The 57,671-nt window shown below is 48.0% G+C and carries 45 protein-coding genes (2 of these 45 running past the window's edge); 21 read left to right on the top strand and 24 right to left on the bottom strand.

The annotated features are described in order from the left end of the window. The 5 genes from J2W69_RS05730 to J2W69_RS05710 all read left to right on the top strand — a co-directional run. A protein-coding gene (locus J2W69_RS05730; RefSeq protein ID WP_310275488.1) for an efflux RND transporter permease subunit crosses the window boundary here: on the top strand, positions 1–1,624 show its 3' portion. Its footprint begins 1,556 nt before the window's first position; only the last 1,624 of its 3,180 coding nucleotides appear in the window; its start codon lies beyond the left edge, outside the window; it ends in the stop codon at positions 1,622–1,624. Next, on the top strand, positions 1,617–3,056 hold the full coding sequence (locus tag J2W69_RS05725) for an efflux transporter outer membrane subunit (protein WP_310275486.1): 1,440 nt from the start codon (positions 1,617–1,619) through the stop codon (positions 3,054–3,056). The genes J2W69_RS05730 and J2W69_RS05725 overlap by 8 nt, the downstream gene beginning before the upstream one ends. Before the next feature lie 527 nt (positions 3,057–3,583). Then, entirely contained in the window at positions 3,584–4,735 is a 1,152-nt protein-coding gene (locus tag J2W69_RS05720; protein WP_310275484.1) for a PepSY-associated TM helix domain-containing protein, read from the top strand. Next, positions 4,735–5,193: a hypothetical protein gene (locus J2W69_RS05715; protein ID WP_310275483.1), complete on the top strand. Its 459-nt coding sequence runs from the start codon at positions 4,735–4,737 to the stop codon at positions 5,191–5,193. Before J2W69_RS05720 ends, J2W69_RS05715 begins: the two co-directional genes overlap by 1 nt. A 75-nt stretch (positions 5,194–5,268) precedes the next feature. Continuing rightward, positions 5,269–6,282: an alpha/beta hydrolase family protein gene (locus J2W69_RS05710; RefSeq protein WP_310275480.1), complete on the top strand. Its 1,014-nt coding sequence runs from the start codon at positions 5,269–5,271 to the stop codon at positions 6,280–6,282. On the opposite strand, the gene J2W69_RS05705 is transcribed toward J2W69_RS05710, so the two are convergent. Continuing rightward, positions 6,279–7,289 (bottom strand): GGDEF domain-containing protein, encoded by a 1,011-nt coding sequence (locus tag J2W69_RS05705; protein ID WP_310275478.1) that lies wholly within the window; start codon positions 7,287–7,289, stop codon positions 6,279–6,281. The genes J2W69_RS05710 and J2W69_RS05705 overlap by 4 nt on opposite strands. Positions 7,290–7,465: 176 nt before the next feature. Here J2W69_RS05705 and J2W69_RS05700 point away from each other — a divergent pair, with 176 nt between their 5' ends. The 6 genes from J2W69_RS05700 to J2W69_RS05675 all read left to right on the top strand — a co-directional run bounded on the left by J2W69_RS05700 (position 7,466) and on the right by J2W69_RS05675 (position 13,596). After that, positions 7,466–7,894 (top strand): YybH family protein, encoded by a 429-nt coding sequence (locus J2W69_RS05700; protein WP_310275476.1) that lies wholly within the window; start codon positions 7,466–7,468, stop codon positions 7,892–7,894. Positions 7,895–7,903: 9 nt separating this feature from the next. Next, a complete protein-coding gene (locus tag J2W69_RS05695) occupies positions 7,904–8,248 on the top strand; it encodes a YciI family protein (RefSeq protein ID WP_310275474.1) in 345 nt (114 codons plus the stop codon). 229 nt (positions 8,249–8,477) lie between these two features. Continuing rightward, a complete protein-coding gene (locus J2W69_RS05690) occupies positions 8,478–8,885 on the top strand; it encodes a YciI family protein (protein WP_310275472.1) in 408 nt (135 codons plus the stop codon). Between the two features lie 4 nt (positions 8,886–8,889). Continuing rightward, positions 8,890–10,137, top strand: a complete 1,248-nt coding sequence (locus J2W69_RS05685) for an RNA polymerase sigma factor (RefSeq protein ID WP_310275470.1) — start codon at positions 8,890–8,892, stop codon at positions 10,135–10,137. A gap of 112 nt (positions 10,138–10,249) precedes the next feature. Next, positions 10,250–12,361 (top strand): RecQ family ATP-dependent DNA helicase, encoded by a 2,112-nt coding sequence (locus J2W69_RS05680; RefSeq protein WP_310275468.1) that lies wholly within the window; start codon positions 10,250–10,252, stop codon positions 12,359–12,361. Next, on the top strand, positions 12,361–13,596 hold the full coding sequence (locus J2W69_RS05675; protein ID WP_310275465.1) for a DNA-processing protein DprA: 1,236 nt from the start codon (positions 12,361–12,363) through the stop codon (positions 13,594–13,596). Before J2W69_RS05680 ends, J2W69_RS05675 begins: the two co-directional genes overlap by 1 nt. Positions 13,597–13,653: 57 nt before the next feature. Here J2W69_RS05675 and J2W69_RS05670 read toward each other — a convergent pair whose 3' ends face one another. Genes J2W69_RS05670 through dapA form a run of 3 tightly spaced genes read right to left on the bottom strand, consistent with a single transcriptional unit; the run spans position 13,654 to position 17,079 of the window. Beyond that, a complete protein-coding gene (locus tag J2W69_RS05670; protein ID WP_310275463.1) occupies positions 13,654–15,150 on the bottom strand; it encodes an aldehyde dehydrogenase (NADP(+)) in 1,497 nt (498 codons plus the stop codon). Then, the gene (locus J2W69_RS05665) at positions 15,150–16,151 is read right to left on the bottom strand and encodes a 4-hydroxyproline epimerase (RefSeq protein ID WP_310275461.1); all 1,002 of its coding nucleotides are present in this window, start codon (positions 16,149–16,151) and stop codon (positions 15,150–15,152) included. The genes J2W69_RS05670 and J2W69_RS05665 overlap by 1 nt, the downstream gene beginning before the upstream one ends. Positions 16,152–16,155: 4 nt before the next feature. Continuing rightward, positions 16,156–17,079, bottom strand: coding sequence for a 4-hydroxy-tetrahydrodipicolinate synthase (gene dapA / locus J2W69_RS05660; protein ID WP_310275459.1), 924 nt, complete (start codon positions 17,077–17,079; stop codon positions 16,156–16,158). Between the two features lie 79 nt (positions 17,080–17,158). Here dapA and J2W69_RS05655 point away from each other — a divergent pair, with 79 nt between their 5' ends. The 5 genes from J2W69_RS05655 (at position 17,159) to J2W69_RS05635 (ending at position 27,606) form a co-directional block, all read left to right on the top strand. Continuing rightward, positions 17,159–18,388, top strand: coding sequence for an NAD(P)/FAD-dependent oxidoreductase (locus J2W69_RS05655; RefSeq protein WP_310275457.1), 1,230 nt, complete (start codon positions 17,159–17,161; stop codon positions 18,386–18,388). Positions 18,389–18,478: 90 nt separating this feature from the next. Then, positions 18,479–21,442, top strand: coding sequence for a TonB-dependent receptor (locus tag J2W69_RS05650; RefSeq protein WP_310275455.1), 2,964 nt, complete (start codon positions 18,479–18,481; stop codon positions 21,440–21,442). A 52-nt stretch (positions 21,443–21,494) separates the two neighbouring features. Then, positions 21,495–23,186, top strand: coding sequence for a collagenase (locus tag J2W69_RS05645; protein ID WP_310275453.1), 1,692 nt, complete (start codon positions 21,495–21,497; stop codon positions 23,184–23,186). Beyond that, positions 23,183–24,598 (top strand): peptide MFS transporter, encoded by a 1,416-nt coding sequence (locus J2W69_RS05640; protein ID WP_310275451.1) that lies wholly within the window; start codon positions 23,183–23,185, stop codon positions 24,596–24,598. The genes J2W69_RS05645 and J2W69_RS05640 overlap by 4 nt, the downstream gene beginning before the upstream one ends. Before the next feature lie 275 nt (positions 24,599–24,873). Further along, entirely contained in the window at positions 24,874–27,606 is a 2,733-nt protein-coding gene (locus J2W69_RS05635; RefSeq protein ID WP_310275449.1) for a M9 family metallopeptidase, read from the top strand. 52 nt (positions 27,607–27,658) lie between these two features. Here the strand turns inward: J2W69_RS05635 and J2W69_RS05630 are convergent, their stop codons facing one another. Then, positions 27,659–28,330 carry a GntR family transcriptional regulator gene (locus J2W69_RS05630; RefSeq protein ID WP_310275447.1) on the bottom strand — a complete coding sequence of 224 codons (672 nt, stop codon included), beginning with the start codon at positions 28,328–28,330 and terminating at the stop codon, positions 27,659–27,661. A 122-nt stretch (positions 28,331–28,452) separates the two neighbouring features. Here J2W69_RS05630 and J2W69_RS05625 point away from each other — a divergent pair, with 122 nt between their 5' ends. Both J2W69_RS05625 and J2W69_RS05620 read left to right on the top strand, forming a co-directional pair. Continuing rightward, positions 28,453–29,523: a M24 family metallopeptidase gene (locus tag J2W69_RS05625; protein ID WP_310275445.1), complete on the top strand. Its 1,071-nt coding sequence runs from the start codon at positions 28,453–28,455 to the stop codon at positions 29,521–29,523. A 134-nt stretch (positions 29,524–29,657) separates the two neighbouring features. Next, positions 29,658–31,142, top strand: a complete 1,485-nt coding sequence (locus J2W69_RS05620; protein WP_310275443.1) for an NAD-dependent succinate-semialdehyde dehydrogenase — start codon at positions 29,658–29,660, stop codon at positions 31,140–31,142. 63 nt (positions 31,143–31,205) lie between these two features. On the opposite strand, the gene J2W69_RS05615 is transcribed toward J2W69_RS05620, so the two are convergent. The 14 genes from J2W69_RS05615 to J2W69_RS05550 form a co-directional block, all read right to left on the bottom strand. Further along, positions 31,206–31,649, bottom strand: coding sequence for an anti-virulence regulator CigR family protein (locus J2W69_RS05615; protein ID WP_310275441.1), 444 nt, complete (start codon positions 31,647–31,649; stop codon positions 31,206–31,208). Positions 31,650–31,850: 201 nt separating this feature from the next. Next, positions 31,851–32,120: a DUF2442 domain-containing protein gene (locus tag J2W69_RS05610; protein WP_310275439.1), complete on the bottom strand. Its 270-nt coding sequence runs from the start codon at positions 32,118–32,120 to the stop codon at positions 31,851–31,853. Positions 32,121–32,123: 3 nt separating this feature from the next. Then, positions 32,124–32,381 carry a DUF4160 domain-containing protein gene (locus tag J2W69_RS05605; RefSeq protein WP_310275437.1) on the bottom strand — a complete coding sequence of 86 codons (258 nt, stop codon included), beginning with the start codon at positions 32,379–32,381 and terminating at the stop codon, positions 32,124–32,126. Positions 32,382–32,729: 348 nt separating this feature from the next. After that, positions 32,730–33,749, bottom strand: coding sequence for a LacI family DNA-binding transcriptional regulator (locus tag J2W69_RS05600; RefSeq protein WP_310275435.1), 1,020 nt, complete (start codon positions 33,747–33,749; stop codon positions 32,730–32,732). 37 nt (positions 33,750–33,786) lie between these two features. After that, positions 33,787–35,232: an MFS transporter gene (locus tag J2W69_RS05595; protein WP_310275433.1), complete on the bottom strand. Its 1,446-nt coding sequence runs from the start codon at positions 35,230–35,232 to the stop codon at positions 33,787–33,789. A gap of 85 nt (positions 35,233–35,317) precedes the next feature. Further along, positions 35,318–37,885, bottom strand: coding sequence for a cellulase family glycosylhydrolase (locus J2W69_RS05590; RefSeq protein WP_310275431.1), 2,568 nt, complete (start codon positions 37,883–37,885; stop codon positions 35,318–35,320). Between the two features lie 2 nt (positions 37,886–37,887). Beyond that, a complete protein-coding gene (locus tag J2W69_RS05585) occupies positions 37,888–39,450 on the bottom strand; it encodes a sodium/sugar symporter (protein ID WP_310275429.1) in 1,563 nt (520 codons plus the stop codon). A gap of 96 nt (positions 39,451–39,546) precedes the next feature. Further along, entirely contained in the window at positions 39,547–40,530 is a 984-nt protein-coding gene (locus J2W69_RS05580) for an aldose epimerase family protein (protein ID WP_310275427.1), read from the bottom strand. Then, positions 40,527–41,693, bottom strand: coding sequence for a galactokinase (galK, locus tag J2W69_RS05575; RefSeq protein ID WP_310275425.1), 1,167 nt, complete (start codon positions 41,691–41,693; stop codon positions 40,527–40,529). The genes J2W69_RS05580 and galK overlap by 4 nt, the downstream gene beginning before the upstream one ends. A gap of 5 nt (positions 41,694–41,698) precedes the next feature. After that, positions 41,699–42,769 carry a UDP-glucose--hexose-1-phosphate uridylyltransferase gene (locus J2W69_RS05570; protein ID WP_310275423.1) on the bottom strand — a complete coding sequence of 357 codons (1,071 nt, stop codon included), beginning with the start codon at positions 42,767–42,769 and terminating at the stop codon, positions 41,699–41,701. Between the two features lie 19 nt (positions 42,770–42,788). Then, a complete protein-coding gene (gene galE, locus J2W69_RS05565) occupies positions 42,789–43,805 on the bottom strand; it encodes a UDP-glucose 4-epimerase GalE (RefSeq protein ID WP_310275421.1) in 1,017 nt (338 codons plus the stop codon). A gap of 4 nt (positions 43,806–43,809) precedes the next feature. Beyond that, positions 43,810–46,179 carry a glycoside hydrolase family 2 protein gene (locus J2W69_RS05560; protein WP_310275418.1) on the bottom strand — a complete coding sequence of 790 codons (2,370 nt, stop codon included), beginning with the start codon at positions 46,177–46,179 and terminating at the stop codon, positions 43,810–43,812. Positions 46,180–46,213: 34 nt separating this feature from the next. After that, positions 46,214–46,921, bottom strand: a complete 708-nt coding sequence (locus J2W69_RS05555) for an SDR family NAD(P)-dependent oxidoreductase (RefSeq protein WP_310275416.1) — start codon at positions 46,919–46,921, stop codon at positions 46,214–46,216. 64 nt (positions 46,922–46,985) lie between these two features. After that, positions 46,986–49,634, bottom strand: coding sequence for a TonB-dependent receptor (locus J2W69_RS05550; protein ID WP_310275414.1), 2,649 nt, complete (start codon positions 49,632–49,634; stop codon positions 46,986–46,988). Between the two features lie 325 nt (positions 49,635–49,959). Between J2W69_RS05550 and J2W69_RS05545 the strand changes: the two genes are divergently transcribed. Next, positions 49,960–52,479, top strand: coding sequence for an EAL domain-containing protein (locus tag J2W69_RS05545; RefSeq protein WP_310275412.1), 2,520 nt, complete (start codon positions 49,960–49,962; stop codon positions 52,477–52,479). A 98-nt stretch (positions 52,480–52,577) separates the two neighbouring features. Continuing rightward, positions 52,578–53,213 (top strand): hypothetical protein, encoded by a 636-nt coding sequence (locus J2W69_RS05540; protein ID WP_310275410.1) that lies wholly within the window; start codon positions 52,578–52,580, stop codon positions 53,211–53,213. A 143-nt stretch (positions 53,214–53,356) separates the two neighbouring features. Here the strand turns inward: J2W69_RS05540 and J2W69_RS05535 are convergent, their stop codons facing one another. The 4 genes from J2W69_RS05535 to J2W69_RS05520 all read right to left on the bottom strand — a co-directional run bounded on the left by J2W69_RS05535 (position 53,357) and on the right by J2W69_RS05520 (position 56,056). Continuing rightward, positions 53,357–53,566: a cold-shock protein gene (locus J2W69_RS05535; RefSeq protein ID WP_008897616.1), complete on the bottom strand. Its 210-nt coding sequence runs from the start codon at positions 53,564–53,566 to the stop codon at positions 53,357–53,359. A gap of 182 nt (positions 53,567–53,748) precedes the next feature. Further along, positions 53,749–54,144 (bottom strand): response regulator, encoded by a 396-nt coding sequence (locus J2W69_RS05530; RefSeq protein WP_310275406.1) that lies wholly within the window; start codon positions 54,142–54,144, stop codon positions 53,749–53,751. 118 nt (positions 54,145–54,262) lie between these two features. After that, entirely contained in the window at positions 54,263–55,549 is a 1,287-nt protein-coding gene (locus J2W69_RS05525) for a protein kinase domain-containing protein (RefSeq protein ID WP_310275404.1), read from the bottom strand. A gap of 60 nt (positions 55,550–55,609) precedes the next feature. Continuing rightward, entirely contained in the window at positions 55,610–56,056 is a 447-nt protein-coding gene (locus tag J2W69_RS05520; RefSeq protein WP_310275402.1) for an outer membrane lipoprotein, read from the bottom strand. 192 nt (positions 56,057–56,248) lie between these two features. On the opposite strand from J2W69_RS05520, the gene yghU reads away from it, so the two are divergent. After that, positions 56,249–57,094: a glutathione-dependent disulfide-bond oxidoreductase gene (yghU, locus tag J2W69_RS05515; protein ID WP_310275400.1), complete on the top strand. Its 846-nt coding sequence runs from the start codon at positions 56,249–56,251 to the stop codon at positions 57,092–57,094. Here the strand turns inward: yghU and J2W69_RS05510 are convergent. Continuing rightward, on the bottom strand, positions 57,091–57,671 hold the final stretch of the coding sequence (locus J2W69_RS05510; protein WP_310275398.1) for a GNAT family N-acetyltransferase. The gene runs 586 nt beyond the window's last position; the window shows 581 of its 1,167 coding nt (coding positions 587–1,167); its start codon lies beyond the right edge, outside the window — the gene reads right to left on this strand; its stop codon occupies positions 57,091–57,093. The genes yghU and J2W69_RS05510 overlap by 4 nt on opposite strands.

Below are 57,671 nucleotides of genomic sequence, written 5' to 3'. Positions count from 1 at the left end.
ATTTGACCCTTTTAACCGCCTGTTTAACAAAGCGTCCAAAGGTTATGGCCTGATGGTTCGTAAAGTGATTCGTTTTGGTGGCATTATCGGTATTCTGTACATTGGCTTAGTGGGTTTAACTGCAGTGCAGTTCCAGCAAACCCCTACAGGTTATGTGCCAGGTCAGGATAAACAATACTTAGTAGCTTTTGCTCAGTTACCGGACGCTTCTTCTTTAGATCGTACCGAAGCTGTGATTAAAGAAATGTCCCGTATTGCGGCAGAACATCCTGGTGTGGCGAACTCTATCTCCTTCCCTGGCTTGTCGATCAATGGTTTTACCAACAGCCCAAGCGCAGGCATAGTTTTTGTTGGTTTGGATGACTTTAGCGAACGTGGCTCAGCTGAATTATCAGGCAATGCGATAGCCGCCGCTTTAAACCAGAAGTTTGCTGGTATTCAGGACGCCTTTATCGCCATATTCCCGCCGCCACCAGTCCAGGGTTTAGGCACCATAGGAGGTTTCCGTCTGCAAATTCAGGACAGAGCCAATATGGGGTATGAAGAACTGGCTGCAGTGACCATGCAAGTGATGCAAAAAGCCTGGGCTACTCCTGAACTGGCCGGTGTGTTCTCCAGTTATCAGGTGAACGTACCCCAGCTGGATTTAGACATAGACCGTACCAAAGCCAAACAACAAGGCGTCAATCTGGATGAGATATTCCAGACGCTGCAGGTCTATATGGGCTCGGCTTATGTCAACGACTTCAACCAGTTTGGCCGGACCTATCAGGTCAATGTGCAGGCGGACGAGCAATTCCGTCAGGATCCTGAACAAATCCGTCAGCTAAAAGTGCGTAATAACGCGGGTGAAATGATCCCGCTGGGCTCCTTCATTAATGTGAAACACTCAGCTGGTCCTGACCGTGTGATGCATTACAACGGCTACACCACGGCCGAAATTAACGGTGGTCCTGCTGCCGGTTACAGTACAGGTGAAGCTCAGGCTGCTATTGAAAAAATTCTGGCTGAAACCTTACCTGTTGGCATGACCTACGAGTGGACAGAACTGACCTATCAGCAAATTCTGGCTGGTAATGCTGAACTGCTGGTGTTCCCGCTGGTGATTTTGCTGGTGTTTATGGTGCTGGCCGCTCAGTACGAAAGCTTAACCTTACCTCTGGCTATTATCCTGATTGTGCCTATGACCTTGTTGTCAGCCATGACGGGTGTCTGGATCTATGGCGGTGATAACAACATTTTCACTCAGATAGGTTTGATAGTTTTGGTGGGGTTAGCGACGAAAAACGCCATCTTAATAGTTGAATTTGCCAAAGAGCTGCAGGACCACGGCATGAACACTATGGATGCCATTCTGGAAGCTGCCCGATTACGTTTGCGTCCTATTTTAATGACCTCCATCGCCTTTATTATGGGTGTGGTGCCTATGGTGTTCTCAACAGGTGCAGGTGCAGAAATGCGTCAGGCCATGGGTGTGGCCGTATTCGCCGGTATGATTGGCGTCACTATCTTCGGTCTGATTTTAACCCCGTTGTTTTATTACGCTCTGGCCAAACGCCGTGATCGCCAACTGGCCCAAGGCACTTCAAAAGTTACAGCAACTGAGGAAACTCATCATGCGTAAAACTCTTCGTTTAACCGCTATCAGTATGGCATTAGCTTCCTTGCTGTTTGGCTGTGCTTCAGTAGGCCCAAGCTATGCAGCCCCTGCTGCAGCCAATCAGCTGCAACTGCCTGCTGAATATAAAGCCGCAGATAAAGCCCAAAACTGGTGGCAGCAGTTTAATGACCCTGTGCTTGATCAACTGATCGAAAAAGCCTTGCTGAATAACCAGACCTTAGCTGCAGCAGAAGCCAACGTAAAACGTGCTTATGCTGCCTTTGAAGACAGCGACAATGATGGCTGGCCTCGTATGGATATTACGGCCAGTCAGCAAAACAATCAGATCCCTGATAGCGCCGCGCAAAATGCAGGACAAATTCAGCGTCAAGCCCGTTTGGGTGGTGCTTTGAGCTGGGATTTAGACTTATTTGGTAAACTGCGCCGCGCATCCGAAGCGGCCAATGCCAGAGCACAAGGGGCTGAACTGGCCTGGCAGGAAGCCAAAGTGCAGTTGTTAGCTCAGGTCGCCGCCAGTTATGGCGACTACCGCGGTGCTCAGCTGCGTTTAACTGTAGCCGAACAAAATCTGGGGAATTTGCGCCGCACCAAGCAGATTATTCTGGCACGCCGTGACGCTGGTTTCGCTTCGGATTTGGAAATCAGCCGTATCGACGCGCAGATGTATCAGTTGCAAAGTACTCTGCCGCAGTTTCAGTTTGCCAAAGCTCAGGCTAACGCCACTATAGCTGCTTTAGTCGCGCAGCCTGCGGAGCAGTTTGTGGTCGATGGCTCTTTGCTGAAAGGTGAAAAGCAAAGTCTGCCAGAACTGACAACACCTTTGTCTTTTGTCAATCAGCACAACTACCTGAAGTTCAGAACTGATGTAGCTGTCGCCGAACGTGAACTGGCCGCCAGCACTGCAGATATTGGGGTAGCCACAGCAGAGTTGTACCCGGAAGTGTCTGTTACTGGTTTTTTAGGTTTTATTGCCAGCCCTGGCCTGAGTCTGGGTTCGCAAAACGAAGCCTGGAGCATAGCCCCCAGTTTGCGCTGGCAAGCCACAGAGCTGAGCTCAATTCAGGCCCGTATTCGTGGCACTGAAGCATCTCAGCAAATGGCCTTTGCCCGCTTCCAGCAGACAGTGTTTGATGCCTTGGCGCAAATGCAGACTTCACTGCACGGTTACAGAACCAGCCGTGAGCAGCAGTTAAGCGCGCAGCAACAAGTAACAGCCACTGAACAGGCCGTGCAGCTAACACGGGCTCAATACGAAGCTGGCACCACTGAGTTTCTGGATTTACTGGACGCCGAACGCGACTGGTTAGCAGCCCGCGATCAGCAGGCAGCATTGTCGACTCAAAGCTTCCAACGTTTAGTCTCTGTCTACCGTGCCTTTGCTGGTGGTTTAGAACTGGAGCAAGGCACTGCACAAATAGCCTTAGTGAAAGAGTAAACAATTTGAAGGCAGGCTCCCCGCCAGCTTTCATTAAAGAGTAACTTTTTGGGCGTCCGGTTAGTCCCATTCCCAACGGACGCCCTTTTTTTCTAAACAGTTAGCTTTATTTAGTGGTCTGTTTTACAAAAAATCCAACTACTTCTCCCCTCCCCTTAGCCGCAAGCCGTTCAAAAATGGGTGGCCAAGGTTTTAAGACGAGGAGTGTTTGAGCGAGGAGCGGTAGCGACGAACGAGTTGCCGAGTCGCCTTGGACGCACTTTTTTGAGCGGGCTTTCGCAGCGGCCAGGGTCGCCTTTTCTTTGGATACTTTCTTTTGGCGACGCAAAAGAAAGTATCTCGCCAACGGCGAAAGCGTTAAAAATGCCGCTTCATATGCCTCAACCTGAATCCTTATATGTGCATCGCTAAAGTAAAAACACAGGCCGTGTTGCTACCACCAATCACCGCAAGACCATTGATAACCATTCTTATCCGCATTATTATTGGTACCGTTTTCATTATTCATTGATAAGGCTGAACGTCCGGTGTTTAAACTCAAACAACGCTTCTGGTTTTTATTGCATGGCTGGGTAGGTTTACCTGTCTGGCTTATTTTTTGCGCTGTGTGTTTAACGGGCACCATTGCTGTCTTTAGTCATGAGCTGACCTGGCTGACCAACCCCAATGCCAGAGCAGAAAATCCACAAAACTTGCCTGTGAAACCAGCCACTGAACTGATTGCAGCGGTAAAAACTGAAGTGCCTGACGCAGAAATTGGTACTGTGATGGTGATGGAACCTTATCTGGTGAATGCCATTGTGTTCTCCACAGCTAAAGCGCCTTTTGGCATCGCTTATGTAAACCAGTACACAGGCAAAGTGCAGGAGCTGAATTATGGCCTGAATTTCATCAGCTTTATGCGTGCTTTGCATGGCTGGTTACTCTTTCCATGGCAAAGTGGCTACAGCCTTGGCTATTATCTGGTCAGCGGTATGGCACTGTTGATGCTGACGTCTTTAATCACAGGTTTAGTGATTTATAAAAACTTCTGGCGCTCTTTTACCCAACCTAAAGTACGGCTGAATCAGGGCCGAAAAACCCTGCTGACCGACTTACATCGTTTAGCTGGTGTCTGGTCAATCTGGTTTTTAGTAGTGATGAGTCTGACCGGGTTATGGTATCTGGTACAAGCGATTTTATGGCACAACGACATAGAGTTTTCCCACGAAACAAAAATTCTGACGGCAGCTGAAGTGCCGGCCGCAGGTCAAAAGCAGACGCCACCTTATTCTTTAGAAGACGCCCTGGTGATTGCCAAACAAACTCTGCCAGAGTTGCAACCTGCTTATATTGCCATGCCAGAACACAACCGTGATTTATACCGTATTGCAGGTTCTGGCGATTCGATATTTTTTGATCAGTATTCTTATTCTGTGGCAGTAAACCCCTGGACAGGCCAGGTGACTGATGTGCATACACCTGAGCAAATGGGCGGTCTTGAAGTGCTGAGTCATATTGCTGACCCGCTGCATTACGGCACTTTAGGGGGCATTTGGACCAAAATGATCTGGTTTCTGTTTGGTTTATTATTGTCCGGTATGTCGATCACTGGTTTTATGATTTGGGGCAGTCGCACCGTCAAAGCTGCCCGCGCAGAACCTGTTGTCAGTTACAGTACTACAGAGGTAAATTCCTGATGGCTCAACGCTCAGACACCTGGTGGCAACGTAATAAATTTAAGCTCAATGCTTTAGTGCTGATTTTGCCATTCTGGTTTTTATACGACTCTTTAAGCCCGGTGTTTCCGCCATCCTGGCCGACTCAGAAAGTGGGAGCTTTTGAAGTCACTCCAACCCCTCTCACCAACGACGCGCCATACCAGCATCATGGCGATTGGGTCAAAGATTTCAGCCTGCAATTTTGTGAAGGTTGTGTCGCCAATATCCGTCAGGCTTATATGGCGGTAGCAGCAGAGCAACCAGCCATCGAAGATTTTGCCAAAAGCGATTTGAGTATTTTGCATGGCAGCTCTTTTGCTCAGCATGTGCATGCAAAAGCAACAGCTCAGCCTAAAGCCGGTGATAAAGTCTGGTTACTGATTGAAGACTGGCAGGGCCAGCTGCATGTAGGTTCATGGGATTGGCCACAATCTTAACTTTTGTTACAAAACCAAGCACAAATTGACCTGCTAAAGCGTTACACTCAGACAGTTTTATTTACGAGGTTAGCTATGAAACTGTTTTGGTTCGTTTTGCTGCTTGGTTATTCTGCTCAGAGCACTGCACTGAGCTGGCCGGGTTTTGCCAAACAGCAGTCTTGCCTCGAGCTTTACCCCACTTATCAGCAGCTGGTTGATGAGGTCCGCACTTACACGCCCTGGTACAGCTTGGATCACTGGTTAATGCCCTGGTTGCTGCCCAAAGATCAATTCGAAGTCACCCAACACCAACTGCATTGCGCTCAACTGGAATACCAATCCGATAATCTGTTGGTTCAGGCCTGGGGTTTACAACCTAATAGCAAAAGCACAAAAAAAAGGCCTGTGATTATTTACAACAGAGGCGGCAATGCAGCTTTGGGCAGGTTGGATTTTGTCTCAGTATTACGACAACTTAGTCCTTTGGCACAGCAGGGCTTTATAGTGCTGGCCAGCCAGTACAGAGGTTCAGTCCCTAAAGATCAACAGACCTATGGCAAAGATCAGTTTGGTGGTGATGACGTGAATGACATTCATCAGTTGATTGAGCTGGCCAAACAGCTGCCAGAAGCCGACGCCGATAATATTTTTTTATACGGTATCAGCAGAGGCGGCATGATGAGTTATCTGACGGCACGACAACGCGATGATATTCGCGCTATGGCCATTACAGCCGCGCCCACAGATTTAGTCACTGAACTGCCCCGTTTGCCGGAAATGGAACTTATTTTCCGTAGCCTGATCCCCAATTACGATCAAAACAAACAACAGGAACTAGAACAACGCTCTGTGTTGTATTGGGCAGAGGAATTACCTGCCAGTTTACCTGTTTTATTAATGTATGGCGGCGAAGACCAAAGAGTTCATCCGGAAAATTCACAGCGACTGGCGGCTAAACTGACAGAACTGCAGCGCCCGGTAAAACTAATTGAATTTACCGATGCTGATCATTTATTAACTGACTATAAAGAACAGGAACGTGAGGCTATGTTGCAGTGGTTTCGCCAGCACCAGCAGAATGAGCAAAAAGCAGCCACAGCTCCTTAACCAGCAATCTCGACTCTGTTTCGTCCCAACTCTTTGGCTTTATATAAAGCTTGATCCGCGCGTTGTAACAACAGCTCCAACGCGCTTTCCACTGAACTTGCAATACCTATACTTAAACTGCTTGCTAAACCTGATTGCTGCATCTGCTGCTTAAATTCATGCTGTACCCGTTGTGCCAAATGCAATAAACCTTGTGCATCTGTATCCGCAGCAGCCAATACAAATTCATCGCCGCCTAAACGACAGGCAATATCACTTTGTCTGGCCACCGCCGCCAACACATTGGCTAAATGCTGCAAGGCCTGATCGCCGGTTTCATGGCCATGTTGATCGTTCAGTTGCTTGAACTCGTCAATATCAATCATCATCAACGCCAGGGCTGTCCCTTGAGTTTGCGACTGCAACTGATACTGTTCAAATTTGGTTTGAAAAGCCCGGCGGTTATCCAGGCCTGTTAACTCGTCGGTATGAGCCAGATTCTCCATTTGCTGTGCCTGTTGGTACAGCTTATCTATGGTTTTTTCTGCCACTTTGACCTTTTTTTGTTGCAGTTGCATTTGTTGGTCCAATGCCATCTGGTAAGCGATTGCATCTGCAATCAGCTTCAGGCTGATTAACGTATGGTCTTTAATAACCACAAGGTTGTTACTGGCACCACACAAAGTACCTATGGTTTTACCTTCAGATAACACTGGCAAAGCAAAAAAACTTTGCATCCCTAAAGCCACACCTGCTGATCCGGGAAATAGCTCTGGCACTGCATCTGACTGCTCCAGTTTTGCATCAAACAACAAACGGCACATCGAATCGGACCATGCAACCACAGCACCTTCCTGTACCGGAACACTGAGTTGTCCTTCCACGAGCACCACTTGCTGGGTCAGAGCTTTCCAGTCAATACGGGTTATAAAGGTGGTATTCAGCCCTGTTAAATGTTGCACCAATAGCAACAAAGGCCGGGCTGCTTGTTCAAGAGCTACACTGGTATAAAGTTGACGTTGCGGCATAACGACTCTGATGGGCTGCAAGATGTAAGATCCCTTGTAGCACTGTTTTCTCCCTGATGTGCAATTACTACGTCGCTTTAGCTCTGTTGGAGCAAATAAAAAATATTTTTTTCAGGCTGTCGAATTCATTCAGGTCAGACCGACTACTCAGTGAATCAACCTAAGGAGAACACAACATGACTCAATCCATTCAACAGTTATCAGCACAATGGGCAGCAGCAATCGCCAGCCAGAATATGGAACAGATCATGGCTTTTTATGCCGAGGAGCTGATTGCTTATGACGCTGTCGCTCAATTGCAGTTTATTGGTAAAACAGCTTACAGAACCCATTGGCAACAATGCATGGAATTTTGCCCTGGTGGTCATTCTAAGTTTGAACTGCGCGATTTAAACATTCTGCAAAACGACCAACTGGCATTCAGTCATGCGCTGGTGTACTGCGAAGGCAGCAATGAAAAAGGCGAAACTCAGGGCTGCTGGATGCGCCTGACACAAGGCTGGCAGATGCAACAAGGCCAGTGGCGTATTATTCATGACCATTTTTCTGTGCCTTTTGATATGGTCTCAGGCGCCGTATTATTTGAACTAACACCAGATGCTTAAGGAGCAGCGATGAAATATTTATGTTTAGTCTACAGCGATGAAAAGCTGCTGCACTCCTTGCCCGACAGCCCCAAAGACGAAGAATGTTTTGCTTATGCCGCATCAGTGCAAAACAGTGGCCGTATGCTGGCCGCCGAAGCGCTTCAGCCGATAGATACAGCCACTACAGTGCGGGTTCGCGCTGGCAAAACCTTATTAACCGATGGGCCTTTTGCTGAAACCAAAGAGCAACTGGCTGGTTTTTATCTGGTGGAAGCCAAAGACTTAAACGAAGCTATTCAACTGGCAGCTGGTATTCCGGCGGCCCGGGTGGGTTCTGTTGAAGTTCGGCCTATACGGCAACTGGAGGTATAATATGGAGTTTATGCTACTGATGCCAACAGCGATAACCAGCCGAAGTTCGGTACCACCACGCCAACTGGAGGTATAAGATGGAGTTTATGCTACTGATGCCAACAGCGATAACCAGCCGAAGTTCGGTACCACCACGGCAACTGGAGGTGTGATATGGAGTTTATGCTACTGATGCCAACAGCGATAACCAGCCGAAGTTCGGTACCACCACGGCAACTGGAGGTATAAGATGCGCTTTATGTTACTGATGATCCCTAAAGGCTATGAAAGCGCAGCACCAGGCGCTATGCCTGAAGCCGCAGCTGTAGAAGCCATGATGGACTACAACAGAAAACTGCAGGACGCTGGTATTTTGATCAGCTGTGAAGGTTTACATCCGCCTTCTATGGGAGCCCGCGTTAGCTTTACCGCAGGCAAACCGCTGGTCACAGACGGTCCTTTTACTGAAACCAAAGAAGTGCTGGGTGGTTTTTGGATGATTAAAGTCAATTCCAAAGCTGAAGCTATCCAGTGGGCCAGTTTATGTCCGGCTGGTGATAACGAAGTGATTGAAGTACGGCAAGTTCAGGACATGGAAGATTTCCCTGAAGATATACAGCAGATTGCCGCTGACTTCGCCAGCATGCAAAGCTCGTAAGCTGTTGAATAGCCAGGTTACAGCCGAAGCTATTTCGGCTTTATACCAACAAGAAAGCCGCAGGGTGCTGGCCACCCTGATCCGGCTTTTGGGTGACTTTGAGCTGGCCGAGGAAGCACTGCAGGAAGCTTTTGCCTGCGCTTTACAGCAATGGCCCAGTGATGGATTACCAGAACAGCCCAGAGCCTGGCTGGTCTCCACAGGGCGATTTAAAGCCATAGATAAAATTCGCCAGCAGCACACCCAGCGTAAATATCAACAGCAATGGCTGTTTGAACAGGATGAAGACATCGAAGCTTTTCAGGCCGATGAAGTAAATCATCAAAACTGGCAAGACGATGAGCTGCGGCTGATATTTACCTGCTGCCACCCGGCTTTATCCACCGAAGCCCAAATCGCTTTAACCCTACGCGAAATTTGTGGTTTAACCACAGAGCAAATTGCCAAGGCTTTTTTAACCAACCCTGTCACCATAGCCCAGCGTATAGTACGGGCGAAAAATAAAATCCGTGACGCTGCCATTCCTTATGAAATCCCAGTTCCAGAGCAATTACCAGAGCGGCTGGATGTTGTGCTTAAAGTCATTTATTTACTGTTTAACGAGGGCTATAGCCAAAGCTCGGGCGACCAGCTGTTGTGTGCAGAGCTTTCAGCTCAGGCGATACGGTTGGGTTATTTATTGCTGGAGTTACAACCCGATACTGAAACCATGGGTTTATTGGCCTTGTTGTTATTGCAGGAATCGAGGCGTACTGCCCGCATCAATCAACAGGGTGATTTGATAGTACTGGCCGATCAGGACAGAAGCTTGTGGGATCAAGCCTTGATCCAACAAGGGGTTCAACTGGTCGAACGATCTTTAACAGGTCGCCGTATTGGCCCTTATGGTCTGCAGGCCGCTATTGCCGCCCTTCATGCCGAAAGCCCAACTGCAGCAAGCACCGACTGGCCACAAATTGTTGCTTTGTATGATCTGTTGTATCGCTTTGAAGCATCGCCAGTGGTGCTGTTAAACAGAGCTGTAGCCATCAGTATGGCGCAAGGCCCGGCCGCTGCATTACCGCTATTGTTGGCGCTGGAACAAAGTGGCGAATTATCACAGTATCACCTGCTCGACGCTGCTTTAGCCGATATACACCACAAGCTGGGCCTGACCCAACAAGCCCGGTTTTATTACCAGCAAGCCCTGAGTAAAACCAGCCAACAGGCAGAACAGCGTTTTTTGCAACAGCGGTTGGAGAGTCTTAGTTAGCTTCGATAGTTAATCATTACTTTCGCCTTCAGCAGCTATAGTTATTAACTATTCGATAACAATAGTTCATCTGAGAACACAAGCTGGCTCACTAAAAGGCAAAGGATTGAAAATGACCAGACAACAGGCAGAACTTTTATTGAAAACTGCGTTGGCAAATCCGGCTGCTCAGTTTCGGGATGGTCAATGGCAAGCTATTGACGCTTTGGTTAACCAAGGCCAAAAACTCTTAGTAGTGCAGCGCACTGGCTGGGGTAAAAGTTCGGTTTATTTTATCAGTACAAAAATATTCCGTGACCGTCACATGGGACCGACCATTATTGTCTCCCCTTTGTTAGCATTAATGCGTAATCAGATAGAGTCAGCCCAACGATTGGGGCTGGTAGCTGAAACCATGAATTCAACTAATGTGGAAGACTGGCGTTCTGTCACTGCCCGTGTGCTGGCTGATCAGGTGGATTGTTTACTGATTTCTCCAGAACGTTTAGCCAATGACAGTTTTATTGAAACCGTGTTAACCCCTATCGCCGATCGTATTGCCTTGATGGTGATTGATGAAGCTCACTGTATCTCCGACTGGGGGCATGATTTTCGCCCTGACTATCGCCGTATCGTCAATATCTTACGCCAGCTGCCGGCTCATACCCCAGTGCTTGGCACTACAGCTACAGCCAATAACAGAGTAGTGGCTGATATTCAATCCCAGTTGGGTGATATCCAAATCCAGCGTGGGCAACTCAACAGAGAAAGTTTAGCGCTACAGACCATGTGGATGCCAGATCAGGCCTCTCGTCTGGCCTGGCTGGCACAAGTAATACCTGCGTTGCCGGGCACAGGTATTGTCTACACTCTCACCATCAGAGACGCAGAGCAGGTGGCCTTATGGCTGAAGCAAAATGGCATAAACGCCAAAGCCTATCATGGCAGCATCGAAGCCGAAGGTTTTGAAAACAGTAACTTGTATCGCCAACAGCTGGAAGAACAGCTGCTTCGCAATCAATTAAAAGTGCTGGTTGCCACCAACGCTTTGGGTATGGGGTATGACAAACCAGATTTGAGTTTTGTGATCCACTATCAAGCCCCCGGATCTATAGTGGCTTATTATCAGCAAGTGGGCCGTGCCGGCAGGGGTATAGCTAGTGCCATGGGTGTACTGATGTCAGGTGTTGAAGATCAGGATATCCACGAGTTTTTCCGCCACTCTGCTTTTCCAGGAGAAGTTCAGGTGAATGAAATTTTACAGGCCTTAGCGCTAAGCGATGGTTTAACTATTCGTGCTCTTGAAGAAAAAACCAACCTGCGACAAACGCAAATTGAAAAAGTATTAAAGTTGCTCAGCGTGGAAAACCCTGCACCTGTGATCAAACTAAAAAGCCTGTGGCGCAGAACTGCTGTTGCTTACCAGATGGATCAAACCCGAATGCAGCACTTAACAGCGCAGCGTGAACAGGAATGGCAGCAAATGCAAAGTTATCTGACCGAGCCCGACTGCAAAATGAATTACCTGCGTATGGCTCTGGATGACAGTCAGCCTGAACCCTGTGGCAAATGCAGTTCATGCCTTGGTTATCCGGTAATCAACTCTATTCCTGACGCCTTGCTTGCACATCAGGCGGGGATTTTCCTGAAACAAGCAGAAATAGTATTTAAACCGAGGAAACAAGTGGCACCTTCTAAGGCTGACACAGCACGAGCGTTTCCAACCTATCAATTTCCACGTTTATTGGGCGAACTCGCCGCAGAAGAAGGCCGGATATTATCCAGATGGAATGATGCGGGCTGGGGGAAAACAGTAGCAGCAGGAAAACATGGCGGACACTTTAGTGACGAACTGGTTCAGGCCATGGCCGATATGATCCGTTTGCGCTGGCAGCACAGCCCTGCTCCTGCCTGGATTTGTGCTGTTCCTTCATTGCGGCATCCGTATTTAGTGCCTGATTTTGCATTCAGGCTGGCACAGCAATTACAGCTGCCTTTTTTCAACCTGGTAGAAAAAGTCAAAAATAATCAACCGCAAAAGGGCCAGCAGAATAGTTTTCACCAATGCCGTAACCTGGATGGCGCTTTTTCAGTTCATCAACCCATACCAAATGGCCCTGTTCTTTTGATCGATGATATAGTGGACTCAGGCTGGACACTGACAGTGATCGCAGCATTACTCAGACAACACGGCTGTGGGCCTGTTTACCCCGCAGCTTTAGCTTCGACTTCGGTACATGATTAATGAATTTATCCAGTGCAGCCCAGGCCATTTTGTTGCTCACTTGCTACTTTGGCAAAGCCAGTAATGAGAATGTAAAACCATTAAGCAATGGTGAGTGGGGACGTTTTGCCTTATGGCTGAAGGACAAGATGCTATCCCCGGCCGACTTATTGGTAGCAAACCCACAGCCCTTGTTAGCAAGCTGGAATGATAACCGCATTACTACCGAACGTATTTTGTTGTTATTAGGCAGAGGTCATAGTCTGGCTTTGGCGATGGAGAAATGGCACAGAGCTGGCCTATGGGTGCTGACTCGTTCAGACTCTGATTATCCAAAACGCCTCAAAATCAGGCTGAAAAATGACAGCCCTCCTGTACTCTTTGGCTGTGGCAACAAAGAGTTACTTCATAGTGGCGGCTTAGCTGTGGTGGGTTCACGTAATGCGGTGCAAAGCGATCTGTTGTTTAGCCAACAGGTTGCAGCCAAAGCTGCTACAGAAGCAGTGACAGTGGTATCAGGTGGCGCACGTGGGGTAGATGAAGCAGCTATGCTTGGGGCGCTCAGTCAGGGGGGTACAGTGACAGGTGTGATGGCAGATAGCTTGCTTCAAGCCGCAACCAGTGCCAAATGGCGTCAGGCTCTGATGGATGGCAAGTTGGTACTGGTATCGCCTTTTTATCCTGAAGCTGGCTTTCATGCTGGCAATGCGATGGCAAGGAATAAGTATATTTATTGCCTGGCCGATAGTGCCTTAGTTGTCCATTCAGGCCCAAAAGGCGGCACCTTAAATGGTGCCGAAGAAAACCTGAAACACCAGTGGGTGCCACTCTGGGTAAAACCTACGACAGACTCAGAGGCAACAAACAGTCTGTTAGTGACAAAAGGTGGCCACTGGTGCCAGGCTGATAGTCAGTCTTTTAGCACTGATATGCTGCTCTCTTCACCAGTACACGCAGCTATGGAACACAGTGTTCAGGAAGAACAGCAGCAATTATTTGCCCCTATGCAGCAGAACACAGCTGAACTCAACTTTACAGGCACAACGGAACAACTTGCTGTTACTGATTTTTATAGATTTTTTGTGATTTCGTTATCAAAACTGGCTGCACATCCTGTCACGGCAGAAGAGCTATCGGCCCGCACTTTATTGCATCCATCCCAGCTGAACCAGTGGTTACAACGGGCTGTGGATGACAAACAACTGATCCAAATGCAAAACCCGGTGCGTTATCAGTATATGAAAAACAGCAGATAAAAAAACTCCCGTGCCACAAGGTACAGGAGTTTTTTTTGCTCACCCAACAGAAGCCGTTTAATCCAGATCCGGCATATTCTGATAACACACAGGCCTTAAAAATCGCTGCAGGGAATTACCGCCTACGGCACTGACTCTGCTGTCTGTGGCTGCCGGGAAAGGACCGCCGTGCTGCATTGCTGCAGACACTTCAACCCCTGTTGGCATCATATTGGCGATAAGACGGCCAGCCTTTAATTCCATTTGCCGGATCAGCGCCTTATGTTGTTTAAGCTCATCTGGCTCTGCAAAAAAGCTGCTGGTTAACTGACCTGCAAACAAGGTCGCCAACATTTGCATTTGAGTGACATCCTGACATACCACCAGGACTGTGGCCGGACCAAAAATTTCTTCCATCAGCGAAGGCTGGCTTACGACCACAGGGCTGTCCGTTAAAAACACCCTGAGCCTGCGATCACAGCCCAGTTCCTCTCCAACTCCTTCTGCCAACAGCTCAACCCCGGCCATTTGCCTGAACTGCTCTGCGGTTTTGCTGTAACCCGCTGCAATTTTGGCACTGAGTAAAGGCCCAGCCTGCTGGGCACTGACCAGCTCTCTGAGCTTTTGTAAAAACTTCTGCAATGCCGGACCCTGAGGTAACAAGACCAGACCGGGTTTGGTGCAAAGCTGGCCCTGACTCTGACTGACAGAGTGCACCAGCATCTCAGCCAGCCGTTCTGGCTGTTGATCCAGATATCCTGGCAATACAAACACAGGATTAAGCGAACCCAGTTCCGCATAAAAGGGCACAGGTTCAGCCCTTTGTTGCAACAGGCGGGCAAAATGTAATCCCACCTGCTGAGAACCGGTAAAAGCCACAGCTTTAATTTTGGGGTCCAGCAGTAACTGCTCTGCACTCTGGTAATTTCGTGCCTGGATCAGGTTAAAGACTCCGGCTGGCATAGCACAAAACTCCGCAGCTCTGGCTATAGCTCTGGCCACCAGTTCTGAAGTGGCGGGATGAGCACTATGGGCTTTTACTATCACAGAACAACCTGCCGCCAAAGCCGCAGCACTGTCTCCACCAGCTACTGAAAAAGCCAGTGGAAAATTACTGGCAGCAAACACCAACACAGGCCCAAGCGGAACCTGCCTGAGTTGTAAAGCAGCTTTAGCCACAGGCTGGCGTTCAGGCAAAGCGGCATCGTTGATGGGCGCTAACTTCACCAGTTCAGCCGCCAGAAAACTCAGTTGAAAACAGCTTCGTTGCAGCTCAGCTTCCACCCTGCTTCTGCTCAGTGCTGTTTCAGCCATGACCACCGGGATCAATTCGTCCGCACAGGCTTTGAGTTCAGCCGCAATACGTTGTAAAAAATCCGCCCTCTGCTGTGCTGGCAATTGGCGATATTGTTCAAAGGCCATCCCAGCCGCACTGGTCACCTGGTGCAACTGCTCAGCACTGGCTTCGGCAAAAGAATAAGCTAAAGCTCTGGATTTGGCCGGATCAAAAGACTGAATGCCCTCCTCCGTCTGACCACACCAGTGGCCCGCTATATACTGTTGTCCGCTAATCATCATTTCACCTCAAAGCCATACGCATAGGGATCTGTGTTATCCACCTGGATCTGATTAAAACCATAAACTTTGGCCCAGCCTTCAATGGAAGGGATAATGGCAGGATGACCTGCTACTTCGGTTTCTGCTTCAATACGGCCGGTAAACTGACTGCCAATAATACTTTCATGCACAAAGCTGTCCCCCAGCTTTAACAAACCTTTGCTGAACAGCTGAGCCATACGGGCACTGGTGCCTGTGCCACAAGGCGATCTGTCTATGGCATTTTCGCCGTAAAACACCGCATTAGCTGCATCAGAGCCCGGATTTCTGGCTTTGCCTGTCCATTGCACATGCCGTATGCCTCTGATACTGGGATCCAAAGGATGCACCACCTCAAAAGCCGCATTGACGGCCTGACGTACTAAAGGGCTATACCGTAAAACTTCAGCAGCACTCCAGTGTTCCAGGCCGGGGAAATTAGGCTGCGGCTCAATAATGACGTAAAAGTTGCCACCATAAGCCACATCAAAACGGATGTCGCCCAGCTCAGGTACATGCACACTGGCATCCTGAATGGCGAGATACGAAGGAACATTGCGGATTTTCACAGAGCTGACTTTACCGTCCTGCTGCTGGTAATGGATCTGCACCTGACCTGCAGGCACATCCAGCACCAGCTCTCCGGGCTTTTTGGGCTGCAGCAAACCCTGCTCCAAAGCAGCTGTGACTGTTCCTATGGTGCCATGGCCACACATTGGCAGGCAGCCGCTGGTTTCAATAAACAACACCGAAGCGTCGGCATTGTCTGAGCAGGCCGGGTATAAAAAGGAGCCAGACATCATGGCATGACCTCTGGGCTCAAACATCAGAGCCTGACGGATCCAGTCAAAGCGTTCGATAAAATCCAGTCGCTTTTCACTCATGGTTCGACCCCGTAACTCAGGGTGGCCGCTGGTCACCAGGCGGACAGGGTTACCGCAGGTATGAGCGTCTATGCAAAAAAATGTTCCTTGTATCATCAGCTTACTCCGCTGCGGTCGTGGATAAAGCCTGCAGATCCGGTCTGCTGGCCAGTGCTGTAGCCACCACTTGTTCTACATAACGCCGCTCTTCTCCTGCCAGTGTTAAACGGGGTAAACGCACATTTTCATGACCCCGCCCTACTATCTGCTCCGCCAGCTTGATGCATTGCACCAGAGTAGGCACTGTATCCAGACGCAACAAAGGCATAAACCAGCGGTACAACTCCCTGGCTTCGGCCAGCCGGCCTTGCTGAGCTAAGCGAAATAAGGTGACAGACTCACGGGGAAACACATTGGTTAAACCAGAGATCCAGCCTGTAGCACCAAGCAGCACAGACTCCAGCGCTATATCATCCACGCCGCAGAAAATGACAAAACGCTGGCCGAATCTCTGATACAACTCACTGATACGGCGGGTGTCAGTGGTAGATTCTTTAATAGCCACAATATTGGGCTCTTCCGCCAATATCGCCATCATATCCAGATGAATATCCACGCCATAACTGACCGGATTGTTGTACACCATAATGGGCAATTTAGTGGCTCTGGCCACCAGTTGATAATGCGTCAGCACTTCCCTGTCCGTGCCGCGGTATACCACTGCTGGCAATAACATAATGCCATCCACACCAATTTGTTCGGCGGCTTTGACATAATCAATGGCCTCGCCTGCACTATGTTCAGTGCAACCAGCAATCACCGGAATGCGGCCATTAACAGTGCGTACTGTATGCTGCAGAAATTCCCGTTTTTCTGCTGAAGTTAAAGACGCATTTTCCCCCACAGTACCCAAAACGATAATGCCGTTGATCCCATCCTCAATCAGTTGCTCCAGCATTCTTCTGTTGGCCTGATAGTTAATAGATCCATCTTCATAAAACTGAGTCGAGATTGCCGGGTAAACCCCTTGCCATTTGTGGTGCATATTTTTTTCCTCTTTGGTTGCGATCGACAAAAGAATATTGTATACAATCTACAATATCAAGTATTTTTAGGATCCATTGATGCAACAAGTCACGATCATAGGGGCAGGAGTTATAGGTTTAACCACAGCTGTGTTTTTACAGCAGGCTGGTTTTCAGACCTTATTACTGGATCAGGCCGGGCCTGGTTCTGGCTGCTCCAGGGGCAATGCGGGGCATTTTGCTACTGAACAGGTATTTCCATTGGCCCAGCCATCTTTGCTGAAGCAACTGCCCGGCATGTTAGTAGACCCTGTTGGCCCACTCAAACTCAGGGCAAATTATTTGCTGCAATCTTTACCCTGGTTTGGCCGCTTTCTCGCCAATATGAGCAAAAGCAAACGCCTTGCCCATCAACAGGCATTAAGTCAGCTCAATCACCAAAGCATACGCAGCTGGCAAACACTGCTGGAGCTGTGCCAGCTTTCCGATCAAATCCAGTACCAGGGCGCTTTACTGGTCACAGAACAACACAACAGCAAAGAGCTGCAATCTTGTTACCAGAGTTTCCGTCAGGCAGGTATAGATGTCAGCTGGCGGGACAAAGCAGCTTTGCAGCAACTTGAACCTGAACTCAGCGGCTCCTTAACAGCAGCACTGGATTTTACCGAAGTGGCGCACAGCCCGGATCCTTACCTGCTGTGTCAGCTGTTGTTTGATAAATTTTGCCAATTGGGAGGCCAATGGCAACAAAGCGCAGTGCAGCACATCAGTGTCAGACCACAAGGGATCCAGATCCAGGCCGGACAACAGCAGATTGTCAGCAAGCAACTGGTGATAGCGGCTGGCGCCCATTCAGGTCAATTCACCAAACAGCTGGGCTGGACTGTGCCACTGACTGCAGAGCGGGGTTACCATTTGATGGTACAACCCATAGCACTGAAACGTCCGGTCAGCTCACTGGAACGCAAGTTTATTATGACCCCTATGCATCAGGGGCTGCGGCTGGCCGGAACTGTCGAATTTGCCGGGCTGAACTCGGATCCAGACTACCGCAGAGCCCTGATATTAAAACAGCATGCCGAAGCTCTGCTGCACCAGCCTTTACAAGCCAGTGACACAGCCCGGCCCTGGGCTGGCAACCGGCCTTCCTTACCCGACTCTTTACCTGTGCTCGGCCCCTGCCCTGTGCATAAAGGGGTGTTTTATAACTTTGGTCATCAGCATCTGGGCTTAACCCAGGCTGCATTTTCGGCCGAGCTGCTGACCAGTCTGTTTCGTGCTTTACAACCTGCGATTTCACTGACGCCGTACCGGATCAACAGGTTCTAGTTTTTTCAGCAGTTGCCTGACAGCTGCTGAATTTTTGCATCCGTGCAAAAACATAAAATATACAATATCCATAATACAAAAAGAGGATTTATGAACAAGCTCAACAGGGGTAACTTATTTAAACTTTCATTGCTGGCCGCCTCATTGCTGCTGAGTCTGGGCACCCTATCAGTGCAGGCTCAGGACAATACAACGGGCATGCTCAAAGGGGTTGTCAATCAAACCTCAGGGCAAACCAGTATCACCCTGACGCACAAAAGTCAGGGCTTCAGCCGCACAGTGCAAAGTAACGCACAAGGCGAATACATACTGCGAGCCTTACCTGTAGGTGAATATCAGCTCAAAGTTCAGCAAAATAACCAGACAGTGCTGGATAACTACAGTATTCAGATCAAACTGGGCCAAACCGTCATTTTTAACCCTGTGCTGGGAGGCGCAGAAAACATAGAACGTATTGCAGTTCAGGGCAGCATGATCCGCCAAATAGACACCTCAGACTCTACTGCAGGTTTAACCTTTGATCAGGTCACTTTGGACAAAATGCCCGTCAATACCGGCTTTGAAAACATAGCCTTGCTGACACCAGGTGTTTCCCGCAGCTCTGAGTTTAAGGCTTCCAGCTTTGGTGGCGCTTCCTCAGCTGAAAATGGTTACTTCCTCAATGGCATGAATATCAGTGCACTGCGTACAGGTATAGGTGCAGTGGATCTGCCATGGGAAGCTATAGCTCAGACTCAGGTTAAAACAGGTGGCATTTCCGCTGAATACGATCGTTTTATCGGTGGTGTGGTCAATGCAATAGCCCGCTCTGGTGGTAACGATTTTGAGTTTGGCGCTGAATTAAGATACGACCCTGCTGCGTTGTTTTCTGCCCATGACTCGGTGTACAAAGAAAATGGCAGCTTTGCTATTAACAATGAAGAGTACGAAAACAGTTTTCACGAAGCCAACATCTGGGCCAGCGGCCCTTTGATCCAGGACAAATTGTTTTTTTATGCCCTGCTCAACCCACGTCGCTATCAGTCGGAATACGCCAACTCTGCAGCCACTGCATTCACCAATCACAGTAAAGATGAAGACCGCTGGTTCCTGAATATGGACTGGTATATTACCGATGATCATGTGCTGACGGTCACAGCACTCGACAATACTGTGGATAACAGTTATCAGAATTACAAATGGACCACTGCTGATGGTCGTGGTGAAAATACAGGCCTGACCCAAAGCGGCGCAGGTGGCAAAATGTATTCGGCCCGTTATCAGGGCTTTATCACAGATGAGCTGTCCGTCTCAGCTACGCTAGGCCGGGTTGAAGACACTACCCACACCAAACCCACCAATACTTTTCCCGGCATCTGGGATTATGTCAACCTGAATGGTCAGCGTTATGGCGACTGGACCACCAACAATCTGGTCAGCGAAGCCTATCAACGCGATCAGTTCAGACTGGATCTGACCTATACACTGGATAACCATACTTTGCAGTTTGGTGTGGATGCCGAGCAGTTAGATGTGGATTATCTGGAATTCCAGAATGGTGTCGGCGATGCGCGCGGCTGGTGGGAATACCGTACTTACACCGCCATTCCACGGATAGACCTGCCAGCCGGTACTTATGTGCGGCAGCGTCAACGTGATGTAGGAGGTAAAACCGAAGTTAATTCTTTGGCTTTTTATCTGCAGGACAGCTGGCAGATCAATGATTCGCTGGTGCTCAATGCCGGGCTTCGTTACAGCAGCTTCGAAAATACCGCCAGTACAGGTGAAGCTTATCTGGATTTAGAACAACAAATTGCGCCACGTCTGCAATTGATCTGGGATCCATCAGCAGACGGTAACAGTAAAATTTTCACCACTTTTGGTCGCTACTACCAGCCTATTTCAGCCAACATGAATATCAAACAGGCCAGCGGGCAAAAAGATGTGCATTTTTATTATTTGCCTGATCAGCTGAACCCGGATGGGACTTTGGTACTGAATGCGGATGGTTCACCAAGCCACGGTAATTTAGTGGCAACCAATGTGGTCCAGAGTGGTGCTGTGGATGTGGATCGTATAGCAGCTGATGATCTGGGCCCTATGTACTCTGACGAATTCACCTTAGGTTATGAGCGACAACTGGATGACAATCTCAAAGGAGGGGTGCGTTTTGTCTACCGCGAACTGAAACAATCTATTGAAGACTCCGATCTCGGGCCTGTCGTTGCGAAATGGCTGGAACAAAACAATATAGAAAACAACGCCAATGAATATTACTTCTATACCCTGTTAAACCCGGGTAAAGATGTCACATTCTTTTATGATTTTGATTTAGACGGAATAAAAGAAAAAGTACAGCTGTCGGCAGAGGATTTACGTTTACCTAAACCTGAACGTAAATACCTGGCCTGGGAGTTTAACCTGGAAGGTAAACCCACAGACAATCTGCAACTCTGGGCATCTTACGTCTTGTCACACAGCTGGGGCATGACAGAAGGTTTGGTGCGTACAGACAACGGTCAGGCCGATCCGGGCTGGACCACCTCCTATGACTATGCCGATTTAATGGACCATGGCAGAGGCAATTTACCTAACGATCATCGCCATGCGCTGAAACTCAGTGGTATTTACCAGTTAGCCGAACAATGGGATCTGGGTTTTGTTGCCAGAGCCACATCAGGCTCGCCGCTGAATAAATTCAGTATCCACCCTTCAGGAGTGGACACCTGTCAGGAACCCAGTTTATGGGCGCAGTGGTGTGCCAGCCAATGGTATAACGAAGCCTCATTCTACGACTGGGATGGAACACCAGCCCCACGAGGCTCGGCAGGCAGCCTGAAATGGCTGTATGAGTTTGATCTGTCGCTGACGTATCACACTCAACTGGCTGATGGCGATCTGACATTAAAAACCACTGTCTATAACCTGTTTAACTTCGACACCCCTATGAATGTCAACGAAGTGGCACAAATCACCAGAACCGATGGCAGCTTTGCCGCTAACCCGGACTGGAATAGCCCAACGGCTTTGCAAAGCAACCGTCTTGTGTCTTTTGTGGTGCGTTACCAATTCTGATCCGGCTCAGGCCTTTGCTGTGGCAAAGGCCTTTTTAATGATGAATCCAAAAATGAAACTTCACACTTTTGTTTTCTTTCTGCTGTGCTGCTGGTCAGCCTGGCCAAATTTAGTTCAGGCGCAAAACCATTCAGCGTTTTATCCTGCGCTGCAGCAATTGCAACACAGTCTGCAGCAAAACCCTCTGTCTGAAACCGGGGTAACTCCGGCTTTACAACTGCTACGGCATTTGTCTTACCAGCACCCAGTGACAGAGATGCCTGCAACTGAACTAAAATTGCTGCACCAACTGCTGCAACAACTCAGTCAACAGCCAGAGTTCAGCCAAAGCAAGCTGCCTGGCTGGCGCTTGCAGGAACACTATGCAGTGCTGCTGTACCGTTTTTACCCTGACACTGAACTCAAGCCGCTTTGGCCTGAACAACTAAAACCTCTGCTGCCGCTATTGCAGCAGGAGCTGATCTTATCCGACGAACTGCAGCAGCATTACAGCTGGTGGGAGCTGATCCGTAGCCTGGCATTTGGCCTCTATTATGGCCGTTCAGATCCGGACTTAGCCCAGGCTTTGTTGCAACTAAAGCCCGCCAGCCTCTTGCTACAATTAGCGCCGCTAAGCCAGAGCTGGCAATTACAGCACCTGCTGTGGACTATGGCCTATCTGCATCCACTAATGGGTGAGGCAGAACAAAAGCAGTTGGATCAGCAGGTTCTGGCTGTATTGCAACACCACAAACATCTGAGTCCGACAGAGCAGAAACAACTCTTTAGCCAGCTCTATCTGGTGAACTCTTTCAGAGTCAGAGACAACTGCGAACAGGAGTTTGTCGGCCACTGCCTTTATCCGGACCTGACACAAGCTTTGCCGCTGAATTATCACTGCTCTGAGCGTTTGAAAATCCGGGCTAACAACATCACAGAATCTCAGCTCAAACAGAGCTGTGAGCAACTGCAAGGGCTGGAGCATAAGTTTCATTCATTGCTCGATACCCAACAACAGCCTGTCGCCAATGATCTGAATCAGCAACTGGAAGTGGTAATTTTTGACCATTACAGCGACTACAACCTGTATGGCTCCCTGCTGTTTAATATTCATACCAACAATGGCGGTATGTATATTGAAGGTACCCCTTCGGATCCAGACAATCAGGCCCGCTTTTTTAGCTTCCAGCATTTCTGGCAACAAGACTTTGCGGTCTGGAACTTAGAGCATGAATACATCCATTATCTGGATGGCCGTTTTGTAAGTTATGGCCCTTTTGAGCATTTCCCGGCACAAATGGTCTGGTGGAGCGAAGGCCTGGCAGAACTGATAGCCAAAGGCCAGCACAATGACAAAGCCAGAGAACTGCTGGCAAAAACCAAAGCAGAAGAACGCCCTTCGTTAGAACAAATTTTTGCAACCCGCTATACGGATGGTCTGGATCTGACTTACCGCTGGTCTTACTGGGCCTGGTTGTTTCTTCAGCAACAGCAGCCACAACAGCTCAGACGGTTAAAACGGCATTTGAGTCAGGACTTTTTTGCCGGTTACCAGGGACTGTTGCAACAACTGGCTTCCAGCTCAGAGTTGCAGTTTCAGCAGTTTTTACAACAGCAGGTCTCCCAACCAAAAACAGAAGCCACAGCAGCCCTCTACCTCGGAAAATACCTGTATCGCAGTTATTTGCAGCCCGCTCATTTACCGGTCAGCGCTGAACATTTTCATCGGCTGAAGCAGGATGAACCACAAAAGGCTCCCCTATGAACTCCAGTTCACCCCCACAGTACCTGGGCCATCCCAGGGGCTTATTTTTATTGTTTGGTACAGAAATGTGGGAACGTTTCTCTTATTACGCCATGCGGGCTTTGCTGGTGCTGTATTTAACAGATCAGGTCAGCAGCCATGGCGGCGGACTGGGCTGGGACACAGCCCGTGCCTTGCAACTTTATGGCAGCTTTACCATGTGTGTGTATTTAACTCCGGTGCTCGGTGGTTATCTGGCGGATCGTTACCTCGGGCAACGGCAGGCCGTGCTGGCGGGTTCTCTGTTGATGGCTTGTGGTCAGTTTATGCTGGCCGTACCTCCGCAGTGGTTCAGCCAGCCCGACCTGTTGTTTTACCTGGGATTAACTGCACTGGTGGCAGGCAACGGTTTATTTAAGCCCAATATTTCCACTATGGTGGGCGACCTGTATCACGACAAAGATCCACGCAGAGACAGTGCCTACACCATTTTTTATCTGGGTATTAATTCAGGCATGTTTCTGGCGGGTATAGCCGTAGGTTTGACCATTGAGCAGTTTGCTTATCAGGTGGACGGACAGGCATATCGAAATTATCAGGCTGGTTTTTTGCTGGCGGGCATAGGCATGCTGCTGGCTTTTGTCCTGCATTTTTTGCTGGCGCCGGGCTGGTTAGGTGAGATTGGGCTCAAACGCAATCTGCAGATTTCAGCCTCGCCTGTTTTGCCACTGACGGCTGAAGAACAAAGCAGATTAAAATCTTTATTGCTGCTGGGTTTGTTTACCGTCATTTTTTGGGCTGGTTTTGAACAGGCCGGAGGCTTAATGACCATTTATGCCGACCGTTTTGTCGACAGAGAACTCTGGGGCATGGAACTGAACCCCACTTATTTTCAATCGCTGAACCCATTTTTTATTCTGGTTTTTGCGCCAATACTGGCAGGAATTTGGTTAAAAGCCGGTGATCGGGGCCCCAGTGCCCAGCAAAAATTCGTGCTGGGTTTACTTTTTCTCAGTGCTGGTTTTGTGTGCCTGGTGCTGGCAGGTTTGCAGTATCAGAGCGTCGGCAAAGCCAGTTTATGGTGGCTGGTACTGGCTTATTTATGTCACACCCTCGGCGAGCTCTGTATTTCTCCTGTGGGTTTATCTATGGTCAGCCGGCTGGCACCACTGCGGATGGCTTCACTGGTGATGGGGATCTGGTATCTGTTTATTGCCATGGCCAATAAAGTGGCAGGCTGGTGTGGTGCTCTGATCGGCACCCAGCAGAATTCGGCCGAACAGATGCAACAAAATGCCATGGCTATCTTTGCCGGTTTTGCCATTACAGCAGCAGTTTCAGCTCTGGTGTTATGGCTGCTGTCCGGCCGCCTGCTGCTGTGGATCCAACAAGGAGAGCTGAATAGTCAGGCAAAAGCTGAACCCGGCACCTGACGGCTTCTGCACCGGAGCTGTTTTTTTAGTGGCAGCCCCGGTGTCAGTACAACTACAGATTCACAGTTTGCTATCGGTATTTTTTCCGTCCAGTTGCCCCTTTGCATCCAGCGTCAACCGCCGCAGTTCAAGCCCACCATCTGACACTTGTGACATTACAACGCCAAATAAGTTATATATTTATTAATTAAATATTGTATACAGAATATCATATGCTATTTTAAGTTGGCCTCTGGGCAAATTTTAATCAAAATAAAATCACAGGATCTAACAACATGAAAAAATCCAGTCTATTGCTGAGCCTGCTCGTGGGTTCAACCGCTGTGTGGGCGCTAAGCCCATTCAGTGCCGCAGCACATCAGCACCACCAATCCAGTCCGGAGCGACAGAGCTCTGAGCTGGAGCATGGCATTCCTGAACTTCAGGCGCCTTTGCCTCCCCGCAAAGTGTCGCCTTATCAGTTTGAACAACAGCAACAAAACCTGAAAAAAACACCAAGCGTCAGTGCCAAAGTGCAGGTACAAAAAACCGCACTGCAAAGCAGCAGCTGTACCAGCCCGGCTCAATTGCTGCCACTGCAGGACCAGGCTCTGATCCAGGCCATAGAGAGTGCCAATCTGACCAGTTGCTTATATGGCTTATACAACGCTAACTTTCTCAATAGCGACTATTTCACCGACAGCAAACTGCTGACTATTGTGCAAGCCATCCACAACAGGATGGCGCAGTTTGATGGCTCTGATGCTACTGGTGCGGCCGAACTGGAAAAGCTGGTGACTTACCTGCGTGCCGCTCATTGGGTGGGATCAGCTTCAGGCCGCGAATATCAAAGCAACTATCTGCAACAACTACAGCAGGTCTTTGATCAGTATTTTGCCGGTGAGCATTTCGTTCGATTTGACGGCGCTTCGTCACGCAACTTTATGTTGCGTTACGAGATGCTGGTACTGGTCAACAGTTCAGGCACCAACAACCTGCGATACCTGCGCCGTTTCAGCCAGGCGATTAAGGGTTATGCCAGTACGGTCAATCGGCAGAATAACTGGGGGGTTGGCTATGAAGAAAATGGCATGACCCAGTTGCTGACCCATTATTTTAATGCCAGCAATAGCAATGCAACTGCATTACAACAACTGGTCACTACACAACCGGATATTATCACCAATCTGCGTGATTTTGTCTTAAGTGACGGGCTTTGGCTGGTTGGCCATACCCGTGAATACCAATGGGCCGATGCGGTGACAGAACTGGGCCGTTTTTTAAAGTTCGGTGGCGCTGTTGCCGACTCAGTTCGTCCGGCCATGCAAAGCATTTTATCCAGCTATAGCTTTGGGGGCACAGGTTCAAAAGGCTGGGTAAACGCCCAGCGTATGGTCAGTATTTATGATCAGGCGAACTGTGCTTCCTATGGCGAGGCTTGTGCCTTTGATTTGGAAGCCACAGTATTATCCGGACAACATATTTGCAGTGACTCCTTAGAAGTACGTTTTCAGCCCCCTGTCAGCACTGGCAATTTGCAACAAATCTGTCAGCAATTGCATGGTCAGGAGCAGCAGTTTCACCTCGAGTTTGGCACTAATGCCAACAGCCCGGTCAGCAATGATCAAAATTCTGCGCTGGAGATTGTGATTTTTAACTCCTCTGCTGAATATCAGAATTATGCCGGCAGTTTTTTTGGTATAGATACCAACAACGGCGGCATGTACCTTGAAGGCACACCTTCAGATCCGGCAAATCAGGCGCGTTTTATTGCTTATCAGGCCACCTGGTTGCAACCTGAGTTTGTCGTCTGGAATTTAAACCACGAATATATCCATTATCTGGATGGCCGCTTTAACCAGTGGGGCAGTTTTAGCGATCAACCAGCTAATTTAGTCTGGTGGGGTGAAGGACTGGCGGAATATCTGTCGATAGGCGATGACAATCCAAAAGTCGTCGATATCATTGCCAATAAAACCTACAGCTTAAGTCAATTATTCCAGACCACCTATGCCAATAGTAATACCGAACGTACTTATTATTGGGGTTATCTGGCGACTCGTTTTATGTTTGAACGCCACAGAGATTTAATAGATAACCAGTTGCTGCCAAGCATGCGCGCTGCCAAATATTATATTTCAGACCTGCCATGCAGCTTTGACTGGGGCTGGCGCAGCAAATCTGAAGCCATAACCAACCAGTGGAGCTGGTTATATGACGACAGTGCTAACTCCGAAGGCAATTGGGTATGGACCTGCGGTCAAATGCAAGATCCTAATGTACCAGAGCTGCCACCTTATACCCCGTACAGCGCTATTCTGGCCGCATGGGGCAGCAACTTTGATCAGGAATTTGATCAATGGCTGGACTGCCTGCTGACGTCTGAAGACTGCAGCCAGACAGAACCTGCCATACCGCTTTTGCTGAATGGTCAGCCTGTGGCTATTTCAGGCCTTAAGGACAGCGAACAACACCTCAAGATTGAATTGCCTGCCAATGCTTATGATTTGAGTATCGTCAGCTCAGGTGGAACTGGTGATTTGGACTTGTATGTGCGCAGCCAGCAACAAGCCAGCCTCAGCGAATGGGATTATCGTCCTTACGCCATTGGCAACAGAGAAAAAGTGGACGTATTGCAGCCAACAGGCGACTATTTTGTCATGGTGCATGGGTATCGTGACTTTAACGCAGCCAGTCTGACCGCCAGTTGGAAAGAAGGAACCTTGTCACAGTTACAGCAATGGTCAGGCCTGAGCAGTACTTCTGCTGTTTATCAGTGGGTCTGGGTTCCGGCTCATGCCAAAGCTTTATATTTTACCCTGAGCGGCGGTACTGGTGATGCACAGTTGTATGTGAAACGTGTTGGCTGGCCAGCACCAAATAACTATGATGCGGCTTCCAGTATCAGCAGAGGCACCAGCCAGAAAATAACAATGAGTTCTGTTGTACCAGGCAGCTATTACCACATTATGGTGAATACAGTGCAAGGTTTTAACAATGTAGAACTGAAAGTACTGATGGTGGAATAAGGTCGAACATATAAAACTGCAGGGCCGTGCTTAGGGCCCTGCATTCACTGAGTTATTGACCCGCGTCGGCATCCAGCTTTTGCACCAGTTGGTTAATTTCATGGGCAGCGCCAAGAATATGCTGCTTTAGCACCACACAAGCTTGCTCCACCTTGCGCTGACGGCACAAGTCCAGCAACTGTACATGCTCAGGCCCGGCTTTGGTTACTCCACCAGCCAGCATCAGGTGTACCCTGATATATCGGTCTGAGTTACTGTTCAGGTTTTGCACCATTTCAAAGGTCAAAGGCCGGTTGGCCGCTCTGTATAAACTCAGATGAAAACGGCTGTTCAGTTCACTCCAGGTTCCTGAGGTGGCAGATTGCTGATAAGCGTCATTCATCTGCTGCAAAATAAGTTCGGTTTGATCCAGTTCAGCATCTGTCAGTTTAGGGATCGCCAGCCGTAATAACTCAGTCTCCAGTAAAGCTCTTAACTCAAACAGCTCTGTCACCTGTTCTGCGGATAATTTTGTGGCTGTGGCGCCTTTATGAGCTTCAAACTCAACTAATCCTTCAGCTTCAAGTTGCAACAAGGCTTCACGTATAGGGATCCGGCTTACTTTCAGCTCGTCCGCCAACGCAGCCTGACGTAAAGGTTCACCTGCTTTAATTTCCCCTTTCAGGATTTTTTCCCTGATAGCTTCCACCACAACCTGAGTTCGGGTTTTGTATTCAATGACCATGACGTTGTTCTTGTTTACTGTACATAGTATGCAGTATATCAAATGCCGATCCTCTGTCGACCATAGACTTTAGTTGCAGCCCCACAAGCATTGGGATATTGTATACAAAAAAGAGGTATTCCATGCGTTTAGAACTATTTCGCCAGCAAATGAAAAATCAACAGGCCGATGCTGTGTTGGTGACTGAACCACTGAATGTGCGCTATTTATCTGGTTTTACCGGCTCTGCCGGACAGTTATTAATCACCGCAGAGCAGGCGATCCTGATCACCGACTATCGTTATATTGAACAAGCTCAAACTCAGGCCACTGCTTTTCAGTGTTACTGCCGTGACCGTGCCCGCCAGAGTTTGGGTCAGGCCATCAGCGCACTGCTGACCAGCCAACCTGCTCAGCTCCAACTGGATTACGATCAGGTACCAGTTGCCTTGTATCAGCAGTTGCAACAGGAGTTGTCTTGTACTCTGGCCGATTCCAGGCAAATCACAGAACAACTCAGGGCCATCAAAGATCCCCAAGAGCTGGCGGCTATCCGTCAGGCCGCAGCCATTGCCGATCAGGCTCTGAGCTGGTTATTGCCTCAACTCAAACCCGGTGTGTCTGAACAACAGGCCGCACACTGGCTTGAACAACACCTACTGGCTTTAGGTGCAGAAGCTCTGGCCTTCCCCACTATATTGTTGTCAGGACCACGCACTGCCCTGCCTCATGGCAAACCTTCAGAGCGGCGGTTTCAGCAGGGGGACTGGATCCTGATCGACTTTGGTGCTCAGGTTCAGGGTTATAAATCAGATATGACCCGCAGCTATGTGCTGGGCAAAGCCAGCCCACAACAACAAGACTTTTATCAGACGGTAGAGCGGGCGCAACAAGCGGCTTTAGCTGCTGCCAAAGCCGGGATCCGGGCCGATCAACTGACAGAGGTAGCGCAGAAAATCTTAGCTGACTCCGCCTTTTTTGCTTATGCAGGCGAAGGCTTAGGCCACAGTATTGGGCTGGCGCTGCATGAACAGCCTCTGATGCGTTATGGTTGCCAGCAGATACTGATGCCCGGAATGGTGGTGACTATTGAACCTGGTTTGTATTGGCCAGGCTTTGGGGGGGTGCGGCTGGAAGACGATATACTCATTACTGCTGAAGGGGCAGAACTGCTTAGTCATAGCCCCAAACCTATGGAGTTGCCATTAGAGTAAAGCCATAAAAATGAGCTTACTTTTATCGCTTTAATCCAACAGAGCGCTGTACCCTCAGCGCCCTCTGCTTTGCTTCGCATTTGCAGTACTTTGAGGCTACACTGGCTGTGCCTGAAAACTCCAGAGCTAAGCCCATGACAAATCAAACAAATAGCGTTTTTTCGCAACTCAAAGACAGCAGTCTGGTGCATCACAGCAGTTATATAGCCGGACAATTCCACAGCGGCCGCAGTGGTCATTTTGCGGTGCATAATCCAGCGGATGGCGCTTTGCTGGCGTTAGTGGCTGAAGCAGGAGCTACAGAAGCAGAACAAGCAGTCACAGCGGCCGCTGCGGCTTTTCCTGCCTGGTCTGGTCTTACGGCAGCAGAACGTTCTGCCAAGCTTATGCGCTGGTATCAATTGATGTTGGATCACCAGCAAGACTTAGCCTGTATTTTAACTTTGGAGCAAGGCAAACCCTTAGAGGAAGCCGCGGGCGAAATTGGCTATGGCGCCTCTTTTGTCAGCTGGTTTGCTGAAGAAGCCAAACGCATGAATGGCGATATTATTCCGGCGGCTAAAACCAGCCAGCACATTCTGGTGCTAAAACAAGCCATAGGCGTAGTAGCTGCTATTACGCCATGGAATTTCCCGAACGCGATGATTTTACGCAAAGCCGCAGCGGCTTTAGCTGCAGGTTGTACTTTTGTGGTAAAACCCGCTGAGCTCACACCTTTATCGGCTTTGGCTTTAGCTGAACTTGCCAGCCGTGCCGGTATTCCGGCTGGAGTTTTTAATGTAGTCACAGGCACAGATGCCAAAGCTATAGGTCAGGTGCTGACCAAAGACAGCCGTGTGGCTAAATTCAGTTTTACCGGCTCAACCCCTGTCGGCAAAACCTTACTGGCGCAGTGCGCTTCTACCGTAAAAAAAGTCTCGATGGAGCTGGGGGGCAATGCGCCTTTTATTGTATTTGACGACGCAGATTTACCAGCAGCAGTGCAGGGTTTACTGGCCGCTAAATTTAGGAATGCCGGTCAAACCTGTGTTTGTGTCAATCGTGTTTTTGTACAGCGCCCTGTCTACGATGCCTTTTTAGCTTTGCTGATTAAAGCCACAGCGCCGCTAAAACTGGCCTCTGGTTTGGAAGCAGGTTGCCAGATAGGGCCACTGATTAATCAGGCCGCTGTGGATAAAATAACCCGCTTGTTGGATCAGGCGCTGGATCAGGGCGCAGAACTGCTGTTAGGCGGCGCTATTGATGCCGACTTAGGGCCGTTGTTTTTCCAGCCCACTATAGTCACAGACGTCACTCCCGGTATGCAAATCAGCCAAACCGAAATTTTTGGCCCTGTGCTTTGTATCAGCGTTTTTGATACTGAGCAAGAAGCAATAGAGCTCTCCAACAATACGCCCACAGGCCTTGCCAGCTACTTTTACTGCCGTGATATAGGCCGGATTTTCCGTGTCGCCAAAGCCCTTGAATACGGCATGATAGGTGTGAACGAAGGTTTAATTTCCAATGCAGCCGCGCCTTTTGGTGGCGTCAAAGAGTCAGGTTTAGGCCGCGAAGGTTCCAGTTATGGTTTGGATGATTTTACTGAATTGAAATATATCTGTTTGGGCGGCTTGAGTTGAGTAGATAGTGGGCTGAGTGCATCAAGCTAAAAGCCCGGTAGTTATGCCGGGCCTTAATTAAAATCAGTTTAATACATCAATCAATATGTCCGTGATCACCGCTGTGGCAATAGAGACTAATACTATATCTGTGCCAACCACTTGCCATTCATAACCTGGATGTTGTGGCAGTTCAGCGACCATAGCCTTAGGTACAGACTTCTTAGCAATACCTGGTGGCAGTGGTTTGCCTTTCGCCAGGTTTTTACGAATACCTGGTGGCAAAGCACTTTGGCCTGTCAGTTGATATCGTGTTGCCAAAACTCGCGCATCACTCACACTGATCCCAGCGCTGACGCTGAAGTCTGCCGGATCAAGTTCAGTGACCTTATCTTTACCTTGATGTTTTGCCTGTTTTTCAACCGTTTTGGCTTTATGTTTATGGTCTTGTTTATCGTCAGACGCCATCACCTGCTGTGTTAACAAGGGTGCTATCAAAGCAACCCACAATGTAGTTCGAGCATTCATGTTGTTTGGCCTTAAAATTCAGTTGTTCTTTAGCATAGCCCTGCAAACTGGATGCTGGCTGAATGAAGTGAGTATGGGGCCGCATCTGAATGGGGATTTTAAGGCTGTAGTGGGAAATAATTTTTTAGCATTGCCAGCAAAAAGTTAGCTGTTTACGCTAACCACAAGACCTTAACCTGTGGGCAGTCCTCTATCTAAGGATCAAAGCTGCGGTACTGTCCGCGTTGGCTGACTTTGTTTGTTATGCAAGCCTTTAAGAAACTCTGGAGCCAGATCTGCACCGTTCGGCCAAACAACAGTCTCAAGCTCCGGATCAACCGATAGCTTTCGGAAAACAGCGATTTCCTTCAGCGGCTCAAATACAGGCCCGTTTAGTTCGCCATCCAAATCGACTTCACCAGAAGTGCCATCATCAAAGGCTACCCAAATTTTGTAATCTGCCACGTATTTTGCAGACTTTATATGCAACATAATTTACTCCAGCGGCGCAATGTAATTAAGAGGCTCCCCAGCTCTGGCTCGACGCCAGTTTTCTTCCAGTTCGGTTTTGTGTAATCCTATCCACTCTTCAACAAAGATAGCAGCTCGTTTGGGTAATTCCCCTTCCAATATGGTTCCATCAAATGCAAACAGCGCTTCATAGCCTGAATATTTTGCATGAAAATGCGGCGGATTGTGATCATTAAAATACATGGCAATCAAAATCCCGTAAAAACGACTGATCACTGGCATTGTCTGTATCCCTTAGAAAGGCCTTACCTCATGATATTGCATCAACGCTGGGAGTCAAATCCGGTATAAGGCAGAACAGCTTTAACTGGCCCCAAGGGGACAAACAAAGTTAGTATAAAGCGACCTCTAATGGGGATTTGGTGCCAGTGGTCGGAATGGTTTCTATCGTTGGTTGATAAGACAAAAAAATTAAACATGACGCACTATGCAAGATCTGACTCTACGGGTTTCGGATGAAAATGCACCAAGCGAGCGTTAGGAATATTTTTCTGCAGAATAATTAGTTCTTCCGCTGCCTCAACTTCGGTTGTGAAACAGACGAGGCACTTTGCATCAGCCCCATAAATTTCATAAGCACCGGCTTTGTGGCGCATCTGCCACTGAATCCCTTTCCACCAATTGCGGTATAAATAAATGCGTGCGGCTTTCAGGCTCAATGCTGGTGTCGCTGAGTTGTATTGCCAGCTTGGTGGCGTAGCTGGCCATTTCTTCGACTGGGTAATGCATAGTGGTTAAACGTGGGCGGCAGGCGCGGCTGACTATTAAGTCGTCAAAACCTATGACTGATACATCCTCCGGTACACGCAGGCCTGCGGCAAATAAGGCGTGAATAGCGCCTATGGCCATTAAGTCGTTGTAGGCTAAAAGTGCGGTGAATTTAATGCCTTTATTCAGTAAGGCCTGCACTGCTTGCTCGCCACCTTCCATATTGGCGGTGGATTCTTCAATAGCAGCTTCGGCTAAGTGCAAACCAGCCAGTTTTAGTGATTCACGAATGCCCTGCAAGCGAAAACCCGGGTCGCCGTTTTGGTAAATACTGGTGATCACCGCAAAGTTTTTATGACCTCTATTGATCAAATAATCTGTGGCCTGACGCGCGCCAGCCACGTTATCCAACCAGACACAACGGTTGGCGATAGCGGGCATATAGCGGTTGATCAGCACCAGCCCGGGGATTTCTTTTGCTAGCTTTAATAAGGTTTTTTCATCTGAGTATTCGCTGTGCAGAATAATAGCCTGACAGTTGTGATCCCGCAGTGAATCAATAGCTTCCTGCTCCGATTTGGTCTCGTATAACGAGTTACTCATCAGCAGTTTGTAGTTGTTTTCACGTGCACCTTTTTCGACACCACTGGCTAAGCTGCCAAAAAATGGCATCGACAGTTTAGGTGTAACCACGCCCAGCGTATTGGTGGTTTTGCTGACCAGAGCTCGGGCATTGCTGTTGGGTCTGTAGCCTAATTCGGCTATGACTTTTTTCACCCGCGCACGGCAGGCTTCGCCCACCTGATGACCATCGTGGATCACCCGGGACACCGTAGCTATAGACACCCCAGCTACTTTTGCTACATCTTTGATTGTGACCATAATTTTTTCTTTTTATTGTTTGCTTATCAACAGCGAATTAAATGGATTCTGAACCCTGATTTTGATCTTTTGTTTTAGCTAATGCCAGACTGATTTGCTGGCTACCTTGGGCATCCAGATGATAACCCCGCACTATCAGCAAAGAACACAAGGCGAACAGCATAGTGCCTAGCGCTAAAATAACCCGCATAGCGAAAATACTGTCCGGGTTTTGTGCTGCGGCTTGCTGTGCATCAAAACCAATCAGGTTGAGTGACAAACCTGCTATCAATAGTGCCAGTGCTGCACTTAAACTGGTGACCCAGCTATGAATAGCCACAAAGACCCCTTCGCGGCGCTGGCCATGTTTTAGCTCATCTTCATCACATAAATCCGCCATCATAGAGGGGATTAACATGGTCATAGCAGTCCAGGCTGCGGTACACAAGAGCGCATCTAACCAAATCCAGCCGTAGCCCTCTGGCGTAAAAATAAACCACTTGCAGGCACCACCTGCTAAAGTCACGGCATAAATCAGCTGCATCGCTTTAATTTTGCCAACACGGGATGATAAAGCATAGATCAGCGGCACTGTCAGAAAACCAAAAGCGGCATAGGCCATCGACAACCAGCCTTTAAAAATTGCGCCCTGAGCTATATCGCCATCGGCAATAAAATACACCAGCAAGTAATAATCCATACTGGCAGTAAAAGCGCCGCCTGCCATCTGTAGCACAGTTAACAGCAATAACACCCGTAAACCTTTGTTTGATTTCAGAGTTTTTAAGCTTTGTCCTAAAGTCACAGGCGGAAAAGTCACAGCGGAGCGGTGTACCACTTCTTTGCTGTAACAAGCCGCTAAAGTACCCAGCAGGCCAAAAATAAATAAGGCGACACCCCAGCCGACATAACGAATACCAACAAAAACCGAACTGAATATCGCCAGTTGTGCCAGCGGAAATAACCACTGATACAACAAAGAACCCAACTTCAGAAAATAGGTAGTAAAGCCCATAATTTCAGTGCGCTGATGATAATCCGGGCTCATTTCATAGGATAAACAGGTCATAGGCACGGACATAAAAGTGGCAGCTACATAAAACAGCAGGGAAAAAACCACAAAATACAATAGATGAGCCAGTTCGCCCCAGCCTGAAGGCACCATCCAAATCAAACCAAAAAACAGACAACAGGCCCAGCTGGCCACCAGAATAAAAGGCCGTCTGCGGCCAAAACGGCTTTGATAATGATCAGATAAATGCCCGACCCAGGGGCCTAATAAAGTGCCAAGCAACAAAGGTAAAGTAAGAGCAAGCCCGAGTAAAAATGGGTCTACCCCCAGGGTCATTTGATAAAAAGGAATAGCCAGCACACTGACACTTTGCTGGGCAAAAAACATCGCAAAAAAGCCAGCGCCAAGCGCCAGCTTTTGAGTGCCCGAGACCCGTATCGATCCTGATGTCGATGCAGACGGTGTTGTGCTTTGGTGCAGTGGCTTTGCCATAGCACTCCTGTGCTGAGGGATAAAATCAAAAACAAAGCCGATTATAGGCCTGTGCTGAAAACTGACGCAACACAGGCCCCCTAAACTATGGCTTTTGGATCAAACTCACTTCCGCCAGCTCCACACCATGCCAGCCCCTGGCTTGTGCTGGGCTATAGGCGCTCTGATTAAACATCAACTGTATTCCCTGCAACTGCTGAAGCTCATTAAGGTTTAGCCCTAAGCCCTGCTCCACTTTAGGTGCAAAGACTGGCATAAACATAGGGTAGGCCTGAGTCATCAGCGTATCGGTTTGTTTGAGTTTATGCAGCGGTACTAACAGATATTGCCAGTCAGTGCCCACTTTCAGCTCTGTGCCATAAGCTATACCGTCTTTATCCAATAAAGCGAAGCTCAGCTGTTCCGGCTGTTTGACGGCACGAATTTTCAGCGCCACAGTGTCGTAGCCTTTCAGGTTACGTTGTAGCAGGCTGTTATCAGCAGACAAAGTGGTTTTAAGGATAGCCGCAGCTTGAGCTGTTTCTAAAGAATCCACTCCCAGTTGCAAAGCTAAACCTGCACCTGAACTGTCGGCAACAACACGCTGCGTCACAGTCGCATCTTTTGGATAGAGGCTGTTTTGTCTGTCCGAAGTGGCGTCAAATAACGCTACTGGCTGGCCTTGTGGTTTCAAGGCCATTGTCCAAAACGGCGCTTTGCTGACAAAATCCCAATCTTCTGGTGAGCCAGCAGCGGCACCAGGGAAAGTCTGTTTTTTGCCATCAGCTGTCACCACAAAGGCATATTCCAGTAAACCTGTCTGAGTCCAGTCTTTTGGCATAGCAAGCTGATAGCGACTGCTGACAGCAAGGCTTTGCTGCATATCAAAAGCAGTAAACTTGTGGTGCCCAAGATAACGCAACATCAGCTGCACTTTTTCAGGCTTAACCAAAGCGCCTATATCCACTTCAAAGTTAAAGGGGTCGCCCAGATGGCTATAACGCTGATTCTGATGCACTAAAGCCAGTTCAGTCGATTGCGGTTTTGGCAGATAAAAATCTGTCTCTAGTTTCTTCGCATACTGCTGTGCCAACGCGGCTTTGGCGGTCAGTAAGTACACACCGGGGCGCACTGTCACTTCGCCATTTTTAGCCGAAGCTGTCAGTGTGTTACCGCTATTTACACCTTTGAGCTGATAGCTATTACCCAAGTCAGCAAGCGTCAGTTTCAGTTGCTGAGCAGCAGGATATAAACGCCCTGTTTCACGGCTTAAACTGGAATTCTGATAAGGGTCCTGCAAGGTGAGTAAGTCTGGGTAGACTTCCAATCGCCAGACGCCATCTGCTACTTTATCAAGGAAATAAGCACCTGAGCCGCTGTATTTCGCTACAGAAGATGAACCAACACCGGCAATTGCAGTTAGCTTAGCTACAGCTTTTGGCACCACTGTGGTGCTGTTGCTGTAGAAAAACTGCGCCGGAGTATTCAGCACTGACAAATTTTGCTGATAATCCAAAGTCACAGCGCCAAAGCTATTGCTGGCCGGATAATCCGCTGTTTTTTCAGCACGCTTTTGCGTACGGAATACTTCTGCGGCAATTTTTAAACTGATGGCCTTTTCCGGTGTATACAACAAATTCAGATGGTGAGTGTTGTATTCAGAGTTGGTATGAGCCACAGCCGCAGCATCATAAGCAAACTGAGTGGCCCACTGGAAACCAGCTTCGCGGAAACTGCGCGCCATAGCCGGGAACATCACAGAACTTGCCACATCGGCTGCGTCAAACTCGTACACCATTTTGGCTTTAGTAGCGCACTGGCTAATACCGGCAAAAGGATTAGTGTAATGCGCAACAGCTGGCAACATATTGGCCAGAATAGTACTGCCTTTGACCAAACCCGTTGGATACCACTGATAGGACACGCCATCTATGCTGGTATTGCATAAAGCTTGGGCAAAAGGCTGATCGTTACCTTGTTCACTGGTGTTGTAAAACAAAGGTTTAGTGACACCAGCAGCACGAATGGTACTGATTAAGTCTTCAATATAAGCCGCACTTTGCGCAGGTGCGATCTCGTGTTTAGGTTCGTTAAAGATCTCAAAAGCAATAATGTTGTCGTCCTGCTGATAACTTTTACCGGTCAGCGGATTGACGTGCTTAAACAGCTGAGTCAGATAGTTTTTCTGCGCTGCAATAGCATCTGGTGACTGGTTCATCTGGCTTTTGCTGTAAAAAGTAGAAAAACCGTATTCCACCGGATCCGGCTCAGGGTAACCACTGCCCCACCAACCGATTGGAGTAATCACTACCTTGATGCCTTTTTCTTTTAAGCGCAGCAGCAAGTAATCAAATAATTGCAGGTGAATATTGTCCTGCAAATTGCCCTCTTTATCGGCCAGCAATCTGTCCCATAAATGCACGCGGTAAGCGTCCAGCCCTAAACGGGCAATATGATCCACATCCATGTCGATGGCAGCGCGATGATCCACGCCAACACGTTCAACTGAGCGATAACCATAAGCAAAAGGCACACTGTAATTCACACCAAAAAGCGCAACTTCAGAACCGTCTTGCCACAACATGACACCCTCTTTCACCGACACAGGGTTAGCAGTGGCAGCGGCGCTAAACAGCGTCGCGGCCAAAGCTGCAGAAAAGATTTTCTGTTTCATCATTACCACCATGCCGTATAAAAGGCAGCCACAATCAGGGTGATCAACACTGCATAAAGATTAAAGCTTGGGCGGGTTTCGAAGCTGATATCACCTAATTCCACTGCCTGTGGATGCTTGCCCTGACGCTGGAATAAAGTCACCAGTACAGCTAAAGCTAAACAGCACAGGAAAACTAAACCTACGCGGTCCATAAATGGCATCTCTGGCAAAGCCATTTTGAAAATCCAGCTCAGTACAGCTGAGCTGATAGCCGCCACTAAAGCAGCAGTTGCAGTAGTACGGGCCCAGAACATACCTAATAAAAACAGTACAACAATACCTGGCGTAAAGAAGCCAGTGAATTCCTGAATATATTGGAAGGCCTGATCAAATTCGCCCAGTAATGGCTTAGCGGTGAATACAGCAATCACCAAAGCCATCAGACTGACAATACGACCTACTTTGACGTAGTGCTGCTGGCTTTGATCTTTCTTAAACTGAGAGTAAATATCCATAGTGAAAATGGTCGCGACGCTGTTGGTCATCGAAGCTAAACTCGACAAAATAGCCGCCACTAAAGCTGCAAAAATTAAGCCTTTAATACCAGAGGGCATCATGCTCAGCAGTTGAGGATAAGCCTGATCCGGCTTGCTTAAATCCGGCAGTATTAACACTGCAGCAATACCTGGAAGCACGACGATCACAGGCATTAAAATTTTCAGGAAAGCCGCAAAAATAATACCTTTTTGCGCTTCAGCTAAGTCTTTGGCCGCTAAAGTACGCTGAATAATATATTGGTTAAAACCCCAATAACTCAGGTTCATAATCCACATACCACCCAACAGCACAGATAAACCCGGCAGGCTGACATAATGTGGGCTGTCCGGCGTTAAAATCATATCAAATTTGTCTGGTACTTCAGTGAGCAAGCGGTCAAAACCAGCCCATAAACCGTTACCTGCGCCCAAAAGTTCCAGCGACATAAAGGACAGGAACAAACCACCGCCCACCAGTAACACCACCTGAATAATGTCGGTGTAAGCCACAGCTTTTAAACCGCCATATAAAGAGTACGCCACAGATAAAGTGGCTAATATCAGCATGCTGGTGGTCATATCCACACCAGTCACTGTATTAATAGCCAAAGCACCTAACCACAAAACTGCGGTTAAATTAACAAAGACATACACCGCCATCCAGAACAGCGCCATGGTGGTGCGTACTCTGTTGTCAAAACGCTGCTGCAGGAACTGCGGCATGGTATAAATTTTACGTTTTAGGAAAATAGGCAGGAAAAACTTACCCACTATTAATAACGTAATGGCTGCCATCCATTCGTAGGCCGCTATTGCCATACCTATGGCATAACCAGAACCTGACATGCCAATAATTTGTTCAGCCGAGATATTAGCTGCAATTAAGGACGCACCAATAGCCCACCAGGGTAAGGTATTACCGGCCAGAAAATAGTCGTTGGTGTCTTTATCATGTCCCTTCTTTTCCCGGGAAATAAAATAAGCCAGTCCTACCAGCCCAAGCACATATATGACGAGGATCGTCAAATCTAAATTACTTAAGGTCATACTAATCCTTACCCTGTTTTACCCGTCTTTTTTGGTACTGCACTGCAACGCCAGAACAGCCGGGCATATCTTGTTGTTATGGTTACCAGTTTTTAATTAACTGAATTTATACACTATGTGTTGCTGATACAACTCACCTGCTTTAAGCAGAGTGTCTGGGAAGCCAAGTTGATTAATCGCATCAGGCCAGCCCTGGGCTTCCAGACAAATTCCCTGCCGTGCTGTAAAAGGGGCGGCCAGAAAATTACCTGTATAAAGCTGCAAGCCAGGCTGAGTACTTAGCACTTCAAGCTGACGGCCACTTTGGCTGGAACTTAACACCGCCATCGACTTTAACTCTGCAGCATCAGCCTCTTGCCAGATAAAGCAGTGGTCAAAACCATTGGCAAGCGCAAGCTGCTGATCCTGCTGGCGAAGCGCTGGCCCCACCAATTTAGCTTTGGTAAAGTCAAAGGCAGTGCCAGCCACAGCACGACGCTCTCCGGTTGGAATAGCGTTGGCATCTGTTGGCAAATAATGCTTAGCCGCGATCTGCAACTGATGGTTTTCAACAGAACTGCCATCGCTGTTCAGATTGAAATAACAGTGGTTGGTTAAATTCAGCACCGTATCTTTGGTGGATAAAGCCAAAAAGGATAACTCGAGCTGTTTATCCACAATACGGAATTGCTGCCATACCTGCACAGCGCTCGGATACCCTTGGTCGCCATCGGCTGAGCGTAAATACAATTGCACCGAATCAGACTGCTGTTTCAGCACTTGCCAGTGTTGCCTGTTAAAACCAGCCACACCACCATGCAAATGATTGTGACCATTGTTGCAGTCCAGTTGATAAGCCACACCATTGAGCTCAAAACGACCTTTGGCAATACGGTTAGCAACCCGGCCTGCGGTAGCGCCCAAGTAAAACTCGTCTGTTTGGTAATCTGCCGACTGTGGATAATTTAACGTCAGCTCCTGACCAAATAAACGGATAGAGCGGATTGCTGCCCCTAAAGGCAACAGCTCCACTTCTAAACCCTTATGGCCACTCAGCCGTATCACTGAGTCATCAATGTCATCAATTAAAGCAGCACTCATGCCAAAATCTGCTCTGCGCCCTGACTGGCGGTACAGACAAAAATACCGGCTGTTAACCCTGTTTGTGCCGGGTATTCGCGTTCAACTAAAGCGCGAATCTCATCCACCCGGTTTTGCGGTACTAAAGCCACTACACAACCACCAAAACCACCACCAGTCATACGGACACCACCTGTATCACCCAGGGTGTTGCCTATCATCTCCACCAGTGCATCTATAGCAGGCACAGTGATTTCAAAATCATGTTTCATCGACAAGTGAGATTCAGCCATTAAACGGCTTAACAGCTTGATATCGTGTTCAGCTAAAGCTTTAGCTGCTAATTCAGTTCTGTCATTTTCTGTGATCACATGACGAGCCCGTTTGGCAACTAATGGATCCAGCTCACCCTGCTTAGCGGCAAAAGTATTCCAGCTGACATCCCGCAATGCTTTGACGCCAAAAATGGCGGCGGCTTCTTCACACTGACGGCGGCGGGTGTTGTATTCGCTGTCCACCAGACCCCGTTTTACATTGGAGTTGATAATCATCACAGCCATATCTGTAGGCACTGATACAGGCGTGCTGTCTAAACTACGGCAGTCGATCAGTAAGGCATGAGCTACTTTGCCCTGCGCAGAAATCAGCTGATCCATAATGCCGCAGTTACAACCAACAAAGTGGTTTTCTGCATGCTGACCATTGAGTGCATTGTCACGGCTGGATAATTCAACGCCAGCTAAAGTGCTGTACGTCAGGCCCAGGGCGACTTCTAATGAAGCTGAAGAGCTTAAACCTACCCCTTGTGGCACATTACCGCTGATGGCCAAATCACAACCGACCAGGTTAAAACCTTTTTGCATCAGGCTGTTGGCCACACCACGCACATAGTTTGCCCATTGATACTCTGGATGTTTCTCCAGCGGAAAATTGAGTTCAAATTCATCCACTTGCTGCTGATAATCCAGCGCCAATACCCGAACCCTCTTGTTATTGTCTGGGTCATTGCGACGACGAGCCACAACCACAGTGTCGTAGTTAATAGCACAAGGCAATACAAAACCATCGTTGTAATCGGTGTGCTCACCAATCAGATTAACCCGGCCTGGCGCTCTGAACGCAAATTCGCCCTGCTGCTGATAATGTTCGGCAAATGCCTTTTGTACTTGCTCTAATAATGCCATCTGGTTTAAACCTTGCTCTGCTGTTTGTAATGCACAGGGCTTTGCTCTTTTAAGCGTTCAGCGGCCTGTTCAGGAGTCATATCACGTTGGGTTTCGGCCAGCATTTCGTAGCCAACCATAAACTTTTTAATGGTGGCTGAGCGTAATAACGGCGGATAAAAATGGCCATGCAACTGCCAGTGTTCGATGTTTTCAGCAGTATCGCCACCTGCATCGTTACGATAAGGCGCACTATGCCAGCCCATCGAATAAGGGAATGAACACTGGAACAGGTTGTCGTAGCGAATGGTAATTTGCTGCAGAATATCGGCCAGCGCGGCTTGCTGCTCTTCGGTTAAATCTTCCATCCGGCGTACATGGGCTTTTGGCAATACCAGGGTTTCAAAAGGCCAACTGGCCCAGAACGGCACTACGACCAGCCAGTGATCGTTTTCAACCACAGTGCGCTCGCCACTTTGTTGCTCCAGCGCGGCATAATTCAGTAACAGGTTTTTGCCATGTTTCGCTAAATACTCACGCTGCGCTGCATCAGCTTTGGCTGGCAAGGTAGGCACAGTGCTATTGGCCCAAATCTGACCATGAGGATGCGGATTGGAGCAGCCGTTAATAGCGCCTTTGTTTTCAAACACCTGTACCCAGTTGTAGGTTTTGGATAAGTCCTGGTACTGACGGATCCATTCTTCCACTATGTTCTGAATCTCAGCAACACACAACTCTGGCATAGTCAGACTGTGATCCGGTGAATAACAAATCACTCTGCTGGTACCACGCTCGGCTTTTAATACAAATAAATCATCATCTGAGCGCTGATAAAAAGGCGTATCTGCGGTTAAGGCCGCAAAGTCATTGGTAAAAACGTAAGGCTTTTTATAGTCAGGATTCAGATCCCCTGAAATACGGGTGTTGGTTGGACATAAAAAACAGCTGTGATCATAAGACGGATTCTGCTCCGTGGCCGCAGTTTCAATCTGCCCCTGCCATGGTCTTTTTGCTCTGTGTGGTGACACCAGCACCCAATCCCCTGTCAGCGGATTGTATCTGCGGTGCGGATGATCTTTTGCATTAAATTCAGACATCTGTAATTCCAACCTTTTTTTAATTCTTCGGATAACCCGCAGGGTTTAATTTCTGCCACTTCCAGCTATCCGCCACCATTTGATCCAAACCGCGTTCTGCTTTCCAGTCGAGTTTTTCAGCGGCTAAAGACGGATCACCGTAATAACAGCCAATATCACCAGCACGACGAGGAGCCACCTGATAGGCAATCAACTGGCCTGAAATACGACGGTAAGCCTCAACCATTTCCAGCACAGAAACGCCCTGACCAGTGCCTAAGTTAAACACATGAAAACCCGCATTCTGATGCAGAGTTTCTAAGGCTTTGACATGACCTGAAGCTAAATCACAGACATGGATATAATCCCGCACACCAGTACCATCCGGTGTATCGTAATCATCACCAAACACAGATAAACAAGGTCTGCGGCCTATGGCCACCTGATTGATAAAAGGCATCAGGTTATTTGGAATACCGTTTGGATCTTCACCAATCTGGCCCGACTCATGCGCGCCTACAGGGTTAAAGTAACGGAGCACTATGGCGCTGAAATCACTTTGAGCCACGACCAGGTCAGACATCATCTGCTCAACCATCAGCTTGGAACGGCCATAAGGACTTTCAGGATGCACAGCAAAATCTTCCCTTATAGGCGAAGAGACCGGCTCGCCATAGACTGTGGCAGAGGAGCTGAACACCAGCGTTTTCACCTGATGTTTTAGCATCACTTGCATCAATAAGCCTGAAGCGCTGACATTGTTTTCATAATAAAACAACGGCTTAGCGACAGACTCACCCACAGCTTTGGAGCCGGCAAAGTGGATCACTGCATCTACTTTTTCAGCGGCAAAAATAGCAGAAAGCGCCTTTTCATCACGGACATCAGCCTGATAAAAGCGAATGCTCTGGCCTGTCAGTTGCTCCACCCGCTTTAACGCCTCAACACTACTGTTACTCAGGTTGTCGACCACTACCACCTGATGGCCACAATTCAGTAACTCCAGACAAGTATGAGAGCCAATATAACCAGCACCACCCGTGACTAAAATACGCATACTGTTACTCCTTAACCGCAAAAACTAAAGTATCGCTTTGAATAGCCAGTACTTTGGAGCTGGCTTCCATCTGAGCCTTGCTAAATTCAGCACCTAATTTCACTAAAACTGCAGCTTTGCCTTGCTCAGTAAAAGCAGGTTCAGGGTTGATGATTTCAATATCACCACTGCTGTTAAATTCAATAATCTGATTATTTAAAGGCACAGTCTGGCCGTTTTTATCCAGCACCTCTGCATAAACAAACACCAGATCACCAGGCACAGGAGCCACACCACTGGTCTCTAGGGTCAGCTTTAAACTGGCTGCGATATCAGCTGTGCTCACCTGATGAGTCGCCACTTCTTTACCTGCAATATAAGCTTTTGCCAGCAACTGACCTGCTTTAAATTCTTTCAGATCAAATTCAAAAGGCGGATGCGGTAAATGAGTGGAAAACTTATCCACAGACGGCTTATTACGGCTGACTAAAAAGCCATTTAAATACAGCTCCACTTCTTCGGCATTACTGAATACCCGTACCTGAGCGCTGGAACCTGACTGCCACTCACTGGCAATAAATACCATAGGACCAGACTGGTACTTGTCTGATTGTTCTGAAGCCGGGCGCTGACTCTGGAAAAAGTAGTAGCTGTACTTCGGCAGACGATAAATACTCATCACCCCCGAAGCTTCCAGATCATTGGCATAACCTCTGTTGTAATCAAACATCACCCAGTAGCCATCGGCATAAGCAGGTGTCGTCAGGTTGTCGTTATGAGCTTCCTGCACATTGCGGGCTTGTTGTAACAAACGGGCTTCACCATGGCTTAATAACTGACGACTGGTGCGGGCTTCTTCTTTTAGATCGGCCCAGCTGTCCTGATTCAAACCCGCATTTTGTGCGTAGTATTCCCAGTCGCCGTATTCAGACACATTGTAAGGAACAGTGGGCGTTTCATAATGCATCTGGCGATGCTGACGCGCCTGCAGATACATATCGTAACCATGCTGCCAGCCGGCAGAATAAGCGCCCGGAAACTCTTGTTTGACAGTGTTATGTAAGGTAGCAACAAATTCATCCGGCATGTCCGATTCGTTCAGCGAACATTCCCAGGCCAATACGCTGGCATGGTTACGGTCGCGGCGAATTAAGTCGCGGCAGCTTTGAATGTTTTGTGCCCGAAAAGCCTCAGTCGGCTGATAATACTGCCAGCCTAAAATAGCGTTGATCAGTACCAAACCCAGCTCGTCCGCTGCCTGCATAAAGGCTTTAGAATGTGGGTAATGCGATAAACGCACATAATCAAAACCAGCAGATTTAATTTTTACCGCATCACGATAGTCCGCCTGAGGAGATATGGCATAACCGACGTGAGGGTATTCCTGATGACGGTTTACGCCGCGTAAAAAGGTAAGGTCGCCATTGATCAGTAACTGGTGTTTGTCGTTAAAGGCAAAGCTGCGGATACCAATCTGTTGTTGCTGACGTTCAATCACTTCGCCATTTTGTTTCAGTACAGTGTGCAAACTGTATAAAAACGGACTGGCAGGGCTCCATAAGTTGGGCTTGGTGACTGTCAGCTGTTGTTGCTGGTCCAGTTTAGCCCCTGCGGCCAGTTGGATTGGTCCAGAACTGACTTCTGTCACTAACTGCTCACTGACAAAGAGTTGCTGCACTAATTCCAGCTCTGCGCTTACTGCTGACTGGTTTGCCAACTGGGTTTTTACCGCAACTACAGATCCTGCTTTATCCACTTTCGGATAGGTCACAAAAATGCCGCCACCCGCCACTTCATAGGCCAGCATTTCGTCTGTGATATGCACAGGGTTTTTAATCAATAAACGTACATCGCGGTATAAACCACCATAGGTATTAAAATCCAACTGAGCCAAAGGTTTAGGCCCTGTGACTTCATTATCTCTGTTATCCAGTTTGACTTTGAGCTGATACGTTTCACCGACCGTCACATAGGGCGTTAAATCAATAGTAAACGGCAGATAACCGCCTAAATGCTCACCGATTTGTTTATCGTCTAACCAAACTTCAGCATAGTTCATCGCGGCTTCAAAACGGATCAACAGCTGTTTGTCCTGCCACTCTGGCGCTATGGTCAGAGACTTTTGGTACCAGGCAAAACCCTGCCATTGGTTATTCACCAGCAAAGGTTCAATTTGTGGCGTATGAGGTAAACTCACCAGCTGCCAGTCTTCTGGTGTTGCAGTTAAATCAGCGGACTGACTTTTGAAAAACAACCAGTCAGCATTCAGATTTTGCTCTGTTGCCAGTGCAACTTTCGGCGACTGATCGTCTGTCGGCGATTGTGCAACCGGGCTGCACGCGAACTGCAGCAGCAAGACCAACACAGCCAGAGATGGGTAAAAGTACTTCAACACTGGAGAATTCCTTTTAATAAATAAGCTAGAGGACTTAACAAAAATTGGTTTCAATGGCAGGCCTTAGCACCAGCTCGTGGATATGAGCTTTGGCAGAGCTTGCCAGCATCAGCAGAATGGCATTGGCCACCTCTTCAGCAGACAAATAATCAGGTCTGCTGGCTGCGCGAAATCCGGTATCCACACCACCAGGATACAAAGACAGTACTTTTACACCTGTGCCGTTTAGCTCTTTACGCAGCACTTTGCTGTAGCTATCAAGAGCAGCTTTGCTGGCGCTGTAAGCCGAAATACCAGGGTTAGAAAACAAACAAACGGTCGACAATACATTCAGTACTATGCCTTTGCCTTGTTGCTGCATCCCAGGCACCAGTTGCTGGATAAAATGCAGCGGCGCATAGAAGTTCAGTTGCATCATTTGCTCTAGCGCAGACCAATCCGGTTCTGTTGCGCTACTTCGGCTGCTATTGCCGCCAGCACAATTAATCAGCACATCCACTGCACCAAACTGCTGTTGTGCCTGTTGGCAAAACTGATGGATGGCTGCAGCTTCTGTCACTGAAAAGCTGTCACTGAACACTGCAGCGCCTGGTGGCAATAAAGCTAAGCTCTGTGCCAGTTTGGCCGGGTCACGACCACATAAACTCAGTTTGTGGCCTTGTGCAGCTAAAGTTATGGCTAAAGCACGGCCTATGCCCGATGAGGCACCGGTCAGCAAAATATGGCAAGGAGATAAAGACATCAGTATGGCTTCCGTAAAAAGCCCGGCCCTAAGGCCGGGTTTTAAGTGCTGAATAACAAGCCACTTACATTGAGTAAGAGAAACCTATCAGGAAACGACGGCCCCATTCCTGATAACTGGCCGGACGGCTTGGATCGTTATCAAAATAAGTGACTGCGGCTTCGTTGGTCAGGTTTTGCGCCTGCAACATAACTTTAAAAGCTTCTGTAACTTCGTAAGATAAGCTGGCATCTACAGTGCGTTCCGCTGCTGCTCTGGTGATCTCTGTTGGGATCCAGCTGCCTACACGGGTATTGGCACTACGGTAGTTGTACGACACCTTGGCATCAAAACCAGCTTTGTAGTACCACAAGGTCAGGTTCCCCACATGCTTAGATAAACCACCTAAGGGCAACGGATTATCTTCAGGCACAAACTCAGTCACATCGCTGTCGGTGAAGGAGTAGTTGGCATAAAAACCTAAACCATCAAAAGGCTCTGGCAGCATAGTTAAGGCTTGTTGGTACATCAGTTCCAGGCCTTTAATTTGGCCACCGCTGCCATTGACAGGGCCGGTAAAATCGTAGGCGATACCATCCACCATCATCACGTCAGTTGAACTGCCGATATGAGTTTTTAAGTCTTTAAAGAAGGTGGATATCGTCATAGCGCGGTCGCTTGACCAGTAGTATTCGTAGCCTAAATCAATTTGATCAGCCACAAATGGATCCAAGGCTGGATTACCACCTGAGCCAGTTCTGACCGGGCTTTGTGAATCCAGCTGGAAGCCGGTACGCATTTCAACCAATGGCGGCCGCGAAATAGCTCGAGACAAACCAAAACGCACCTGAGCTTCTTCACTTAAGGTGAAAATCATATTCAGAGCAGGCAAAATTTCATCGTAGTCATGGTCGACAGAAACGGGCGAATAAGCACCATCTTTAAACTGATAACCCGAAGAGGCAGACACGGTTTTGACATAACGCACACCAAAGTTACCTGTGTAAGGCAGGTCACCCAGCTCACCCGACATTTTCAGCATAAAATAAGCGGCACTATTGGTTTCACCCACAAACCAGCTGTTGACTCTGTCCTGATCGGTTTTGGCGTGTTGACTGCGGTTATCTATACCACCAAAAGCCTGAGTCATAGTGGAATTCCAGTCTTTAAAGCCATACAGATCAGGTGACACAAAACCACCACCTAAAGCATAACTGTAACCGTAATCTGTCAAAGCTGTATTAACTGGCGACTGCCACCAGCTTTGTACATCATTGTTTTTTTCGCGGTCGCTGTAACGGCCACCTATCACCAGGGTTTCAAAAACACCCCATTCGATATTACGTTCAAAATCTGCTCTGGCGCTGACCATTTCGTCTGTTAAGTCGCGGTCTGTATCTACGTTCATACCAGAAATAGTGTAATAGTCCGGATTGCCAATGGCTTCATTGCTTTGAACGGCTAAACGCCCCTCTGTGTTACTCCAGCTGATATCCAGAGGTGTAGGACCGCCATAAGCAGAGGTAATATTCACCCAACGTGATTCTATACCTGCTTCGGAATAACCAACGTCATAGGTGGATGTCCAGACATCACCTGTCACTGTGGTTTTTAAGCCTGTGCTTAACAGATTATTTTCCTGAAACCAGGTGGCGTTGTTAGCCGAATGCGCGCCCCATAAAATACCGCCGCCCGTTAATTGCTGTGAACCATCTGGACGGGTGACAACAGTGGGTGCCGTCGCCGAGTTGTTGTATCCCCAGTTATTACTGCCTTGCCAGTTGCCCCAACCATCAAACCAGAACTGGTCTTCACGCTCTTCAATATCAAATTTGGAATAAAACAAATCGTATTTCAGATTCACACTGTCAGCAGGCTCCCACTCGAGGATCATTAAGCTGCCAACACGTTCAGTATTGCCCACTTTAGTACCAGTTTTACCGCCCCATGGTGCAGCTTCGGTAATGCCATCACCATTTACATCACCTTGATCAGCGGCCACTTTGTTGTAAGAGTAAAATGCGGTTTCACGCTGAACTGAAGGTTGATCCTGAAAAGTTACGCCAAACACCACACCAAAATTATCAGTCCACTGATCGATATAAGAGAAACTGGCTTTTTCGCCAGAACTGTCAGCACCAGGTAAATCATCCGCCATTTGATAATCCATCAGATGACCGCTGATGTTAATAATGCGCTTGTCTCTTGCCAGCGGACTGACGAAATTCATATTGACCAACCCAGCAATACCCCCTTCGAGGTTATTTGCCATCGGGCTTTTGTACACTTCAACTGAGTTGATCAGTTCAGCAGGAAATTGCTCATAACGTACGTCCCGACTGGGTTCGGCGCTGACAATTTCACGGCCATTCATGGTGGCAGCGTTTAAACGTGCACCTAAACCACGAATAGAAATACTACTGGCATTACCACGATCACGCTCTGCCGCAACACCAGGCAAACGGCCCAGTGAGTCAGCAATAGTGACGTCAGGTAATTGACCTAAATCATCGGTAGAGATAATTTCTACCGTTGATTCTGAAAACTTTTTCTGCATTAACGACTTGCTCAGCGTGGCACCAAAGCCTTTCACTTCGATGGTTTCGATTTGCGGCTCTGCTTTTTTTGCATTTTGTTGAGTGGTATTTTCTTCGCTTTGTGCTTGTGCATGCTGCATAGCAAAGATTTGCGTCATAGCTAAAGCTACAACGGTCAAGTTGAATTTGCCTGTCATTTCCTACCCCTGTCGGTATCAATTGTTATTTTTTTATGCGCTAAGCTGATTTTTTATATGCGGGTTCAGCAGTGCACAGTGCAGTTATAACACCCAAGGTAAACGTTTACCAAAAATTTTTGATCAATATCAAACAATGGAAACTCAAAACACTGATTTTATTGAAAATAAATTAAGGTAATCGATTTCTAAAAAAACTAAAACACTGAGCCATTCAGGTAAAAAAATAACAAAGCTTCAGCGCTGTTGTTCCAGATCAAGATCCAAAACAGATGCAGGCATTAGCATAGCGGGCTCTGTTGCTGCTTATGGAACTGCCCTGAACATGAATTCTCCGCTGAGCTCTGCTTTAACACCTCTGTCATCAGGCCAGACTGTTGCTATGGTGCTGCAAAAAAACCTGATCTGTTGCAGCCCACACAACAGCGTGCAACAAGCAGCTCAGCTGATGCAGCAACACAACATCAGCTGCATTCTGATTAAAGATGAACAAGGGATCATCGGGATCTGGACTGAATCGGACTGCAAGAAACTGGACCTGTCAGACAACAGAGTATTGCAACAAGCAGTGTCTGAAGTGATGAGCAGCCCTGTGCTTTCAGTGCAGCAGCAGTGCAGCACCAGCGACGCTGCGGCGCTGATGAAACAACAAAACGTCAGACGTTTACTGGTGACAGGCCCGGCACAGGAAGCCATTGGCATAGTGACGCAAACAGATCTTATTTATCAGCAGCCACTGGAACATTATTTAATGCTGCGGGATATCAGATCCATTCTGGTTGAGCTGCCCTTGTTATTACAAGCCAACCTTACAGTAGCTCAGGCTGCTGTACTGATGAGACAAACTCAACGTGATGCAGCTATAGTCCAGTTCGAAAATTCTGAATACGGCATAGTGACAGAACGTGACTTAGTGCACTTTATTGCGACAGACCGCACGCTTTGCCTTTTAGCTGAAGTCGCAACCCGGCCTTTATTAACCTTACCTCTGCACAGCAGCTTACTTCAGGCCGTGCGCTTATTACGTGAGCATGGTTTTCGCCATCTTGGTGTGACCAACTCAGATGGAAAACCTGCGGGTTTGTTATCTCACAACCACATACTGTTGAATATGGAACACCTTTACATCAACGAGCTAAAAGCGGCGCTGCAAGCCAGAGACAAAGCACTGCGATCCTCAGAAAGCAGCTTAAGGTTAGCTTCTAAAGTGATAGAAGCGTCCCACGATGCCGTGATGATTACTGATACTGCTGGCATCATTCAGTCAGTCAATCCCAGTTTTTGTAAGCTGACTGGCTACAGCGCTGAAGAAGCTATAGGTCAGACGCCTACTCTGCTCAGTTCAGGAAAACATGACGGGACTTTTTATCAGCAGATGTGGCATCGGCTGCAACAACAAGGCTACTGGCAAGGCGAGATCTGGAATAAGCGAAAAAATGGCGAACTCTATCCGGAGTGGTTATCCATCAGTGCAGTACGGGGAGATTGCGGTACTGTAAACCAATACGCTGCCATCTTTTCTGACATTACAGAACGTAAAAAACGTGAGCAGAAAATTCATGAACTGGCTTATTTTGACGAACTGACAGGTCTTGCCAACCGCCGTTTGTATCAGGACAGGCTGGAGCAGGCTTTGGCCAATGCAAAACGGCATAATCATCAGCTGGCTGTACTCTTTCTCGACCTGGATCTATTTAAACGGATCAACGATACACTGGGCCATCAGGCCGGTGATGACGCCTTACGTCAGGTGGCAAGACGACTGCAAAAAGCCAGCCGGTCAGGTGAATCTGTAGCCCGTTTAGGTGGAGATGAATTCACTGTACTGGTGCCTGAATGCAACGGCGTAGCAGAAATAGAAAAGCTGGCGCAACGCATAGTGGCGCAGTTTGAGCTGCCTTTCCACATTCAGCACAAGGAGCTGGTCTTAACCACCAGCGTGGGGATCAGTATTTATCCGCAACATGGCAGCACAGCCAGCGAATTACTGAAATTTGCCGATGCAGCTATGTATCAGGCGAAAGAATCAGGCCGCAACAAATACAGCTTTTACACCAGTTGTGTAGGCCAACGTCATGACGAGGCGTTGCAGCTGGAACAGGCGTTACGTAAAGCTCTGGCTCAGCAGCAATTAGAAGTGCATTACCAGCCTAAAATTGATCTGCAAACAGGCCAATTGCATAGCCTGGAAGCTTTGGTGCGCTGGCATGATAAAGATTTAGGTCAGGTGTCTCCGGAGCGTTTTATTGCTATAGCGGAAACCCTGGGGCTTATTCAGCAGTTGGGCCAGCAGGTGTTGCGACAAGTTTGTTATCAGTTGCAAGCCTGGGCTGAATTAGCAGTTCCAGTGGCTGTGAATATCTCAGCAAAAGAATTGGCGGACCCGTTGTTTATCCCCCAGTTAATGCAGATCCTGAGCGAAACAGCAGTAGATCCCAAACTACTGGAGCTGGAGATCACCGAAAGTTGTCTGCTGCCAGAAAGGGAAAATCAAACCCGCCATGTACTGCAACAACTGCGGCAGTCAGGGATACGACTGGCCATTGACGACTTCGGCACAGGCTATTCCTCTTTATCCTATTTACGGCATCTTCCTATCAACAGCCTGAAAATAGATCGGAGTTTTATCAAGGCTCTACCAGACAATACCAGCGACAAACAAATCACCAGCGCTATTATTGCGATGGCGAATGCACTGGGCCTGGATGTGATTGCTGAAGGAGTGGAAACCCAGGCACAACAAGAGTTTTTACTGGCAGCAGGTTGTCAGTATGGTCAGGGTTACTTGTTTGGCAAAGCCACCAATGCCACAACAACTTTGCAGTTGCTGCGACAAAACCTCTAAGTCGCCGGCAGCACGACTTTTGTCTGATTCTGCTCATCAACAGGCTTTTGTTGTGATATGGTGCAGCGCAAGGGGAAAGTAGTAGTGGAATGGATGCTATGCAAGAAATAGAAAAGATTGAGCACAGGCTCAGAGAAATTAACCGCCTGAAATTAAAACTGACTTTTGGAAATGTGCCGGCTTTTTATCACGCCGTTGCCACCTCTTTAGGCATGGCTGAAGGCATGCTGAAATACGGTTTTGAAAACTCACTGGATATTCTGACCAACCAGCGCAACTGGAACCTGAACTACTTGTGTGGTTCAGAAGATGCAGCCGGACAAATCATTTGCCCTAACAAACCCCGCTTGTCTGTGTATAAGGTTTTTACTCAACATGGCTTTGAAATTCATTGTCTGCCCTGGAAAGCTGCGCGGGAATTTGATTTCGAACTGGCCAATCATCCACAAATGGACTTTCGATTCTGGCGCCCCACTTCGATGAAAACCGTATTTCGTATCGCAGGTTTGCATAGTTTTATCAAAATGTATTTTGAACATGGAGATGAAGCAGACTTACAGCTCATTCGCTGTGCACACAATATAGCCGAAGAGTTTGTTGAACGTTTGGTACCGCAGTTTAATACCCAAAAAGTTTTTGGCGTCACTATCCAGAATTTTTTCGACTTTGCAGAAATGAAATTTAAGTCCGGAGAAGAAATTTATTTGCCTAAGGTGTATGCGCTGCAGGAGTAGTGCTTAACGCTCTGGTTTCATCAGCTGAAAGAGCTTTTTTATGCCATAAAGTAAAAAAGGCAGCTGCGATGCAGTTGCCTTTTTTTGTGTTGTGACCCTTAACTCAGATTAACTCTGCTGTCTTGGGTAACTGTAATTAAAAATTACAGAACAACGATTTTCTCAGCCTGTGGGCCTTTTTGACCTTGTGTTACAGTGAACTGTACACGTTGGCCTTCTTGCAGAGTTTTGAAACCCGTGCTAGAGATTTCGCTAAAATGAGCGAAAACGTCTGGACCTGAAGCTTGTTCGATGAAACCGAAACCTTTAGTTTCGTTGAACCATTTTACTGTGCCGGTAGTTGTATTAGACATGGTATATACCTGTATTTAATGAAATTAATATGCCTGGTTTCAGGCGGTGGTGCTGTAGAAGATGTTTTAACTTATGAATACAGGACGTACTAAAACAACAGTAACATTCGTTGTGGTGCATAAATAATGAACAGACTAACAAAGCAAGGCCAGTGTATAGGTTTTCAGAGCAGTGTCAAAGCTTATTTCACTAAGTTATTAAAATAAGCTGTTTTATAACGCTCAATATCGCTGACAAACTGTTGTATTACATCAGGTTTAGCTGGTTTTCGATAATAGTTAATTTTATCTGTCATCGCCTGATCTTCAATGTAATTCATAATATTGGACGTTAACAAACCAATAAAACAGTGCTGATCCCGGCCCCGTATCCAGCGAGCCAGCTCCAGACCATTGCGACCAGGCAGGTTATAGTCCAGCGAATAGGCATCAAAGTGCTGCAGTTCAATTAAGGTCATAGCTTCTTCGGCGCTGCCTGCAGTGGAACAACTCCAGTCTGGTCTGAACGACTGCACATAACCTCTGGTCAACATCAAACACACCTGACTGTCATCGACTATCAATAACTTAAAAGACATAAGCCTGTTTCAACCTCTTCCTTGTTACCCAAACAGAAAACTCCATGGTCTTTTACTGTAGTTATAAGTTGTTCAATTCTCCAGTTCAGCGACAAGATGATTTAGCAAACCAATAAAATTACAAAGCTTTTAGCAGCTCCTGAAGCTGGCGGAACCCCGGACGCACCTCAACCTCTTGCTGTAAACAAAGACCCGGCACAGCAGCCCATTTATTCTCAAAATCAGCTGCCTCTTCTACAGATAACAAAGTTTGCATATCCAGCAACCAATAACCAAAAGCCCTGACTTCCAGTGCACAGAAGTTCTGTTGCTGTTGTGCTGGCAAAGCATTCAGTGCTGTAGCTGCACCAAAATCGCCTAAATACAACTGCTGCTGAGCATTCACCAGCATATTGTGGGCATACAAATCCCCATGCACTATTTGCTGCTGATGCAAATGCGCCATTACCTCTACCACTTGCTGTGCCAACTGACTCAGCTCTGCCAGAGTTAAACGCTGGCCTTGGGTAAAGGTATCGCGGGTGATGCTATCAAAAGAAGGAGGTTGCCCCAGCACAGTAAAAGAGGCTGGCACCAGTTCCATCACTAAACCTGGTAAATCGCTGTCACGCAGTTGTGCTTTGACTGTGATTAAATTCGCATGATCACCAGCATTGAGGTAATTATTCATTTCATCTTTTGGACAGCCATCACTGGTGACCCAGCCTTTAAACTGTTTTAAAGCCACCAGCTCTGCCTCTTGTGCAAAACGCGCCTGATAAATCACACCGGACGCGCCTTCGCCTAACTTTTCCAGCAACTGATAGTCATTCAGCCAGTGAGTATTTTTCGCTTCTGCTTCAGGCACAGGGCAAGCCGGATTTGCACCCAGCGCCAGCCAGGCTAATTTTGGCAGCCTAAATAGCCAGTCAGGAAAAGACTCAAACTTATTCAGTGAAAGTCGCAATAAACCCAGCTCACGGCACTGCTGCATGGAGTCCGGCAAAGAGGACAACTGATTGCCCGCCATAGCCACTTTTTTCAGTCTGGTATAACGGCCAAAATCAGATGGTAATTCAGTGAGTTGATTGTCCGTCAGGATCAGCCATTCCAACTGGTCCGGCAAAGAATCTTCAGCAAAGTCTGTTAGCTGATTGCCTTTAAAACTGACCATCACTAATTCTGGGCATTGACTAAGCACAACGGGAATATGGCGGAAGTTATTATTGGTTAAAAACAGGCGTTTTAGTTTAGTAAAACGATGTAAATCAGCAGGAAGGTCTGATAACTCATTACCGGACAGGTCCAGAATTTCAACACTGTCGGCAAAACGGTATAAATCGGCCGGAAATTCTTGCAGGTCAGCAGAGAGATTAATCCGGTTTAATGGTGCTTTGGTCTGCGCTAAAGTTTCAAGGCTAAACATCTGATCCCAACCTGCTAAAAAAGCCGGATTGTACAGATGCAGCCTTAATGCAACAAGGGACTACAACTGGTAGATTTGCGAACCAGCAACCCGCACTCTGTCGCCCAGACGTAAATCGCCAATATCCTGATAATCAAACTGCTGAGTGCGGCCATTATCAAAATTTACCGTAACCCGATAAATCTCGTTAGCGGTTTTATTGTTTCGTTCTGCCTGATTACCCGCAACAGCACCGCCTATCACTCCCACTCCTGTCGCCACACTGCGTCCTGAGCCACTACCAAACTGATTCCCAATAACACCACCTATTACAGCACCAAGCACAGCTCCGCCCCCTGAACTACGGTTATCCAGGGCAATAACCTGAATAGAACTGACGCTGCCAATTTGTTCTGCAGGTGCAACGCTTTGTTGTACATTCTGGCCTGGAGAGCTACAGCCTGCTAAAGGTGCCAAGCTTAAAACAGCCAGAGTCACACAAGATAAATAAAAAGTGAAAGTGTTCATATTTATAATCCAGCTCAATATATGGATAGTCAGCCTGCCCCCTGAACACCACTGAGTCTGTACGACACACCACCAAACAGGCTCAAAACAAAGCTCTGCACGTCTCAATAAAGCTGTAGACCCCTTGCAATAACGGCAGTGCAAACCAATATCAATCAGAGCTTTTATAAATCAGGCCCAACAGGAGATCTTATGAGCAATACCTACACACCCGCTAAAGTCTGGACATGGGACAGTCAAAACGGTGGAGCTTTTGCCAGTATCAACAGACCTGTATCAGGTGCAACCCATGACAAAACTTTGCCTGTTGGCGGGCATGACTTGCAACTGTATTCCATGGCGACACCCAATGGGGTGAAAGTGACGATGCTGCTGGAGGAATTACTGGAAGCAGGCTATCAGGCCGCAGACTATGACGCCTGGTTGATAAGCATTCGTGATGGCGATCAGTTTGGCAGTGGTTTTGTGGGCATAAACCCAAACAGTAAGATCCCGGCTTTATTCGATAAAGGCACCGGTATCCGGGTGTTCGAGTCAGGTTCTATTTTGCTCTATCTGGCCGAAAAGTTTGGCGCTTTTATACCAAAGGAGTTTGCTAAACGCACTGAAGTGATGAACTGGTTATTCTGGCAAATGGGCAGTGCACCTTTTGTCGGTGGCGGTTTTGGCCATTTTTATGCCTATGCCCCGGAAAAATATGAATACCCCATCAACCGTTATGCAATGGAAACCAAACGCCAGCTGGATGTACTGGACCAGCAATTAGCAAACCATGAATTTATCGCAGGTGATGAGTATTCCATAGCCGATATGGCGATTTGGCCCTGGTATGGCGCTCTGGTGTTGGGCCGCTTATACAATGCGGCTGAGTTTTTGGATGTGCAAAGTTATACACATCTGCAGCGCTGGGCCAAGCAAATTGATGCGCGGCCCGCGGTACAACGTGCTGTGAAGGTAAATCGCAACTGGGGCGCCCCCCATGAGCAACTGCCAGAGCGCCACAGCGCGGCGGATTTTAACAGCATCCCTAAGGCTTAATCTGCCCGGTTAGCAAAAGGCAGACTGTCTTGTGCTTCCTGCTGATACACCACTAAAGCCCGCTGCTCTTGCACACAGTAACGGGCTATAGCTTCGTTCATTGCTTTGTGTTCTGCTTTGTCAGTAAAGCGGTAAAAACCATGCCTGAGCACGGGCGCAAAACCACGTTGCAGCTTATGTTCGCCCTGAGCTCCGGCATCAAAAAACTGCAAGCCCTGCCTGATGCAATAGTCTATGCCGCTGTAATAACAGCATTCAAAGTGCAGGAAGTTAAAGTCTTGTTTACAGCCCCAATAGCGGCCAAACAAAGTACTTTCTGACTGGAAACACAAAGAAGCAGCCAGCATTTCATCATCTTTAAAAGCAGCAAAAACGATCAGTTGATTGGCCATAGTCTGACCCCAGCGCCAGAAGGTGTCGGCCGTTAAATAGCCCTGATGGCGTGATCGCTTTTGATAAGTGTCGCAATAAAAACCATAAAACTGCTGCCAGAACACTAAGTCCAGCTCAACACCAGTCAGGGTTTTGATGACAACCCCCTGCTCTATGACTGCAGCTCTTTCTTTGCGGATTTGTT

It is taken from the genome of Rheinheimera soli, from assembly GCF_031457405.1.
GTDB classification, from domain to species: domain Bacteria; phylum Pseudomonadota; class Gammaproteobacteria; order Enterobacterales; family Alteromonadaceae; genus Pararheinheimera; species Pararheinheimera soli_A.
Note: the sequence above shows the minus strand (reverse complement) of the source record. Positions and strands in the feature narration are given on the sequence as shown.

Bases quoted from the DNA above. Each gene is read 5' to 3' on its own strand.
- J2W69_RS05605 (WP_310275437.1), bottom strand. From the start codon at position 32,381: ATGCCAGTGATCAGTCGTTTTTACGGGATTTTGATTGCCATGTATTTT.
- J2W69_RS05670 (WP_310275463.1), bottom strand. From the start codon at position 15,150: ATGATTAGCGGACAACAGTATATAGCGGGCCACTGGTGTGGTCAGACG.
- J2W69_RS05540 (WP_310275410.1), top strand. From the start codon at position 52,578: ATGCAAGAAATAGAAAAGATTGAGCACAGGCTCAGAGAAATTAACCGC.
- J2W69_RS05725 (WP_310275486.1), top strand. From the start codon at position 1,617: ATGCGTAAAACTCTTCGTTTAACCGCTATCAGTATGGCATTAGCTTCC.
- J2W69_RS05705 (WP_310275478.1), bottom strand. From the start codon at position 7,289: ATGCCGCAACGTCAACTTTATACCAGTGTAGCTCTTGAACAAGCAGCC.
- J2W69_RS05710 (WP_310275480.1), top strand. From the start codon at position 5,269: ATGAAACTGTTTTGGTTCGTTTTGCTGCTTGGTTATTCTGCTCAGAGC.
- J2W69_RS05650 (WP_310275455.1), top strand. From the start codon at position 18,479: ATGAACAAGCTCAACAGGGGTAACTTATTTAAACTTTCATTGCTGGCC.
- J2W69_RS05545 (WP_310275412.1), top strand. From the start codon at position 49,960: ATGAATTCTCCGCTGAGCTCTGCTTTAACACCTCTGTCATCAGGCCAG.
- J2W69_RS05580 (WP_310275427.1), bottom strand. From the start codon at position 40,530: ATGAGTGCTGCTTTAATTGATGACATTGATGACTCAGTGATACGGCTG.
- J2W69_RS05520 (WP_310275402.1), bottom strand. From the start codon at position 56,056: ATGAACACTTTCACTTTTTATTTATCTTGTGTGACTCTGGCTGTTTTA.
- J2W69_RS05595 (WP_310275433.1), bottom strand. From the start codon at position 35,232: ATGGCAAAGCCACTGCACCAAAGCACAACACCGTCTGCATCGACATCA.
- J2W69_RS05535 (WP_008897616.1), bottom strand. From the start codon at position 53,566: ATGTCTAATACAACTACCGGCACAGTAAAATGGTTCAACGAAACTAAA.
- J2W69_RS05585 (WP_310275429.1), bottom strand. From the start codon at position 39,450: ATGACCTTAAGTAATTTAGATTTGACGATCCTCGTCATATATGTGCTT.
- J2W69_RS05630 (WP_310275447.1), bottom strand. From the start codon at position 28,330: ATGGTCATTGAATACAAAACCCGAACTCAGGTTGTGGTGGAAGCTATC.
- yghU (WP_310275400.1), top strand. From the start codon at position 56,249: ATGAGCAATACCTACACACCCGCTAAAGTCTGGACATGGGACAGTCAA.
- J2W69_RS05525 (WP_310275404.1), bottom strand. From the start codon at position 55,549: ATGTTTAGCCTTGAAACTTTAGCGCAGACCAAAGCACCATTAAACCGG.
- J2W69_RS05600 (WP_310275435.1), bottom strand. From the start codon at position 33,749: ATGGTCACAATCAAAGATGTAGCAAAAGTAGCTGGGGTGTCTATAGCT.
- J2W69_RS05700 (WP_310275476.1), top strand. From the start codon at position 7,466: ATGACTCAATCCATTCAACAGTTATCAGCACAATGGGCAGCAGCAATC.
- J2W69_RS05680 (WP_310275468.1), top strand. From the start codon at position 10,250: ATGACCAGACAACAGGCAGAACTTTTATTGAAAACTGCGTTGGCAAAT.
- J2W69_RS05675 (WP_310275465.1), top strand. From the start codon at position 12,361: ATGAATTTATCCAGTGCAGCCCAGGCCATTTTGTTGCTCACTTGCTAC.
- J2W69_RS05640 (WP_310275451.1), top strand. From the start codon at position 23,183: ATGAACTCCAGTTCACCCCCACAGTACCTGGGCCATCCCAGGGGCTTA.
- galE (WP_310275421.1), bottom strand. From the start codon at position 43,805: ATGCGTATTTTAGTCACGGGTGGTGCTGGTTATATTGGCTCTCATACT.
- J2W69_RS05590 (WP_310275431.1), bottom strand. From the start codon at position 37,885: ATGAAACAGAAAATCTTTTCTGCAGCTTTGGCCGCGACGCTGTTTAGC.
- J2W69_RS05625 (WP_310275445.1), top strand. From the start codon at position 28,453: ATGCGTTTAGAACTATTTCGCCAGCAAATGAAAAATCAACAGGCCGAT.
- J2W69_RS05555 (WP_310275416.1), bottom strand. From the start codon at position 46,921: ATGTCTTTATCTCCTTGCCATATTTTGCTGACCGGTGCCTCATCGGGC.
- J2W69_RS05615 (WP_310275441.1), bottom strand. From the start codon at position 31,649: ATGAATGCTCGAACTACATTGTGGGTTGCTTTGATAGCACCCTTGTTA.
- J2W69_RS05550 (WP_310275414.1), bottom strand. From the start codon at position 49,634: ATGACAGGCAAATTCAACTTGACCGTTGTAGCTTTAGCTATGACGCAA.
- J2W69_RS05715 (WP_310275483.1), top strand. From the start codon at position 4,735: ATGGCTCAACGCTCAGACACCTGGTGGCAACGTAATAAATTTAAGCTC.
- J2W69_RS05635 (WP_310275449.1), top strand. From the start codon at position 24,874: ATGAAAAAATCCAGTCTATTGCTGAGCCTGCTCGTGGGTTCAACCGCT.
- J2W69_RS05620 (WP_310275443.1), top strand. From the start codon at position 29,658: ATGACAAATCAAACAAATAGCGTTTTTTCGCAACTCAAAGACAGCAGT.
- J2W69_RS05665 (WP_310275461.1), bottom strand. From the start codon at position 16,151: ATGATACAAGGAACATTTTTTTGCATAGACGCTCATACCTGCGGTAAC.
- J2W69_RS05610 (WP_310275439.1), bottom strand. From the start codon at position 32,120: ATGTTGCATATAAAGTCTGCAAAATACGTGGCAGATTACAAAATTTGG.
- dapA (WP_310275459.1), bottom strand. From the start codon at position 17,079: ATGCACCACAAATGGCAAGGGGTTTACCCGGCAATCTCGACTCAGTTT.
- J2W69_RS05645 (WP_310275453.1), top strand. From the start codon at position 21,495: ATGAAACTTCACACTTTTGTTTTCTTTCTGCTGTGCTGCTGGTCAGCC.
- J2W69_RS05530 (WP_310275406.1), bottom strand. From the start codon at position 54,144: ATGTCTTTTAAGTTATTGATAGTCGATGACAGTCAGGTGTGTTTGATG.
- J2W69_RS05570 (WP_310275423.1), bottom strand. From the start codon at position 42,769: ATGTCTGAATTTAATGCAAAAGATCATCCGCACCGCAGATACAATCCG.
- J2W69_RS05695 (WP_310275474.1), top strand. From the start codon at position 7,904: ATGAAATATTTATGTTTAGTCTACAGCGATGAAAAGCTGCTGCACTCC.
- galK (WP_310275425.1), bottom strand. From the start codon at position 41,693: ATGGCATTATTAGAGCAAGTACAAAAGGCATTTGCCGAACATTATCAG.
- J2W69_RS05655 (WP_310275457.1), top strand. From the start codon at position 17,159: ATGCAACAAGTCACGATCATAGGGGCAGGAGTTATAGGTTTAACCACA.
- J2W69_RS05690 (WP_310275472.1), top strand. From the start codon at position 8,478: ATGCGCTTTATGTTACTGATGATCCCTAAAGGCTATGAAAGCGCAGCA.